We start from the raw sequence: 44,912 nt of genomic DNA, 5'->3' as shown, positions 1-44,912 counted from the left end.
AGCTTGAATGTCTCGGCACGATGCGGCTGCAGGCCAAATGCGGTCCAGATCCGACGGATGGCGGTATGCGAAAGGCCGCTGTCGGCCGCCATCGAACGGATGGACCAGTGCGTGGCGTCCTTGGGAGTGGCGTTCAACGTACGCTCGACGACCTGGGCACCTGGGCATTGGAGACAGTTCGCGGTCGACCGGCACGATATTCATCTGTCAGCCGTTCAATACCATCCTGTACGAACCGGCGGCGCCACTTGCCAACAGTGTGCTCGTGAACACCCAGGCGTTCGGCAACGTCTTTGCTTTGCAAACCCTGCGCGCACAGCAAGACCATTCGGCATCGATCCGACAAGGAGCGTGGCGCTTCATGCCGGCGCACCTGAGATTCAAGGAAATTTCTATCCGCGTCGCTCAGAACCACGACGTCCGCCTGCCTGCCAACCATCGATCAAACTCCTGCTCTTGTGACAGAAGTAGAACAAAATGAAGCTTACTTTGGTCCAGGTGAATAGCGCTTAATCTATTGATGCTACGAAGACCGATCGCGCTGTCCATGCTGATACCCGGCGTCATTATACCGCCCGTCGCTGCAGCCGTCGTCCTGGCCTGGCGAAAACCGCAAGCGGCCTGGTTCCAAGGGGCGTCACTGATCGCAGGCATCTTCCTCATCTTGTTGTCAGTTGTATTGGTTGGTGTAAGCGCTGGTGGTGAGTTCTATGAACGACACTTAAACATTATGCTGTTCGTGGCTATCACAGCCATCATGATCTTTGGCGTTCCGCTGGCCTGGACGGTTACCATTGCCGCATTGGCACTCGGGCTCTATCTGGGTTTTCAGCTGCCGCACCCCGATCTCGAAATTGGCAGCGCCGTGGCTGCGACGCTTTTTTTCGCCAGTGGTATCTTCGCAACCGTCGCCGCGCGGCGCATTATGACAATTCTGGCTCAGAAGAATTTCCTATTTGAGCTGCGCGACAGGCGCAGAGTTGCCGAACTGGCGGAAGCCAACGATCGGCTGAAATTTCTTGCAAGTACCGATCCGCTTACCGGTGTTGCCAATCGGCGCCGGATAACGGAAACGCTCGATCACCTATGGGGTGGTGGCAAAAAATGCTCTGGTGGCGCCGCTATGCTAATGTGTGACATCGATGATTTCAAGAAGCTGAATGACCATCTAGGTCATGCCGAAGGTGATCGTTGTCAGATGGAGGTCGCCAGTATCATCCAGAAAAATGTGAGGTGCGATCGTGATCATGTGGCCCGCTATGGCGGTGAAGAGTTTCTTGTGCTCCTTCCAGGGGTAAATGAACAAGGGGCCATCGCCGTGGCTGAGCAAATTCGTAAAAGCGTTGAAGCTGCCGCTCTTCCGAATCCTGCATCTCGCGTATCGCGCCGCGTGACGCTGAGCATTGGAGTTGCTGTTCAGGCTGCTGACAGGGTCATTTCGCCGGACCAGCTTCAGCGTCAGGCTGATGCGGCGCTTTATCTTGCCAAGCAAACGGGTCGAAATCGAGTGCGGCTCCACAAATCGGAGTCTGCAGAGCAGGAACATATTGGCTCCTGAATCATAAAATACACAAGTATACGGCAAGGAGACCAAAGGTCGAATGAGATGTTGCGAAGGTCACGTTCGTCAATAACGGGTTTGTCTTCCAAGAGGTAGCTGCCGTAAGTTTCCCGTTCTCCTATGATAGCGGGGACGGGCTGGAAAGCAGATGCTCGGGAACGGTCGCCCAGCGTTGCGCGGAGCATTCACGACGCGGCCGGTGTAAATCGTGTTCCAGCCTATGATGGCGGTGAGACCAGATTAAGTGTTGATGCCTTGATTGACAGGGTGGCTGCGATCGCAGAAGCGGCCCAGGCGATGAGGATTGAAGGTCTGCGCGAGGCAGTAGCGACTTTCTCCTTGTTCAGTTAGCTTGCGATAGACCCAGTTGCCTTTGACCATGTCCTTGATCCGCAGGCCGGCCTTTTTGTGGAAGGCCATGTCGTGGACGCCCCATGCCTTCGCCGTGGCCAAGTTGTCGCGCATAGCAAAGCCGCCATCGGCCGCCGCCTGCCGTGGCGTGTTGCCATAGAAGGCGATGTGGCGTTCCAGCATTGGTATCGGCGGGATTGCCAGATCTGGTGGAGGGAAAAGGTGTGCAACTTGCACAAGTTTCCGAATCCGGGTCACGAGGACGGCCGTAGGAAACAGTCCGACCGGCCCTGGACGGGCCATGAGTAAGTTGGCGGGCTGCAATGGTCGAGCGCTCGATCAGGCGGCCGCCGGCATGACGTCTTGTCGCGCCCAGCGGAACCGCGTGCCGTCGCTCTAGATACGGTGCATGATCACGGCCAGCCGCCGCGCCAGCGCGACAAGGGCCTTCTGCCGGCCGCGCCGCCTGCCGATGAAATCAGCCGGCCCGGCTGGCAAGGCAACCAAAACTGATCCCACTCGAAGAGTTCAGATCAACCGTTGAACGAGGCAAACCTATCGGCGGGGAGAACGACACATTCACTGATCTGCTACCGTGGGCTGTCGCCGCTGAGCGGCGACAGATGAATGGCTTTTCCAAATAATGAAACGACCAAACTATCAGGCGGCTTTTTTGTGCCTTGTCCGCTCGGCAGCCTTGGCCTTGCGCCCAAATCCCATTTCCTTTGCTAATACGGAACGTGCTGCAGCGTAGTTCGGCGCAACCATCGGATAATCGGTGGGAAGATCCCACTTCGCACGATAATCTTCGGGTTTGAGGCCATAATGGGCCATTAGATGACGTTTGAGCGACTTGAATTTCTTGCCGTCTTCGAGACAGATGATGAAGTCGGGCGTGATCGATTTCTTGACGGGAACCGCCGGTGCCGGCTTTTCCGAAGGCTCAACTTCATTCGCCGATCCAGGAAGCCGGCCTGACAACGATGCGCGGATTTCAGCAATCAAGCCCGGCAGTTCTCCTGCGGGAACCGAATTGTTGCTGATGTAAGCGGTGATGATTCCTGCCGTGAGTTCAATTATCTCGTTTGTGCTCTTATCTTTCGACATTGTAAGCTCCTCTGAGATTATTATTGATATTATGTAGATAATGATATTTTATCAATAACTGCAACAGTTAAATAGTAACGTTTTGCTACTTACATCGACATAATATTTCGGGGGTCTGTCTTAAACTTATGTGTCTATTGTGATTGGTGTTCGATTATGCGGATGTTACTGACTGGGAAAAGCCTGAAAATCAGTGTTGCATAAATCGAGGGCCGCTTGTCATTACCGCTGAAAACGGGTTGTCGAACATTGTGGGTGCACAATACGCAACCTTTTTGCAAGCACTGGCGGGATGCTTGACTGAGATTTCATCTCTTGTCTCGCCGCCGGAAGATGCTACGGCAAAAGTGGGCAGACGAACGGCTGCGCACAAAAAAATCGCAGGGCGCCCGGTATGGCAAAGCAAACATTGGAACAGAAGAATACGTGGCACAAGAAGTAAGTTGCTTCATTTGATCATAAGGAGGATTTCTCTGTTCTCTGGTGTGGAGCGCTTCTCCATCTTGCGACTTTGTCGCCCCTGGCGGTGGTGGAGATGGAGATGCGGTTCGGCCGTAATATGAGAATGGATCTTCCAATTCCGCCAAATGAAACGGTTCCGTTATTTCTGTTCGCGGCAGAAGCAATGGAAGCGTACGAAATGGTCCGGCATCCCATCCCCCCGCTATACACGGGGATGTCAGATCATCCGGGCTCCCGCCTCCTCACCAAGGCGGGAGCCCATGAGGCTGGGAGAGGCGCTTTCCCATCCCAAAGCGGAATGGGGGAACAGCAGAGGAAATTTAATGCGTCGGAGTGTAACAACGAAACCTATTGTCATCACAGCTTTTATTTTAGCCTTTTTATCATTGCTGCCGGTCTTCGGCATATCGGTTGGTGCGTTGGACGTCGACAGCTACTGGCTGATGTCAATGGCGTTCTTCGTCCTTATCATGGGAAACCTGCTGAGTGATATCTGATAGCTATAGTTTGCCATGTGGCGGAAGCGCGGAGCTGTTTCGCGCGCCGGCTTCGGGACTCGCCTGTCAGTGCAGCACGTAATTATAACCTGGTCCCAATTTGCCGCCATGGTCGATCGAAAGGCAGGTGCTTAGTGGAAATTGCCAAGAACATTGCATTTTCCGGTGCGATTTTGATGGTAGTCATCATGCTTGCCGGGATCCTCGCATATGGGGTGGTGTCGTGAAGTCAGTTCGGACGGGTACCGCCCGTTGTTGCTTCCCGATAAAACCGGCCGCATTGTCCGATACCGCCATGGAACAGGCCGGAAGGGCAATATCGAGGTTGGTGTGCATTGGAGCGATTGCCTTTCTGAGTGCATGTGCCAGTCCAGCGTCTGGTCCGAGTGCCGGCAATATCCGAAATGCAACGCTACCCGGTTCACATGAAAGGATACCGATCGTCGAATTGGCGACTGCGATTTCCCCCGCGCCAAATTCAGTGGGCTCTGCATCGCTTCGTGATGGCCTGAGTGGCTTTTCTTCGAGCAATGCGAATAAAGGCCTGCAGAAGGGGGATGTAATTGAGGTCACGATCCTGGATACAGGCGAGGAGGGGCTGCTGTCTCCGACTGAGACGAAAACACTCAATCTGGGCCGTTTCTCCATCGATCAGGATGGATTTGTAACGCTGCCCTTCGTCGGTCGGCAGCATGTGGCGGGTTCCTCGCCAGAGGCGTTGCAGAAACAGATCGTCAAAGATCTGCGCGGTTCGGCGGTCAACCCGCAAGCCGTCGTCACCGTGGTGGAAAAGCCCTCCAGCACCATCTCTGTTGACGGAGATGTACGCTCAGCGGGTCGTTTTCCATTGAAGAGCGGTCAGGAGCGCATGCTCGATGCGCTTGCTCTCGCAGGCGGTTCAACCTCCGCCCCAGGTTCGACAATGGTGACGCTTGTCCGCGGCTCGCAGCGCGGAATTGTATCCCTTGCTCGTATAATTACTGACAACCGCCAGAATGTAGGGTTATCGCCGGGGGATCAGATTTTTGTTGAAGGCGATACCGCGAGCTTTACTGCGTTGGGAGCGTTCAAAAGCACCGGTGAATTCAAATTTGATGAAGGCAAGCTCACACTTGCCAAGGCACTCGGCCGCATTGGTGGGCTGTTGGACGACCGTGCTGATGCTCGCAACATATACTTATTCCGCAGCCAGACAGGAACCGCGGGCGTCAGACCGATCATCTACCATATCAATCTGCGCGAGGTCGCCAATTTCACATATATGCAGGCGTTTCAGATGCAGGATGATGACATCCTCTATGCGAGCAACGCTCCCATTGTAAATGCAGCAAAGCTTCTGACAGTTCTGCAGAAAAGTCCTCCAATGCCGGCAGCACCCGCACCGGCAAAATGACTTGGCCAAGTTTTTATCGATGGGTATGGAACCTATTGTTGCGCCGGGTGGCATGCGGTTAGTCGCATGTCACACTTCTTCATCGGTCATGTTCTCGCGAAAGCTTCGCTGACCTTTTTTGCATAACCGAGCCAACGTTGTTTGGCCATTTTTTACGAAGGAATCTAAATCATGCGAAAAGCCTCCACCGCGGTCTTCGTCGCAAGTTTCGCCGCCTTGGCGGCGGCACAAGCTGCTCCCAATGTTAACATGACCGTTGCCGAGACCTTGAAGTCCGAACTGGCGAGAATGGGGCCAGAGAGCTTCACGAGCCCTGATTTCAAGCCCGGAATGGTTCGCCATATAGTGCTCTTCCGCTATAAGGACGGTACAACCGAAGCCCAGCGCGCGGAGATCAGGCAGCGCTTCGTCGCCCTCGCCGAGGAGGCTAGACGGGGTGGCCAGCCCTATATCGTATCGATTGAAACTGGCCGTCAGACAAGCGGCGAAGGTGTAGACCGCGGCTTTGAAGAGGCTTTCGTAGTCACCTTCCGTTCAGAAGGAGATCGCAACTACTATGTCGGTACGCCGATCGTTACCGATCCCAAGTTTGTCGATACCGCCCATCAGGGGTTCAAGGAATTCGTTGGTCCGTTTCTCGCGCAAGACAACGGCGTTCTTGTTTTCGATTTTGCCGTTGACGGCGGGGCTGAAGCGCACTGAACGGTGCGCCAGCAAGGAATATCGCAAAACGGGCCGCCGCCGTTTCAGATGCCATTTCAATCAATACTAAAATAGGCGCGGACCCTAACGCTGTTGCCGGATATTCACGATCCCGCTAATCGCGATGATGAGAATTCCTGGAAGGGTGGAGAGCGCCGGCACCTCATTGAAGAAGGCGTAACCAAAGGCGGTCGCCCACACCAATATTGTGTACTCGATAGGCGCTATCACTGAGACATCGGCGTGGGCCGTTCCGGCGGCCAGAAGATAGCTGCTCAGGCCGCCTGCAATTCCCATTATCGCCAAGATGCCTAGATCGTGCGCCGATGGGGTGAGCCATCTGTCCGAAAATAGGACTATGCAGAATATAAGCAGCATCACGTTACTGCATGCCGTTGTGATAGTGGCGGGCACTGTCCGGGACAGGTGTTTGGTTAATATGGCAATCAGCGCATAAAATATGGCTGAGAGCAGGGCAACGCCACTATAGGCCGACCAGGAAAGTCCTCCATCACGCATTACGAGGCAGATTCCAACGAAACCGGCTGTGATTGCTCCCCACCTGACGAGCCCCACAGTTTCGCGCAGGAGCACGGCGGCGAATATTGTCATGAAGAGGGGCGCCGCCAGCGAAATGGCGGTCACGCTCACCAGCGAAATATGCTTCACAGCAATAAGAAATGTCAGCATGCACCCTATTACAAGTGCCCCCCGCAGCAGCTGCAAGAGCCAGATGGTTGGCGGGGTGTTTGCCAACGGAATGGAAGAGCGCCATGAGAAAATCAGCGGGAGAAATCCGAAGAGCGAACGGAAAATCAGCACCTCACCAACCGGATAGGATGAGGTGAGCAATTTCGCGCTTGCATCCATGGCTGACAGGCAAAGAATGGCTGCGCCGTACTGCAACGCTCCCAGCCCAGTCTTGTCGACGGAAATATTGGATTTGGTCATTCGGGCCATTTGCACATTAGGGAAGAGTAAACATTGAGCGCAAAATCATACGTGAGGACAAACCGTACTCTCACGGGAGCAAGCCCATGCGTTCGCCAGCAAAAATTGCCTGCGTCTCAGATTCCACCAGTCCTTCGTCCTGGTCGTGCAGCAGGATGATGCAGACCGCATCGAGGAGGCTCGGTTGCTGGCACGCGGGCAGCTCCTCGCCAGCCGGCTTGAGCATGATGGTCTCACGCACTGTCTTGAACATGTCAAGCTTGGGGGTTGGATCGTAAACAATTCCGCCGTTGAGCTTGTAAAGGACGAGGCCTCTGGTCAGGCCGGTAGCGGCATCACAGGGAGCCGGAAGCACTCTGCCGAATTTCAGCAATTGCCTTAGAGCCGCATCCTGGCTTGTCAGCCCGCTCAGCGTCGCGAGCTTATTTACGACCCCGCGTCCACCGCTGATCCTGTTGTTGATCTCAATAAGCTTTATGGAGCCGTCTTCTTGCAGGAAAATCTCGATATGAGCGGGTCCATTCCTGAGATCGAGCGCGTTGAGGAGCTTTATTGCATAATCCTCGCACTTTAGGGTTATCTCAGGGTCCTTCTCAACTTCAGTTATTCTGTATAGAGGTCTGTTATGTATGAGTTCTTTCTGGTTTTTTTGAATTGAACAGATGTGATGGGTGCCTTCGGCCGAGAAAGTATCAATAATGTATTCCTTGCCGCTTACTAGTTCCTGTATGACATATTCCATTTCCCGGTCCTGCCGGTGCGCATCCATTCCGTGCCTGATGTCAGCAATAGATGATGCGGCAAAGGCGCCGAGGCTTCCGTATCCGAGCGCGGGCTTACAGAATGCCGGAAAACAGAAGTTATCGAGGCGCTCCTGAAAATCGCGATCTGTCCACGACGAATGAACCTTGACCTGCCTTATGCTTGGCAACCCCGCCTCAGCAAGGGCAACCTGCATCTCGTATTTGTCAACGCGGCGCCTCGAAGTCCTTGGATCATTTGACCAGGCCTTGAAATAGAGGCGCGTGATGTAATCTGTGAGAGATGTGGATTCCTCGGAGCCGTTCAGCACGTAGGAATAGTCTTGTGGCTGGAAGACTTCCAGCACATCGAAAATGTCGTCGGTTTCAACATGGATCTGCTTGTCGAACAGCGTCGGATCCGGTCGGCAATATTCCGGAACTTGGGACGCCATGCCCGTATAGAGCGCGGTGCACGGACAGCCGGCGCTCTTCATCTGTTCCGACAGGTATGAAGCTGAAACGAGAGGATTGACGATTAATAATTGAGGATTGGGTGCAATTGATTGCATAAACGCTTCTTCATAATGACTTGTTGAATTATTGCTTGAAAAAATGATTTATGAAAAAAGAACAATTGCACGCTCGACAATTACGTGCATTTACGTCCCCACTACCAGAGGAACGAGACCTGCATAAGCTTACCTCTTTATGCACCTCACCCGCTGGAAAACGGGTCGTAACCTGCGGCCTCGAACGCATGTGGGTGGCCAACGGCTATTTCAACCTCACGTGAGGACTAAAGGGCAACATTAGCGCCTTTTGCGGAAGGGCGGTTGCGCGGTGTTGCCGTCGCGAATTGTACAAGATGTTTCTCAAGTGCCTCTCACAAACCAAAAAACAACGCAGCACGGAAGAGATTATGCCTTGATCATCTGCAGCAAGGTGAATGCTTCCCTTGCACTCTGCGGGCGACAATCGGGATTGTCATGGGCAAGCTGCCGCGCAAGCGCCGCCAGATTCGCCGCTATAGCGCCATTCTCTTCGCAATGTTGCAGAAGCAATAGCAATATTCGGCCACACGCATAAAGGTCGGATCGCTCATCCGGCGAGTTGCCGGCGGCACATTCCGGGGAGGCGAGGGATGAGCGCGTCCGGACCGCGCCTTCGAGGAGATCGCTATTGCTTCCGCGTTTCCGCGCAATGCTGAAATCAGCGATTTTCAGGCTCGCGAGACCATCTCCGGAAAAGAGCAGATTAGCTGGCGTAATATCGGCGTGTACGAGCCCTGCTGCATGAATTGCCTGCACACCGGAAAGAAGCGCCCTCATGATTGCACGAACGCCGCGGATTGAAAGTCGCTCCTTTCTGCTAAAGCTTTGTAAAAGACTTCCCCCTCCCATCCATTCAAATAAAAGCCCCGGTCGGCCATCTGGTAGTCGCAATGCCCCGTATGACGTGACGACATTTTCATGGCGGACCGACAGGTGTATACGCGCCTCCCTCCACAGGAGATCGGCAAATATTGCATGATCCGTCTTCTCCCCTGGGTGCAATGTTTTGAGCGCATAGTCCGTCCCCAGATCGCGATGGCGCACCCTATATACTTGTACGCGCGACGTTTCATGCGCCAGTTCTTCGATCCGAAAGGTGCCCGCGATCAATTCAGGCAAAGGCCAGGTAGCGAGACTTGCATCCCCGCGATCAAGAGCGGCCCGCACACGGTCGATAAGCAGCCTGCTTTCTTCACTGTCGCGTATAATATCGCCGTCATGCGTGAGAACATGCCAGAGTTCGGCAAACTTGGATGCGATTTGATCCATCATCATCTGATTGTTAGCGCCGTCATTCCAATCGCGCCTGAAGTAGGATCGCGCTAATATTGTCGCGAACATTGGCGATCAAAGCTTCCTGCACAAGCATAGCAGGCGCGTCGTGAAAAGGCGCATCAAGGAGCGTCCTCGCGATCGAACGCTCGCCGAGTACACGGGGCAGAGACCCGCTGCACAAGAGCAGTCGGTCGCCGCTCCTCATGGTGTCGTTGATGACATCCGGCACCAGGGGACCCAGGCCACCCACGCAGCGCGAAAGTTGCCGGTGCATACCGATTTGCAAATGGTCGCGCGTAAGGCAACGCATCGTGCCCTCTCTAATGAGATAACACCGCACATCGCCTGCCCACACCACGGCGAATGCGTCTTCAAGAATGGCAAGCGTCGCCACACTCACCATCGGTGCTTTACCGTGTCGGTCTGACCAGGAGGCGGACTGCAGCAATCCCTGCGCCCGCCCGAGTTTTTGCTTCACATCCTGAATCAAGGCGCTAAGCGTCTCTTGGAGGGCCGAGTCGGCCAGTGTTTTGATCGTAACTTTCGCAGCTTCCGCGGCAGATATAGCGTCTCCCACTCCATCGGCGATGGCGAAGAGACACGGCGCGTCTGAAATGAGCAACGCATCGCTATTCAGGAAAAGACGGGTACCCGGATGCGTCGCATAGCTCCTTTCGACCACCAATCTGCCTGGTAATGGTGGAGCGGGGGAGTTGGGTGGGAACGGCGCTGCGACGAGTTTGGGCGCTTCCGTCGGCGGAGCCTGTGCTGACGGTTCCGAAGGGGTGGAGAGCAGTTTCAGAAAGTCGGCCCCCTTCGGCGGGCCGGCCGTTTTGAAACCGTGTGCCCGTCCAGTATCTGGGTCGAACATCCACCAGATGGAACTCCCTATGCTTGCATTTTTTCCGTTGTCCGTTCCTTCAGATGGGATGTCGGAGCGTGCTTGCGCATGCGGCAAGCGCAGGCGCTTCAGTCCTGTCGACAATTCCGCGAGGTCAAAGTCGCTGACGCGCGAGGTCTCGGCCAACGCCTCCGCCGCGATGAACCAGGTCTTGTCATGGCAAAGCTGGCGTGGATCACCTTGATAATCGCTAAGCTGGGCGGCGATGATAAGCGGAAAGCAGCGCCCCACGCGGTCTTGGCTCGGCAGCAGCACGCCGACAATCGTTCCCGGTATCCACAGATGATCCTGGATAACAAAACGCCATGGCGCGGAGGAACGAAACAACACCTGCCAGTGCTGGCCAAAGGCCTGTTCACATGATGCCAGCCCGTCTTGGATCCAGCTGTCCAGCTCCTCGCGCAGCCGCGTCCCCAGGCTACCCGATACGAAGTCGCCGTGCGTGGGTATCTTGCCGAAGAAACCAATGCGATCGGTCCCCGGCTTGGTCGAGTTCATTGTTTGGCGCGAGCCCATCGATTGCACCTGTTTAAAACTGTGTAGGGCAGCTGAACTCTGAAACCGCCTTCAAGCGAAACGGCGTGGGTACCGAGCCGAACTGAACCTCGAAATCCGCGGTTTGGCCACTGCTTTTAAAACGCGCACGGAAAAGGTTATCGCTCTCGCTCACGATTCCGGCTTTGTCGAAAAGTCGAAAGACTGACCAATCGCCCGTTTCGGTTATAGCCTGCTGCCAGCCGCCTGGCAGGAAAGCGACGCGCGAAAGATTGATCGCCTGGTTGGAGGGCCATGCGATCGTTTTGGACTGAATGGGCCCATGGAAATAGACCACGCGCTCACTATCGACCTCCATCATGACTGCGCTCGCGGAATCGGAAAGCGATAGCGGTTTGATATTAATCGAGATATTGGGATTTTCGCTGCTGGCTTGAAAGAAGGCGAGACGAATCTTGTCGGCATTTTCGAATTGGGCAAGCGCGTTGCTGGGGGTTCCCGGCGTGCCAAATGTTCCGCGCCATGTCCATGGTGATGCCGAGGTATCGACAAAAGCCTCAAGATGTTCCCTGAAGAATGTATGGAAAAGGCCATTTGGTCCGAACAGGCGGACGAAATCAGACATTGCGATATCCTGTGAGGACGAGCGGGCGAATGGATAACGGCCTGTCACAAGGCTCGAGCATAATGCAGCATCGGATTGCCAAAGAGCGTTCACGCGGTTGCGTACGGTCTTGACTGCCAGTGAACCGATATCAGCTGCAAGACCCGCCATCCAGCCGTCGACAGGCGCAGGCAGGCGCCGTGCCTCCTGAATGAGATCTTGATTGGCATTGGTGAGTTGGCTGTCGACACCGAATATCTGGGCGACCTCGGCACTCGAAGTCGCTGCGCGAGAGAGCTGGCCGTAGACGCCGTTGATCGCCGCCTGCAAAGCCGCAACCGGGGATCTCGCAGCATCGCCCTTCTGACCCTCATCGCTGGTCGAGGATGTCTGAAGCGCCTTGCGCAATCCGTCGTAAGGGTCAGGTGCGGCCAGTACGCCTTCGAATAATGATGTCGCCACGTGGCCTTCGGCGCTGGACGTATCGAGGGATCGCAAGTCTGTTGCCGTAACGATTGCCTTTGCTACCGCTTCAATAGGGCCCGGATTGCTGGCGAGAATGCGTGTTGTCTCGGTGGCATCCGTCAGAGATTGTGGCGTGCGCACGCGCATATCTGCCAGCAACTGCGACCATCGACGTTCGAAATCGTCGAAATAAAGCTGCAGCGTGGCTTGCGAGACAGAATCGATCGTCATTTCAGCGTGATTAGGCTGCCCGCGTACCCATTCTTCGTTGAGGGCGTCCCGTGCCGCGTCGACGATTTGAGAAAGGACGATGGAACGATAGCCACTGGCGGTAAAGAACCCTGAAATGCCTTCCCGAAGCGATTTCCCGGAGGCACGTTCGAATGCTTGCTCACCAAGGGCGCCCAGGGCATCCGCAGGTGTCCAGGGTTGGGATGTCTGCGCCTTCTCGGAACTTTTCAGGATGTGATAGGCTCTGGCGGCCACACTCTGATCGCGTATAGCTTTCCGAGCTTCGGCGATCAGCCCATCATCGAGGTTAATTGGGACCAGTGGCCCGTTCGCCAGTGCTTTGGCGTGTGCGGTAAGCGCCTCCCGCGCGGCCTTTCGGCCGTCACCAGGATAAAGGCGAGCAAACATGTCCGCTGATTGAAGCGATACGAACTGAGGATCGATCGGGCCCAGACCACCGAGCATTCCATAGAGCTTGAGAGCATCAAAAGTCTCTTCAGCCTCTTTGCTGTTGGCGATGTTTTTTTGCAGCTGGGCCAGCATTCGAGGCAGGAGCAGTGCATTGAGCGCTTTTTGATAGGCTTGGCGGCGCCGGCTTTCAATCTTTCCTTCCTGGTCAAGCCCGAAGCTGAGGGGCCATACCCGTGCTCGCCTGAAATCGCCGCTGATGGCGCGCAAATTATCCAGCGCTGGCAGAATGCGCAGGAAATCGGCATCGGAAACATCGCGCACCGGGATCCCCTGCACGAGTTCCTCATAGCCATCGATACGTTCCCTGACTTGTGCCATGGCGCTTGTATTTTGGAAATAAGTTGCCGCCCAGCTTGTCAACACAGTCACCAGAACCACCGCGGCCAGACCATAAGCGCCGCGGCGGAGAACGAGCTGATGTCGGGAGAGCCGTCGGTCGTGCGCCACGAGTGATGCTTCGCCAAAGATGACCTGTGTAAACAGTCTGGAGAGGAAATAGCTGTGCTGCGGCCGCCTTACGCCGGTCCTAACAGGAGCGTGTTCGTCCGTTTGGGTTGCTGATGCCAGATAAATGCCGCGCAATAGCGGTGCTTCGACCAGCGTCGAGCCCGAACATAGTACCGCCAGAACCTCTTGTAGTTTCTCCTTCAGGGATACGAGCTCGGCGGGAAAGCGAAACATGCGTCCCCTGGCTTCGATATCGGGCTCCTGCTGTAGCCGTTCGAGAAGCATGGCATGTATGCGCTCCTGAAGCAGGGCGAATTCCGCAAGGAAACGTTCGGGAAGTGCCGCAGCCTGATGGCTCTCTTCCAGGCTGAAAGTCATGCCCCAGACCTGTTCCCTGTCCGATTTGCTGAAACCGTCAAAAAACTCGACGAAGCCTGTGAGAAGATCTGCCTTGGTGAGCACAAGATAGACGGGCACACGGGCCTGAAGATACTCGTCGAGTTCCGAAAGCCGCTGCCTGATGGCGTGCATTTCCTCCTGCCGCGCGGCAAGGTCGCGCGTCATCAGATCGCCGATCGAGACCGTGACGAGAGCGCCGTTGACCGGTTGCGCGCGGCGGTACTTCCGCAGAAGCCCAAGAAAGCCTTCCCATCCAGCCTTGGATGCGCCGTTCAAATCGTCCTGTGTGGTGTAACGGCCGGCCGTGTCGATGAGGATTGCCTCGTCGGTGAGCCACCAGTTGCAGTTTCGGGTGCCAGCAACACCCCGCACGGCATTGGTGCCCAACGCATCGCCGAGCGGAAATTTGAGGCCGGAATTGGTGAGTGCGGTCGTCTTGCCAGACCCCGGAGCGCCGAAGATGAGATACCACGGCAATTCGTAGACGTAGCCCAAGCGCTTGCGGGTGATGCGGCGAAGCAGTGCCAATGCTTCCTTCAGGCGACTGTGGATTTCGGTAACTTCTGACTGCTGGCTGGCTGCGGCCTCGGCGGCTGCATTACCGGCGATTTCATCGACAAGCGCCTGGTCGGTTCGGCGGGCGCGAACGAGCGAAACGACTGTGTAGATCACCCAGCCGGTGGCGAGCAGCCCGATGACCAGCAATCGCATCCGCAGGCTTTCGAGTGGTCTGAAATCACCATAACCCAACAGGTAACCATAGAACCATATGACGATGCACAGCGCCGCCACCCAGATGAGCGGCAGGAAACGCGCGCCGAGGAGACCCACATAGGATTCCACATAGGAGCGGATCGAATAATAGATATTGAGCGGGTTCGTCATGGCGTATCCTTCGCCGGTCCAGCTAGAGGCCGTGCTTTCGCAAGCGGCGTGATGCCGGCCGCGCCGAGGCTTTCTGCGGGATCGGTCAGCACCAGGATTTCGGTGCGCCGGTTTATCTCGCGCCCTGCGGAGCTATCGTTGCTGGCCAATGGGTTTGAATCCGCACGTCCTTCAGTAAGGATCGCCTGCGGTCCTGTGAATTCGGCAAGAATGTCGCCAACGGCCTTGGCGCGGGCTTCCGAAAGATGCCAGTTGGATGGGAACTGAACCGTCCTGATTGGCACGTCGTCGGTATAGCCAATGACGACGGCACGGAAATTTTCGGAGGCAAGTGCCGCCCCAATGCGCTTGAGCAGATCGGTGAACTGCGGGCTGATTTTTGCGCTGCCTGTATCGAAGAGGCCGGCATTCTTGATCCTGACCAGAAGTCGACCGTCCGCGTCGGCAAGCGATACGGTACCACGCTCCACTTCCGGCTGAAGGAAGGCAAGCAGGTTCTGAAGTCGGCTAGGCAGTGCAGGCTTCGGTGGAGGAGGTAGCTCACTGACGGGCGGCGCAGGCTTTATCACCGGCGGATCTGGTTCGGGGTGGGGCAGGGCGGCCACGCTCGGCATCTCGCCCGGCGGCAAACTGGCCAGCCGCTCAAACACCGTGTCGGATGCCCGGTTCAGCGAAAGCGTGAAGAAGAGATAACCGAGCGCAAAAACCAGCACCAGTACCGAAAGCAACGTCCACAGCGCAGACGCCATACGCAGCGGCTGGTAACGCATCGAGGCGCCCTGCCAATGCGGCGAGAGCTCACGTTCGAAGATCCCGTACTGGCCAAGCAGGGTTTTATATAGACTGTCGCGGATTCGGCCAAGTTGCAACGATCCGCGGGCTGAGACCCGCATGCGTCCTTCAAACGCCAGCGAAATGCTGAGATAGATCAGAAGGAGCAGATCCTTGCTTGCCGCGGGTGTCTGGTGGAAATGGTCGAGCAGGTCGAAGAACCTGTCTCCGCCCGTCACGTCCATATGAAAGGTCGGGACAAGCCCGGAACGTGCCCAGCCCGCCCGCACCCCCCAAGGCTTGCTCAAGATAACGTCATCGATAGTGGCGCAGATGATATAATGCGCCGCGCGCGCCCGGTCAGGACTGATGCGCGCGCTTGCGAGATCTCGCTCATAGCGGCGGACTTCTTCGATCGTGACACGTCGCAACTCGTCGATGTCCGGTTGGTTATTGCTTTGGCGCAATGCATGGGCGAGGTTAAGCAATGGGGCGGCGGACGCCACGATGGTCGGTATTTCCTCGCCGCCGAAATGGAAATCGCGGACCAGCCTCTCGATCGGCCAGCCAGGATTGGGCGCATTCTTCTTCTCAGCTTCGAGCTGCGCGGCATCTGGCGTGCGGTCCAGCACGTTGTTCAGCATTTCCGCCAATTTGCGTGCGTCGTGCTGCTTGCGTGCTCCCTCTTCGGTGAGCTCGATAATGGTGGGCAGATCCTGCCAGGGAATAGACGGTTTCTTGCTCATTCTCTTAACGCCCACAGTTCCATTTCAATGCCGGGATATTCGCCGGCGAGGTGGAGGGCTATCGCACCCGAGGTATCGAGCTGTTTCCAGAGCGGGTTCTTCGTATCGAGTTCGAAATAAACAGTGCCAGAGCGATATGGGAGCTGACGCGGCAGAACCGGCAGCGGTCTTACCGGGATGCCCGGCAGCGCCACGTTGACGAGCTCGGCAATGCGTTCCACCGGGCCGACTTTGATCTGTGCGGGCAGGTTGCGCCTTATGTCTTCCGTTGACATGTCAGCTCGCACGGCAAGCACGAAGCCAACATCCTTGAGCAGAGTACGGTCGTTGATGACGCCGACCCGTACGCCATGACGACGCTCGATGAGTTCGATTGCAACGGCAGCCTGTTCAAGGACCGCCGACAGCGAGGTTCGCAAATCATCGAAGACGCTTTCGAAAGTGCCTTTCAGATCATCGTGGCGGTATGGCGGGAAATCCGTGGCTCGCTTTGAAGCGGCCGTGAAGGTGGAAAGCTCCCCGGCGAGTTGAATACAAGTCTCATAGAAGTCAACGGGATGGAAACGGGTCGCGTTGGCGGAAATATGTCGCAATACCGGGTCCGCGCGATTAAGAACTTGCAGCAGCAGATAATCGCCCACCTCTGCCGTACCACGTATAGTTGGGTCGCCGATACGTTCGGCAATCGCTTCGGCGCGATGGCGCACAATCCCCAGGAGTTCCGTGACGAGTTCATTGAGCCGCTGCTCGGCGGCACAGTTGAGGGAGGGTGCGATATAGGTTGAATCGAGGATCACGGCCTTGTCGGAACGCACTTCGATTACCCGCGCCAATCCAACCATCTCATAGCCGGCGAGTTCGTCGCCGCTCTTTAGAAAACGTAAATTCAACCTACCCACATCGATTGCGGCCATGAAATCAGTTTCAATATTAGCGTCCGGCGCTTCATAGGCGGAGGCAATGACGCGGGCGCCCTCCACACGAGCGCCGCCGTTCATCGTGATATCGGCTTTTCCGGGCCGGCGTGAAGGCAATGCGAGATAGATGATCGCATTGCGGACCGTTTCATCGAGTTCGAGCGGCGGCGGTAGGTCGGCATCGACCGGCGCCTCGAAGATGGTGCCATCGGGCAGAATGCCGCGCAGATTGGAAAGGGCAAACTGACCGGTGGCCAATGCGCCCCGGTCGATACTGATTTCGGCAATACCCCAGGGGTAGGGTGAAAGCTCCCGCGCGGCTATGCGCACTAGCCTTTCGGTCCAGCGGTCCGATTGTTGGAAATGCTGGACGCGAAGGAACATGCCTTCGTTCCAGGCAACCCGGTTCTCGTGTCTCATTTATCCAGCTTTGCCTCTACTTGGCCGCCAGGGATACGCTCCTGACGGATGTTGTTCGCGGTATGGTCATTCAGCGAGCGCATCATCGCCTCACGGATGACATCGCGCAGCGACATCCGCTTTCCGTCTCTCTCGAAATGCGTCTTGAAGGCCTGCCAATAGGTGCGCTCGCTACGCCACAGGACCCTTCCCGGCATCGCGTCAACTCGTGCCTCCACAATGCTGGGCTCCATGGTGCGGCCCATTTCATCGATTAGGCCGCAAACGGCGATCCTGAGCGCCAGCAGCATTGAGAGCGTTGCCTCCAAGCGTGCTGGAACCGCTTTGTCACGCGGCAGTTCCAGTAGATCGGATGAGGGAAGAGCCCGAGGCGTTTCGAGATCAAAGGTTGCGAAGAAATCGTGGCATGCCTCCTCAAAACATTCCGTAAGCCCTTCCAGTTGCTGCAGGAGATCCGCCGCTGGAGCCGGACCGGCCGCCGGCGCCGCATCCTGCCGAGGTTCGTCCGGATGAGGGGCTTGCGGCATGGCTGCGGCAGGCAGCGCCGGCTCATAGGCTTCGTGTGCACTCGGGTCCGTTTTCAGATTGCGGGCGAGGACGATGGATGCTCTGGTCGCCGGCGCATGTTCAAACCTGCTGATGAAGTCGGAATGCGTATTCCAGTCCTCCGGCAGAACGGCGTCCCTCGTTGTTTCTGGGGGACCGCGCCAGCCGATTTCCACATTGCGGGACAAGGATGGCTTTCCATTGCTGCCGGGAACTGCGTTCGCGTCGGAGACGGGCTCCTGCCAAGCGTCACCGCACCCGCGAAGCCCGTGTGATTTCGGGCTGCTGGGCGCCACATCGGCGAGGATGGACGAAATCGTCAGATGCTCGTCACCGAGGACAATGTCGGCATCTGGATCGGTAAATTCCGGATCCATTTCGCCCGTAACGGAAACCGTGAAGGCGAGCCCGGATAATTCTATGACGGTTCCATGGGAAAGCCTGACGGAATCGCCCTCCCGCACCAGGACACCATCGACGAGGGAGCCGTTGGCGCTCTTGTCGTGCAGCACGAAGCCATTGCGATCGGCCTCTATCAGGCAATGCAGTTTCGAAACCAGGCATTGCGGATCGGGGACTTGCCAGTCGCATTCCGCCGATCGGCCGAGTGTCCGCCGGCCCTGTTCCAGATACCAGCGTTGCCTGACCATGTTTTCAGGATCTTTGACAGGATTGAGTTCGAGACGCAGAGCCATGTTTATCTCATGATCCAACCGGCGATGCCGTCGCGCTCTGTCTTATGATCGCATCCCTGCTATCGTGCGCGGCCGGGGCCGTGCGAGCCCAGCAGTTCCATCCCAGGCGTGCCGCATCGTCCGGCGTGCCGAGCTTGCAAAAAGGGATCTGCTCCTTCTTCAAGATAACCTGGATGTCGAAATCGAGATTTGAGCCGACGAACAGTTGCGTCAGCGCAAAAACATCTCTCACAGCACGGTTTCCGGGTGAGAAAGCCAGATAATCGGCATAATCGAGCGGCCCGATGACAACACGAAAGCCTCCGCTGAAATCGTGGATTTTGGCGCCTGCCATTGCATCGACACCCAGACGGCTATGAGAATTCCGTCCCATGCTGGTTTGCTCTTGTGGCGGCACGGTTAGCCAACGGCTTCGAAACAGTTCGATATGCACCGGTAGGCCGGTGAATTCGAGCAACATCGCGGCCAGACTTGCGGCATTGCGCGTGCGCGATGCAAAGAAGCCGCTGAAACGAAGGATGAGCGCTTCGTCAACGCCGCTCGTTTCACGCAGCCGCGCGGTACCGAAGCCGGTGAGTGAAAACAGTGCGGTGAGAAAGCCGTTGCGCGCGCTCTCGTGTCTCCAGCGCAACAGGCGTGCAAGGCGGTATTTTTCGCAGGCGTCGACGAACAGCTCAGTTAGCCGCGCGCCGAAAATATCGAGGAAAGCGACGAGGCCATGGGCCCGGTTGCGCTCCTCCCGCATCGCCAACTCGTTATAGCTGGCGGGAAGCGCGCCCATAGGCCCAAGCAGGTTGGGTAACGCGCTTGTGAGTCTGGCTTTGCTGTCCCTGTCGCGTTGAAAACGCCCAATCGCCAACGGTGCCGAAGAAATGCCTATAGGTGCGCTGACATCCAGCCTGGAGCATGAGGCCTGCGCCACGCGGAACGCCGTTGTCGGCTCGAAACGGCCGGGATCGCTTTCGAGCCGACTGGCGAGATTACCGCTTCTTTGTTTATCCACCATGTTCACAGCGTCGTGCTCCTCCCGTTCTACAAAAGGGCGCGCTCGGCAGCGCGGGCGGGCCATATTGCGACAGGCGTCGACTGTCCTTTCAATGCAACGGTCAGCCGGGTGAAGCTGTTCACCGAGGTATAAAGGCCGAAGAAGTGGTCAAGTACGCTACCGAAAAGATAGGCTGACGCCCGGTCGATCGCTGCGGGATCGAACTCCAGACGGATTTCGGTTCCCGGTACGATGCCCCCTGCGCCAAGCCGAGCTGTCGAGGTGTACGCCTCCACGTGGACGATCGCATCCACGATCTGCTTTGTTTCCGGCGCGTCGCGGAAGGCATAGAGCGACAGGATATCCTTCAGCGCCGCGCCTCCATTGTCAAAAAGGGAAAGGTGGTTGAGCAGAAGATGCGACATAAGCCGCCAGTTGCGGTCTTCGTGGTGATCCATTCGCACCGATGGTGTCGGCGGGATCAGTGGCTCAATGCCCGCGACAGCATCATGTCCGGAGGCGATCTGGAGGTTTGGGTGGCCGCCGCCGAAGGGGAGTTTTTCCGGCAGATCCCTGTTGAGGCAAAGCGCGTCCACGCTGGCAACGGCGTCAAGGCGCCTTGCCGGTCGATGGGCTATATCGACAAATGCGATGTCGATATCGGATGTTTTATCGTCCGCGTCGAAGCGGCGCTGGATTTGCCAGAAGACCGTTGCCGCATCGCCATGCATGGAACGGCCGAAGAAAGGACGACAAGTCGCCTCTTCGCCGTTTTGGCCTGTCAGCAGAACACGTTCGACCGAATAGATTTCACGGGTGTTTTGCCTGCGTGAATCCGGCAGCAGGCGATATTCGGTACGCGTTCCGTCAAGCAGGACCGGCTCGCAGGATTGCTGGAACAGGTTGACAACGGGCGTAGCGTGAAGCACGAGATCATGCGTGTTGACGGAGCGTTCCAGCTTTCTGTCTGTTTCATTGAGATAGACGAAGATCTCCAGCTTGTCGTCACGCCATCGCTCGAGCCCCGCGATGTCGATGAACAGAAACTTCTGCGGCAGTGCAAAGAACTCGGTCAGCAATCGGTAGCCGACAAAGCCGGACGGCGGACAGGGAAGCATCGATTGGGCTTCTTCGAATCCAATGGGGCGCAGGCTCTCGCGCGGCAGGAATATTGCCGCCTCATCATCCGCATGGCGGGCGAGCGCGATACCTATTGTGTGATTGGCCAAGAGTTCATGGAGCGCGCTTGCCTGGCGCCACTGCGATGCGAGATGGAAGCGCAATCGCTTCAATCCCATTTGCGGGAGCTGATTTCTCCGGTCTCGTGGCTCGAGTGATATCCGCAAACATCCCGCCGCACCTGAAAACGGGGATGGAGGCGCGCCGATCGGCTGGCCGGAAAGGGCTACCGAAACAATCTCTATGGGTGCAATCTCCACATCCTGCGTCGTGCGGAAGCGGCAGGCTTCACCGGATATCGGCTCCGTCAGGATCTCGGTATGGCGGGGTATCGTCTGGACGCCGGCGAGCGTCTTGGCGGGCGTGAAGTGGACAATGCTCATGGAGGGAATTGGCGCGAGGTAATGCGGGTAGAGCGTTTCCAGCAATCCGTCCGTTAGCTCGGGAAACTCGTCGTCGAGCTTCTGGCGGATGCGTGCGGCCGAATAGGCAAAGCTCTGGATGAGGCGCTCGACATGCGGGTCGTCGGCGACCTCGCCCGTCATGCGCAATCGCCCGGCGATTTTCGGAAAAGTGTCGGCAAAGCGTGCCGCTCGGCGCCGTATCGCCACAAGCTCATCATGGTATCGGTGAAAAAAGCTCTCAGCCATGGGGACGCTCCACTGAAAAATGCTGAGTGGAGGGATCAATGACGGTTTCGAAGCTGATGGGTGGCAAGCCGTCATAGGGGCTGAAAGTTGCTTCTATCCCGATGCGTAGCGTGCGTCTGCCCGTCGCGCCATTTTTCAAGATCGTTACCCGGATATCCGAAAGCCGGGTTTCAAACAGCGCGATGCGCCGCTCGAGGGCGCGCGCCAGTATCAGCTTGGCCTCGTCCGTGACGAGATTCATCGAGACAGTGCCGTCGATGCCGAAGCAGACCAATGAATTGCCGAGTTCCTTCAGTTCCGCAGGTGGAGTTATCGGGCAGCGGCGTGTGTTCAGCAGGGTTTCCAGATCGCGGCGGATTGTCTCGCGCATCTCGCACACCTGATCGATTGGGCTCGCAAGCGGATCCTGTTTCAGGTCCGGACTGGCATCAAGCAACCGGTCGAGGACCGATCGTGCGAAAACGCGCTTTTTCGGTTTGTATCGATCAAGCGGATTGGCCATCCTGGATCCTTTCCAACGCATCCAGGGCAGCATTGCCGATCGAGGTCGTGTCGTGTAGCGACACGAGTTCCTCTCCGGCGAGGAAGCAACGCTGGCCGCGTCCTGTGGTAATGCCGCTCGCTTCCTTCACCCATTTCGTTTCACGGCCCAGAAGGAGTTTTGGATTGTCGCCGGACCCCTGATAGATCGCTGGCAGCAACACCGGCATACTGACGCCATCCAGCAAGGAAAGCCGGGCGCGGCGGAAGGCGAGATCCCGCGGATGAGCGATCGGTTCCATCGTGACCTCGGCGATCCGGGAAAAATCGATCCAGAGATAGGCGCCGCCAAGCGTTAACACTTCGAGTGCATGTGGCGTCCGGTCATCGAGATCGCGGAAATCCGGGAACAGCTTGCCATTCCAGCGCATGGGGCGTTCGCCGCGCGCATCCTCAAGTACCATCAACGCGGTCTTGGTCAGTTTGTGCTCACTGGCGCGGTTTGCCATGATGAGTGCCAATGCCGCCCGGTCGAGCTCGGTCGGACCCGAGGGAAAAGTCGGCGTCTCACCTGCCTCAAACCACGCCCGCCGGGCAATCATGGCACGAAGCTGATTGCGAAGATGAGCGAAGTCCATCGAAGCGTCGGGCGCAACGGTAGCCGCCAGGGCGCATTGGGCATCCGCTTTTTCGTAGTCAGCAGATAGGATGAGCAGGTCGATATAGAGATGCCGCGCCGCTTTATCTGTGGGATCGGCCTTCACTTGTCCTTTTGCCCTCTCGACCGCCTCCCTCAGGGCGTCCTCGGCCAAAAGGCGTGCTATTTCTTGGAAAGGTGTCATGCTGGCACTCCCGTGGATGTCGAGGCCGGTTGAAAAGGTCTTTGTTGTGCGATCCCGGTCTTGGCGATGAGATGGAAACTTGCTGAAAAGTCATCGAGTTGAAAATGCGGCTGCAGTCTGAGGGTGCAAGAGAACGATCCCGGCTTGCCTGGCATTTCCTCGACATCGATGCCGGCGGAGCGTAATGGATAGCGCGTGCGCAGTGACAAATCGGCGTCATCATTGCCGAGTGTGTAGCCCGCCAGCCATTCCGAAAGCTTGCGCTGGACGGCCGCCGCATCCGAAAGCTGGCCGATCTCGTCACGCATGATGATTTTGAGGTAGTGCGAGAAGCGTGACGCGCACAGCACATATTGCAGCATGGCTGCGAGGCGTGCGTTCTGGCGGGCATTTTCGTTCGAATAGTCCCGCGGCGCATGCAACGATTGGTTGGAGTTGAATATGGCTGATGCTGAAAGGTAGGTGCCGACGACGGGAATGAGGCCAAGATCGCAGAACTGCTGTTCCTGTGTGCTGGTCAGCCGCACTTCCAGGGGCGGCTGCGCTGAAAGGCCATTGCTCTCGGTGCCGAAATCGTATGACGACAGTTCGTCTGGGCCAATAAGCCCGCCATTGATGCCGTCCTGCATGACACCGCGGATCTCGGCGAACCAGCCGGTATCGATGAAATTGCGGATAACGATCGCAGCAAAGGCAAAGGCGCCATTGCCCCAGAGAAGCGTGTCACCGTCTGGCGAAACGGTTTCGTGGAAGGGAAACCCGTCATCGCGGTCGCGTGCATAAGGCGCGTAAGGCGCGCGCATGAGAACGCGTGGCGCTACCAGTCCAATGAACCGCGAGTCCTCGCGTGCTCTCAATGCATTCCAGCGCATATATTGCGGCTTGTCCGCCAGGCGGGACACATCGGTGATGCGGTTGAGCTCGTGGAAGCTCTCTAGTCCGATGATACGGGGTGACGCGCCCGCGATGAAGGGACAGAAGGCGGACGCCGCGACCATGCCGATATCACTGAGTGTGCTGATCGTATCGGCCGGCTCATCGGGCGAGAGCAGATAGTTACCCACGAGCAGGCCGAACGGCTCACCCCCAGGCATGCCGAACTCGTGACTGTAAATGAGCTCGAAAAGATGGCTTTGGTCGAAATCCGATGCCCGTTGCATATTACGGGCGAGTTCACTCCAACTCGTGCTGAGGAGCTTGATCTTGACCTGAGGGCTGGGCACGGCCGCGCGCACGAGCATCGCAAGTCCCCGCCACCCCGCTTCCAGCGCCTGGAAATCGGGATGGTGCAGAATGAGGTTCAGCTGGCGGTTTAACGCCGCGTCGATCAGCGCGATAAGCCGGTCGGCGCGGCGGCGCCACGTTGTGCTCAGGTTGGTGGACATGGCTTGGCCCAAGAAACTGCCGCTGGCAGCCGCTCGCAAAAGGAGCTGCCGTCAGTTCTTCGAGGGGATGCGCGCGACCATGCGCAAAGAGGTCGTCAACTCCTCCATTTGAAGCCAGGGGCGCATCCAGGCCACGGCATTATAGGCACCTGGCTTGCCAGGTACCTCATGCACCGTAACGCGGGCGTCACGCAGAGGGTATTTGGCGCGGGCCTCTTCTCCAGCGTCTTCATTGGCGTTGACGTAATTGGATATCCATCGATTGAGCCAGGCTTCGCAATCTTCCGCTTCCATAAAGGAGCCAATCTTGTCGCGGCCCATAACCTTGAGGTAATGGGCGAAGCGTGAGGTGGCCATCATATAGGGCAGGCGGGCCGAAACAGCGGCATTGGCGGTCGCTTCCGGCTTGTCGTAGATCTTGGGCTTATGCGTCGTCTGTGCGCCAAAGAAGACGGCATAATCCGTATTCTTATAATGACACAGCGGCAGGAAACCCAGCTTTCCAAGTTCGGCGTCGCGGCGGTCGGTGATACCAACCTCGGTCGGGCACTTCAGATCGAGGTCGCCGTCATCGCTGGCAAAGATGTGCATCGGCAGATCTTCGACCTTACCTCCGTTTTCCGCACCGCGAATGGCCGTACACCAGCCGCTCCTGGCGAAAGCGCTGGTCAGGCGCGCGCCCATCACATAGGCCGCGTTCATCCAGCAATAGCTGTTGTGCGGCAACTCGCCATTCTCTGAGCCTCCGGCTTCATCATAGTTGAACTCGTCAATGGCATTCGTCGTCGGACCATAGGGCATGCGTGCCAGCACGCGCGGCAGCGCGAGCGTAACGAAGCGCGAGTCGTCGCTCTCGCGCAGCGAGCGCCATTTCGCATATTCGGCGCTTTCAAAGATCTTTTCGAGATCGCGGGGTTTGGCGAGTGCGCGAAAATCCTCGAAACCGAACATGTGGGGGCTGGCGGCCGAGATGAACGGCGCGAAGGAAGCCGCGGCGATGGACGACAATCCCTGCAGGAGCTGGACATCCTCGAAAGAGTTGTCGAATTCATAGTCGCCGAGAATTGTGCCCAGAGGCTCACCGCCAGGTGTGCCGAATTCGTCTTCGTAGATCGACTTGAAAAGCTGTGACTGGTCGAATTCCACCGCCTTTGCCAAATCCTTCGACAGCTCCTGCTTGCTCGCATTGAGGACCCGGATTTTCAGATTGGCGCTGGTTTCGGAATTGGACACCAGATAGTGCAGGCCACGCCAGGCGCCTTCCAGCTTCGTGAATTCCGCGGATTGCATGATGGCCGCGAGCTGGCGCGAAATAGTCTGGTCAATCTCGGCTATCGCCTTGTTCAAGGTGATGGTCAGGTTGCGGTCGTAGACGACGGTGCCATTCAGGGCCTGGTTCGTCAATGTACGCAGGAGATCCCGCGCGCGGTCCGGTTCCGTCTGCCGCGTTGCGGCGACGACCTTCGACAGTAGGGTGCTGTTGGCGGAGAGCTCGACTGTGCTCTCGTTCTTAAGCTGCGTTTTGGCGCTCATTCTTCAAATCTCCCGTCAAACGCTTCAATCCTGCGCGTTGCCGTTCTTGTCACCTTCGAGTTCCCGGGTAAGTTTGCCGAGTTCAGCTTGGTTCTGGAGGATCTGCTCCAGCATGTGTTCCAGATTCTCCGAACGATCAGCCTTGCTCATCAGATCGCGAAGCTGATTGCGGGCATCCAGCAGCGATTTTAGAGCGGGGACCTGATTGACGATTGCGCCGGGCTCGAAATCCCCAAGACCCTCGAATTTCAACGAGACCGCCATCTCGGTATCGCCGCCCTGCAGAGTGTTTTCGACCGAGATGTTGAGGCCCGGAGTCATGCGACGCATCACGTCATCGAAATTGTCGCGGTCGATCTGGACGAATTTCCGCTCACCGAACGGCTTTAGCGGCTGTGTGGGATCTCCTGAGAAGGCGCCCAATACGCCGACGACGAAGGGTAATTCCTTCACCACGACGGCACCTTCCGTTTCCACTTCATATTTTATGTGGACGCGGGGTTTGCGAACTCTTTCAAGCTTATCGTGGATACTTGCCATTTCGGCTCTCCTCATATGAACGGCGCTGTTTTCGCGTCCGATTTTTTACCAGTTGAAATCCAGCCGGCGTGTGAAACACCGCACGTCATGCGGCTTCCCAGCTTCAGTTGCGTACCGCACCCTCTTTGTCGGCTGTCATGGGCCGGATTCCTGCGGCCGTGAGCACGGCGTCGCGTATCTGCGTCTCCGGAAGCAATTCGATCAGAAGCTCCGAAAAATCCATGCGGCCCCGCCGAACGAGCGTTTCGAGTGCCATGGAAAGCGGGGAATGCGGTTCTGTCCGGCGGAAGTAGCGTGCGACAGAAAGCAGGATCCTGAATGCGTCCTCGCGCGAGGCTATTGCTCCTGCATGTGATTTGCTCTGCTGAAAGCCGCGGCCGCCATCCAATTCGCCCGCCGGGAGCGCGTCTTCCGCGGTAGAGCCGGGAGAAGGCGATATTTCTTCATCGAGCCCCGCCAGCATGCGGATGGCGGCTGCCGCTTCCAGCAGAAGGTTACGCGTGTTGGCGCTGGGCGGTGCGAATTCGCCGCATCGCGCGCCAAGCGTTTCGCCAAGCGCATCAAATGCCGCCCTGCATTCTGAAACAAGAGCAAGATGCGCAGCCATCGCTTCCGCGCCGGCTTCGGCTGCCGCGTGATGCAGCGCTTCCAATCGCTCCTCTTCACCAATGCGCTGAGCTAGCTGGTAATCCCAAAGGGTGTGCTGCGCGAAGCCAGCGCCGGGCACCAGCGGTGCAAGACGCAATGCCTGGATCAATGTTCCCTCGCCACTGACGCCATTGAGTCCCGACAAGGGAGCAAGCTTGTCCTCGACCGGATTATTGGAAATGGAATGAATGTCGTCCCAATACCGTTCGAGGAGAAAGGTCGATGCTTGGAAGACATCACGTAAACCGGCATATCCATTTATTCTGATCTGGGCTTCCGCAAGCCACGCCAGAACCTCGATATCCTTGCTGGCGGACACGAGAATTTGTTTGCCGAGGTCACTGACCTCGTGCCACTCCTGTGCCAGCCGCAGGGGCTCACCTGGGGTAATGGTACGCTCGATGCCGCGTGCCAGATTTCGCGCATCCTTGATCCTGTAATATATATCTCTGTGTTCAGGATCGTTTCTGATGTTTACACCACAGGGTGCATCCTCGCCCACAGGAGCGATAATATCATTTAACGCAAGAAACACGATATAAAAAGCTTTCGTTAATTGATTATGCGTCAATATCGTCTTTATAAAAATATTTCTGTCAATTGAAAAAAATGCACAAAGTGTTAAATGAGACGCTTTGTGATATAATATATCCTTTTGTATCAAAACGTAACCAATAAACCTCTATTCATCGAGGGCGTTGGGAATTATTGAGTCATTTATTGTGAAAAATTTATTGTCACCTCCGTGATTTAAGTAATATTTTAAGGAGGCGATCGAGGTGCGTTTTGCATGAATATCGATCTCAATCGACTGATCAAGGCACTTGAACCTGTACTGCAAGTAGGACTTGAAACCGCCGTCTCCATGGCGGCGCGTAATGCTCATCCGACGATTGAAATCGCCCATTGGATGCGGGCGCTCATCGACATTGATGCGATTTCTCCCATCTTTGCGCGCGCCGGCGTCAATCTTGGAAATCTACGTTGGGAGCTTGACCTCGCGATAGATGATCTCGCGCGCGGCGACGGATCCATTCCAACGCTTTCGCAGAACATGCTGCTGCTTGCGCGCGAAGCGTGGCAAGTCGCTTCCCTGCAATTCGGTCGCGACCATATTAAGCCTGGCGATCTGCTGATCGCTCTCTCATCGGAGCAGTCACTGAGGATTGTGGCTCGTGGCATAGCGCCATCGTTGTGCCACATGAAGGTCGAGGCGGTCGAGACCGACCTGCGGGCGGAAACGGATACAAAAGCCGCTGTCCAAGTGGAGCGACAAGGCGGCAGTCCTTTTGCCGGCGACGGTGATTTTTTTCGTCTTTACACACAGGATATGACCGCGGATGCACGTGCCGGCAGGATCGATCCGGTCATAGGGAGAGACCGTGAGCTGCGGCAGGTCGTAGACGTGCTGATGCGCCGCCGGCAGAACAACCCGATCCTGGTAGGCGAGGCAGGCGTGGGCAAGACGGCTATAGCGGAAGCATTGGCCTTGGCTATCGCTGCCGGCGACGTGCCTGAAATCCTGAAGGACGTGCGGCTTCTCTCACTCGATATCAGCCTTCTTCAAGCGGGCGCCGGCGTTAAGGGCGAGTTCGAGCGCCGGCTGCACGGCGTGATTGACGCCGTAAGGAATGCGGCGGAGCCCATCATCCTGTTCATCGACGAGGCGCACAGGCTAATCGGGGCGGGCGGTCAGCCGGGGCAGGACGATGCAGCCAATATCCTGAAGCCGTCGCTCGCGCGGGGGGAATTGCGCACGATCGCCGCCACCACATGGAGTGAGTACAAACGCTTTATCGAGAAGGACGCAGCCCTGACGCGGCGTTTCCAGACGGTAAAGGTGGACGAACCGGACGAGGAAACCGCCATCCGAATGTTGCGCGGCGTTGCTGGCGCCTTCACCGCCCATCATGGGGTGCGAATTCGCGATGAAGCGATTGCCGCCGCCGTTCGCCTTTCCGGGCGCTACATCCCAGCAAAACAGCTTCCCGACAAGGCGATCAGCCTGCTTGATACGGCCGCCGCATCTGTGGCGCTTGCCCGGCAGGCGCTGCCGGAAGCGCTCAAAGCGCTGCGCAATGAGGATGATCTGCTTAGCACCGAGGCGGATTGGCTGGCGAACGAACCGGTGACGCAAACGAACCGCACGCGGTTACAGGAGATAGAGGCGCGGCGTGGCCAGATTGCAACGGAGGCGGAAGTGATTGAAGCGCGATATATCGAGGAGATGCGGCTGGTTCGCGAAGCGGATCGCCTGGAAGCCTTGATCTCTCGCAGTCCGGGCAAGGCAGGAAATGGAGAGGAAGTGGCCGGCGCAGATGAAGACAGTATCAACGCACCGGCTTTTCTCGAACAACGTGCCGATCAGCGCAAGAAGGCGCGAACGGCGCTGGCCGCGGCGGAGCGCGGCCTTTGGGAATTCGCTGGCGAACAGCCTTTGGTTCCGCGGGTGGTCGACCGCGAGGTAATTGCCTCACTTGTGGCGCGCTGGACAGGCATCCCGGTTGGCAAACTGCTTTGCGACGAGGTGGAAGCAGTCAAGACGTTGGAAGCACGGCTGAAGGAAAGGGTCATTGGCCAGGACGCAGCCATTGGAAGAATCGCGGCGTCGATGCAGACGGCCCGCGCGGGCCTTTCCGATCCGCGCCGCCCGCCCGCCGTTTTTCTGCTGGTCGGCAACTCAGGGACGGGCAAGACCGAAACCGCTCTTGCGCTGGCCGATTTGTTGTATGGCGGCAGCCAATATCTAACCACTATCAACATGTCGGAATTCAAGGAGGAGCATAAGATCTCGATGCTCCTGGGCTCTCCGCCCGGTTATGTCGGCTTCGGCGAAGGCGGCGTATTGACCGAGGCCATTCGCCGCCGTCCATATGGCGTGCTGCTGCTCGATGAAATCGATAAAGCCCATCCTGGCGTGCAGGAGATGTTTTACCAGGTTTTCGACAAGGGTACGCTGCGGGACGGCGAGGGCCGTGACATCGACTTCAAGAACACCACTATCGTGATGACGGCCAACACGGGGGCTGAGCTGCTTTATGAACTGGCCGCCGATCCTGATACGATGCCGGAGGGAGAGGCACTGGAAAGGCTGTTGACGCCTGAACTCCAGAAGCATTTCAAACCCGCCTTTCTCGGCCGTACGATAATATTGCCGTTCATGCCGCTTGGCAAAGACGCATTGTCAGAGATCGTCGATGTGCAGTTGGGCCGGATCGTTGACCGGGTTCGGGTGAGCTACGGAACGAAAGTGGTTCTGTCTTCACAGGCAAAGGACGCGCTAGTTGCGCGTGCCCGAGCCAGCGAAATGGGAGCACGCATCATCGAGAGCATGATCGCGCGCGATCTGCTTCCGGCCCTTTCCGCTTTCTTTCTCGACGCGCTCGCCACTGGGCAGACGCACAGTATTGCTGAGATCGGTTTCGACGCCAATTGCTTCAGCGTCATTCCCGCGCGTTTGGCGGGTAAAAAGGAATTCGCCGAACGGCAAAGCCGGACGTCGAATAGCGCCGCTTTGGATGCGGTGAATAGTCACCGCGTGCGGCAAAAACGGCAAAGGGCGTCTTCGACCTAACTTGCCAGATATAAAGGGAAACTGAGCATGCCAATTTATTTGCAAATTGATGGAATTCAGGGGGATGCAACGCACGAACAGCATCGTAAGTGGATGGACATTGAGGCAATCCACTGGGATGTGTCCCGCAAAATGAATACTTCGGCGGGTTCCGCCGCCAACCGCGAGGCATCGGAGCCGGTGGTCTCGGAAGTCATACTCACAAAGATTAGCGACTCGTCATCGACCAAGTTGTTTCAGGAAGCCTGCTCGGGACGTACCGGAAAAAGAGCGACGATCCATATGGTCACCACGGGCAATCCGGGCGCTACTTATATTGAGTACACGCTCAACAACACGCTTATCGCAAGTTATGCGGTGGACTCGAATGGCGATCGCCCGATCGAAACCGTCAAGCTCAACTTCACTAAAATGGAGGTGAAATACACCCCTTACGACGACAACCATTCGCCGCAGTCACCGGTGATCGCTTCTTACGATCTGGCCACCACCAAGGCTGGATGATTGTGGCCATTGGAAGCAAGGTGCTGGTCGATCCGCCGGCATCTTTGCTTCCTCCCGCCCTTCAGGGGTGCGGCGCTCACGTGCCCCTGAACCCGGCGTGATTCTCGAAAAGGAGTCGGCATGCCGATTTTTAAGCTCGCCACTCAGCAGCTTTGCTTGATGCCGGTCGGTGCGCGGGAGTTGCTTCCAACACAGCAGACGACGCAGCATCCAGCCCGCACCGGCGGCTTGCCGCAACATCATATGCGCACGGGTTTTGCCAGTGCGCACCCCAACGAAGGTCTGCTCTTCTGTCGGCTGAAAAGCTGGCTGAGAAGCAATGAAGCGTTGATCATCGAAATGCTGGAACAAAGCGGCCATTCGGCTTTTGCCGTCGAGATGAATTATGCCTTGGCCAATTCGAACGCGGATTGCGTCGTTCTTCCCTGTAATATCTCCATCCTGGGAACGGCCGCCACGCTTGACGAGGTCAGCTCGATTTTTCCGGCGGGTACGCCGTATGGTTTCAAGCCCCGGTTGGCCTCGAGCAGTTTACCGGAACTCCGCTACACTTATTTTGTCGGCCAGCGTGTTTGAATCATCGGACCACCAGTCCTGCAACATAGAGACACCAGTCATGAGCGATGAACCTTCTGCCGCCGACTTCGTCCAGGCAAACCGTATATTGAAAGTGATTTCTCCGCTGGGCGATGACATGCTTCTGGCCGAGCGCGCGATAGTCAGCGAGGCGGTTTCGTCGCTGTTTGAGATCGAGCTATCTGTTCGTGCCAAGCGCGACAATCTAAAACCTGAGGAACTGATCGGCCGCCTCGTCGATCTCTCGCTGGAAATCCAGCAGGGCGAGGAGGGGGACGCGATCCGTCGGCCTTTTAACGGGCTTGTCACCGAACTGCATGAAGGGCCGGCTGTCACGCGGGACCTGCGGTCCTATACGCTTGTCCTGCGGCCGCAGTTATGGCTCCTGTCGCGTCGTTCCGATTGCCGGATCTGGAAAGACCAGACAACTCTTGATGTCATTTACGAGCTGCTGTCGGAGCACGGTCTGCCTGCGCCCGATGTCTCCGGCGTGATCTCGCCGCCGCCCGCGCAACACCATTCGGTACAGTGGAATGAAAGCGATCTGACATATCTCCTGCGCCGCTTCGAGGAGGACGGGCTGTTCTTCTGGTTTAGCCATGATGAAGGCCACCACCAGCTGCACGTGGCCGATAGCGCGAATGCATGGCTGGGGCCATCGCCCTCGGCCCAAGGAGAAGGGCAGGTGCGGTTGGCGCAGGGGTCGTCAGACCGCAACCACATTACCGCTTGGCGCCGGCACTATGCCTATATCCCTGGCCGGCGGGCTGGGGCCGACTGGAATTTCGAGACACCAAAGATGATACCCGGCACGTCGATGCCATCGCTGGTCAAGCTGCCGGAGGCGGCTAGGCGTGAGCTCTACGAATTTCCCGCACGTGCCCTTTCGGTGGAGGCGGTCGAGCGGGCGGAAAAACTCAGAATGCTGGCGTGCGAGGCCGATCATGAGCGGGTCTTCGGTGAATCGACCTCACGGATCCTGGAGGCCGGCCGCCGTTTCACGCCGTATGACGTGGCGCACCCCGATGTGGCCTATGAGGAGCATGTGGTCGTGGCGGCCCGACATTTCATCGTCAACCGTTCTTACGAGACGAATTCCGATGGGCCGGAATACCGCAATCAATTCGAGGCCATTCCCGCCCGCGTGCCGCTGACACCGCATCGGGCGACGAAGCGGCCGAAGGTTGCCGGCAACCAAGTGGGGATTGTCGCCGGTCCCGAGGGGGAGGAGATCCATGCGGATCAGCATGGACGGATCAAGCTGTGGTTTCCATGGGACCGGAGGGCAAAGAAGGATGGTTCAGATACCTGCTGGGTGCGCGTGGCGCAGAACTGGGCGGGCGGCGGCTGGGGCGGACAGATCATTCCGCGCGTCGGCATGGAAGTCATGGTCGCCTTCGTGGACGGTGATCCGGACAGGCCGCTGGTGACCGGCGTCGTGCCGAATGCCGATAATGGTGTGCCATACGAGCTACCGGCCAACAAGACAAAGAGCGTGTTTCGCACAAGCACTCACAAAGGGTCGGGATACAACGAATTGAGTTTCGAGGACGAAAGCGGGCGGGAAGAAATCTTCATCCACGCCCAGCGGGACAAGCTGGAGATGGTCAACAACCGCTCCTATGAAATCGTCGGAAATGATTATGAGCGCCTCGTATCAGAGCTGGGCAGCCTGTCGTCCTTGGCCCAGGGATGGAATCCATCCATGCGGCAGGGTTTCGAGGAACTTCTGAAGCATGCCAGGGACGGAGGCATCGAGAAGAAGAAGAGCCGTCGATAGGAGGAGCATCAATGGCGCGAATTGCTCGTATAGGTGACAACGTTGTCTGCAAACGAGGTGGAAGTGCGATCGTAGGCGGATCCAACCACAAGGCGGAAGGTAAGGGGATTGCCAGGGTAGGAGATGTAACCGGTTGCGGATGCACCATCGCTCAGGGGGCGGGCCACGTTAAATGTGGCGGTCAAGCGGTTGCCCGTCAGGGGGATACGCTGTCGTGCGGGGGAAGCATTGTCGAGGGGGCGCCGAAAATCGACGTGGGCTAGGTCCACTAGGAGATGAAAATGTTGAATTTGGCTTTAAATGATACTTCAAGCGCTGCAACCACGACTGGTGTCCAGGCTACGGGCAACAATCCCGCAGCCAATGGCAACCTCAGTGCGACAGGCGTGAAAAATAATGCGGCGCTGGCCGGCTTAAGTAATACAGAGGAATTAAAAGCCCTTGAATTGAAAGGACAGGATGTAAAAAAACAGGAAGAAAAGGAGGATCTGGTTGATAATAAGGTGACGGCGAAGCTTGCCAGCAATGAAATCAGCGCCATTGCTGTAAAAAATTCGATGGTGACCGGGATAAGGAATGAATTCACATCAGGGATAGACAATTCCGCATATGTGGGAATCAAGAATGAATTCGTTTCCGGTATTTTTAATACTGTTGAGTTTGCCGAAGAGAACACGATTTTCACGGGAACAAAGACCGGAATAACCAATGCGGTTGTGAACGACCATTTCACAGGGTGCAAGACATCGGTAGAAAATGGATGCTTCAAGTCAACAAGAACGGGAACTGATTCATGGTACTTTAATGGGTCCTCTACGGTATATGAGTTTGGTGATAAGTTTAGCTATAGAAATGGTGTGACAAAAAAATATGAATATGGGGAAGTACATGTCCATAACTATGCTACGACCTATGAATATAATAAAGCAAAAGTAATAAAATGTTATTCTGAAGATAAAGAAGAGAATTGTGAATCAAAGAAAGAAAATGTAAAAAAAGAATTTGAAATGAAATGTGGTGATACGCAGCACCATCAAACGACCGACACGATCGAGTTGAAGGTAGGTGATGCTCATATCAAGATCACCGCAAAGGAAATCTCTCTTTCGGTCGGCGGAAGCAAGGTATCACTATCTTCCAGCGGTATAAAGCTTAATGGATCACAGATTGATATCGGCTGACGTGTTATCCGGTGAATTGTCCCGATGAGATAAGACGTCCGCGTTACGGTCCATTGCATTCCTTTGGCGATCGCACGATTGGAACCTGAAGCAGAGGGGGCTTTGCCTATCAAAGAGGCTGCGTCTGTGCCTCCTGGTTGGGGACGGCCTGTGCAGGTATAGAGATGGCAAATTTCGATATTGAACATGTTGAACAGCAGCAGAAAGTCGTGAGCAGTCCGGTCAGCGCGTTTTTGGCGGTATTCAATGCCGCCGAGGTCTATGACTTTTATTCGGACCTGAAGGCGAAGGGCGCGAAGACGATAGATATCGTGTCCTTTCAGGGCGCGAAGTTTCCGTGCACTGTGGGGATTGTGATCGGTTCACAGGGGGGCGAGATGGAGCCTTTTTTCCATTCGACCGATGGCGTGCTTCAAGATGAACAGGTTTATTTCCTCTATGGCATGCCGGAGGATTTTCTGAATCCGACCGTTCAGCCCATTGCGGAATTGTGCATGTCGGGAGTCTTCAGCCTTTCAAATCCGTTCGATCCAAAATTTGTTATCGGCAATAAGCTTCAGGTAGAACAAAGCGGTGGTGGGGTGGCAACCGGATTTCCTGTTCTCTACGGAAAAAGGTGTGGGAAGCTTGTAAAAATCTGCCAGATAACCTTCCCATTTAGGGCTCTTGAGGCGAGCGAGCGCCTCAATTCGCCTCTCTTTCACAGAGTCATCGATCTGGCCGCATTGAATGCAATGTGCGAGATTTTTGATTGCGGGTTGAGAGATTTTCACGGCCTGCCGGTCGCAATGCGCCGTGCTGGCGGCGATATCGATTCAACGCGGTATGCAGACTATTCACAATATCGCCAGCTTATGCACGGGCATGTAGATGCAGCGCTGGGCCATTTTATAGACGCGCGCAAGGACGGATTTAGATACGAGAATGTACTGCGGATTGTCCGTGCGCTGAGTCTTTGTTCCGAAATTGGAGTTCTTCCTTTCGCCATATCGCGGTGGCTGCAAATTCTGGCGGCGCATCAGTTTACCGCCGACGAGCAAGCACGTCAGTTTGAAATCGAGATGATTAGGCTCGTTTCACAATCTCCGGACTGAGATTGTCGAGCTTGACAACTTTGGCTAGCGCTCGTGGATAAAGGGTATCCATAGTTGACCGCGGCGATTGCGACGAAGCCGAGGTAGGATTCCTTGGTCCACGAGCGCTAGCGGATCTGCGTGCTAGCCTATCGTCCCACTTATATTGCTCATAAGCTTCACGCTGGTTACGAATTGATAACCGGTGCTGAACATCCGATGGGTGAATTCTATCTAAATCTTAGGTTGATAATGACTCTCATCCGATTCCGTTAATCGTAAAGCAGGCATTTCCATGAGCCTCTCTCATCTTCTCATGCGCGCCCGGCCTCAGGTCGAAAAAAATGTGGTCACGCTCGCCGGTCCATACCCTGCATTCGTTCTATTCTTTTCGGTGAGTGATGGCCATCGGCGCGCCGGCGTCACAACCGTAACGGGTGAAGACTTTGCATCTGTGTGGCGGAAAGGCATGCAGTGCGTTACTCGGCTTGTCGAAAAGAAGAAGATGACTCCGCGGTGGCTGCGCATCGACTGGGTCGAAGCCGCTGAAGAAACTTCCTGGCTTGATCTGCACGAGCGCCTGGAGGCTACGAAACGCAACTATTTCCGTTACGGTCTTTCGCTGGATCGCGTCTTTAAACACGCGTTTCTGGAGACCGAATTGAATGGCAACGCAATGCTTTATGAGGGAGCGACGCGTCATGCAGTGCTGAACGTTGGCAATTTTTGTCGCTACGCAACCCTGCGACACAATTTAGACAAGCTGAGCTTTCCCGATGATGGAGAAGTGCATGTATTCTCGACCAGGGGCGTCTTCGTTTCCACTGGGTCCGGCGACGTCTATCTTCTCAATGGCGCCAGCCGCGACGCCGGTCGGCGTGATGTCGGTCCGTTAACCGCTGGGCAGGTTCGGGATCTCATCAGAAAGGCAAGCAGTTATCTAGCAAGCCAGGTGAAACCAGATGGTCGCTTTTACTATGGTTGGCATCCCTGTTTCGATCGACCGATTGACACTTATAACAGCCTGCGGCACGCCAGCACCGTCTTTGCCATGCTCGATGCCTGGGAGGCCACGCGTGATCTGCAGTTGAAAGATGCCATAGACCGAGCAATCGAGTATCTAACCAATGTTCTTATTAAAGATGTAGATGTAGATGGCAAATCGGCTGCATTCCTCCTGGAGGAGAACGGCGAAATAAAACTTGGAGGAAGTGCGGTATGCTTGCTTTCTCTTACGAAATACAGCGAACTCATGAAGACAGAAAAGTATCTTGGGCTTCTCGAGAGGCTCGCTGAAGGTGTTCTATATATGCAAGATCAGGAGACAGGAAAATTCTCCCATGTCTTCAACTATCCGTCGCTCTCGTTGAAGGAAGAGTTCCGCACAATATATTACGACGGCGAGGCAGCGTTCGGATTGATGCGCCTATATGATCTGTCACGCGATCCACGATGGTTGTCGGCAGTTGAGAAGGCCTTCGCGCATTTCATAGACGCCAAGCATTGGAAAGCGCATGACCATTGGCTCTCCTACTGCGTCAATGAACTTACGCGCTACAGGCCGCGTGAAGAATATTACAGGTTCGGCCTGCAAAACTTCGCCGGTCATCTTGACTTCGTGATCGAGCGCATAACGACGTTTCCAACGCTTCTTGAGCTCATGATGGCAGCTCAAAAAATGCTTGATCGACTCGACGTAGACCAAACGCACCGGCATCTTCTTCGTGAGGTCGATGTAGAAAAATTCTACTATGCGCTGCACACACGCGCGAACTATCTATTGAATGGACATTTCTGGCCTGAACTGGCGATGTTCTACGCCAACCCGGCGAAGATCGTCGGCAGTTTCTTTATCCGTCACCATGCCTTCCGTGTACGTATCGATGATGTGGAGCACTATGTTTCCGGCTATGCCGCTTACCTAAAGCTTCTTGAGAAAAGGTCCGCGGTGCTGCCCGTCGGTGAACAACGTATCGTTGCTTGAGGGATTGACCACACGGCTAAGATAGGTGGCGAGGGGGCCGGCATGACGACATCCGAGTTTAGCGGGCAGTACATCGACGCGGGAACGGGCCGTCAATTGGGTGGGAACTTGCCGGTAGCTCCTTTCAAGAACATACCCCACCAGCGCTCCTATCTTTCGCTAATCGCGGCTATCTTGCGCCGCACGCCGGTTCATTTCGGGGCCATTGTGCTGGTCGTGTTTGTGTCCCAGACGGCCATGTTCGCGACCTTCTGGCTCCCCTGGAAGGTGTTGGTGGTTCTTTCGGGGGGTGAACCCTGGCTTCTCCCAGCATCTGTCGCAACGCTACCGCAAGAGAGTCAGGTACTCATCCTCAGTTTGGCGGCGGTTTTGGCATATCTGCTTCACCTTTCCGGCGAGAAGATAACTGGCTGGTTGTGCGTGCGTGGTGCCAGAAGGCAAAGGCTGGCGGGTGGCAAAACAGGGTTGTTCAATAACCAGCGTGAGATTGCCGAACAAATCTACCGGCGGATCACGCGCTGCCTCGCCGACGCATGTTTTGTCGCTGTGTCGCTGTGGCTGCTGTTTCTGCTGTATCCCGCCATACTGGTCGTCTTCGTGAGCTGGAGTCTGCTTTTCGGAGCGGTGATCTGGTGCGCTGCCATCTGCTGGCGACCAGTGCGGCACTGGCTGGCATCCTCGTTGGGGTGGGTTTTGGGCCTTTACGCAAACACAGGCTTCTTCTGCGCCCTTGGCTGGCTGATCTGGGCCCATTGGCACGGCGCCATGCCCCCTTTTTATGTCAGTTTTATCCTGCTGTTCGTGTTACGGCAGGCGCTGCAGCAGAGCACCAGCGTGGTTTTGAACCTGCGTAATCTGATGCGGCAGAAAAGTCAGGCGATGGCCCTGTTTCTGCCCGATGTGCCTTGGCCTTCTCCCCCCTCGCGAAACAGTCCGTTCGATGATCTCTTGCGGGCGGAGCATCGGATAGGCTGGATCCGCAAGTTGGTGCAGTCCTATGAGGGCGTCATCGAAGGCGACTGGACCGTCCGTATGAGTATGATGGAAGCGGGTAACATCGCTCTTTTTTTTGTCACCATCGCAGAAAGCAGCAAAGAAAAACCTGTCTCCAAAGGCTATCTTGTTAAGCTGTACAATCACACGCGAGACGCTCTCGCACAGCAGGAAGCCGACCTGTTGAACGTGGAAGGAGCCTTTCTGCCCACATTCGAATGGCTCGGCGAAGACAAGGTGAAGGGCTATCTCTGCCATCTGATGCGCTGGCAACCGCACGCTGAGCGTCTTGAAGGCGCAGCGTACACGGCCGCCGCGAACGCGATCCGAACCCAATTGTTGAGCCATGATCCTTCCCCATCTCTGATCGACAAATATCGCCGCTCGCGTCCAAATCTCAGGGCGCGATTGAAGCCTGACATGTGTGAGGTCATCCTTCAGTCCGTCGCCGACGAGAAGCAAATTCAAAACATGGAAGATCTTCGCGATATATGGAGCGATCTGGTTTCCGTGCTGGACGATCTACCCGAGCAGCTAGTGTTGCCGTGGTTAGGGGGGCAGCCCGCTTATAAAGAAGAAGGTGGCCGCCCCTGTCTTTATCACTGGTCGGGTTGGTGTCTCGAGCCCGTCGGGGCCGGCTGGCCGCTGTCCTCCAGGACAAACAGGGAGTTACGGGACGCTATTGGGCATGCTGCGAAAGTACGCCCGGTTCTTCTGACTGTCCCGCTCCGCGCGGCGGAACTAACCGCGCATTTATTCGAATTCGAACGTCGTTTTGCGGGTAAGAACTATAGCGGGGCGGCGAACATGGTGCCGAACCTCTTGCGTGTCTACTTGCCTGAAGAACTCGACCCGACCCTGCAGAAACCTGAGCCTGCCAAGTCGGATTCGCTCTCCGTCAAATAAATGAAGGAAATGATCATGCGAAGGATCCCATGGATATTCAGTGTTCTGTTCCTGGTGCTTTGCGCCGGCGCACAAAGTGCGGCGGCGAAAATTCATGTATCTAAAATCGCCGTAAAGGCGGACGGGAATGCGATCCCAGTCGATGTGATGGCTGTTTTCTATGGTGCGCCATCGGATAAAGCGGTTGACTGGGAGACCCTACGGGTTCAGCAGGGATTACCTAAAACATGGCGTGTCGTTAAATTAACCCAGAATGGTGATGAGCCGCGGGTATTCGGCTGGGCGGAACGAATTAAGCTGGGTCAGAAAGGCCTTTCCCCATCTGCTGCTGCGGAAAGGGTCGCCGGTTGCGATATATGCTGGCGCGGGATTGCCATCATATATCGGATGCCCGACAATGACACGGCGGAACGCTTGGCTGTCCAGGTGCGGCGTGGCGGAAACTGGTTGTTGAATACGGAAGAGACTGCATCTCAACTCAATAAGCATGCATTGCAATCGTCAGAATTCGCGCCCCTGCATCACACTACAGCTGATGGCTATCAAGTCCTCGACTTGTCTACCGCTATTCATATCTTCAAAAATCTGTACTACGAGCTCGACGGGAATCCAGTGCTTACCGCTGCTTATGCCGACTTGGGCAATGTGGATTTCCGGAAATACTCGGACGCGGCGCAGGTAGCGTGGTGCTCCGAATTCGCCGTTTATATTCAACAGGCAATAGGACGACCTGCACCGGCCGTGCGCGACCGCGAAATCAACGGGCGTTTTTTGTATCGCTTTTATCAGAAAGCCGGTGCCCGTGCCTACGGTTTCGAGGAAATGGCGCAATGGACGCCAGAAGAACGGCGCAAACGCCTGCCTCCTGGAAGCATCGTGTCGATAGCTACGGTTGGTGTTGGTGGGCATACTCTAATCTTAACGGCATGGAAAGAAGCGGATGGTTTGCTGACTTTCAGTGCTATTTCGGGCAACACGAAGGGGACCGTGCTTCACAATTCTGAAATTCGCATTCCAAGCCTGCCTGCCGAAGTGAAGAACGATACCGCTTCAGCCAAATATTGGCGAGACCGCGCTTTTGTGATCGTAACCGACGGTTTGCCATAGTCCGCGACCACCGGTCTTCCACGGTGCGGAAGTGTTCCCAGTTGTCCGCAAGGTAGTTATGGCGAATGGATATCGGAGATATTTACAAATGGAAATTTGTGATTTCATAAAGGATGAGGCGGAAAAACAAACAGAGAATGCATCTGAAAAATATAGTTATAGCAAAGATGTGTTAATCGCCTGGGGTGGTGATGTGAATCTTGGAAGGGGGCAGCATTATATCACCAATGAAATCGGAATCGACAATGTGTTAAATATCGCCGCGCTCAGGGAAGCAGATTTGAGTATTGTGAACCTTGAGTGTGTTGTGTCAACACTCGGAACCGCCGGAGTGGAAAAAGGAGAGTCTGGTCCTTATTACTACCGCGCTCGTCCAGAAATGCTTCAGGTTCTCCGCCAAGCCGGCATTCATATGGTTGCGGTCGCAAACAATCATTCTGGAGATTATGGCAGTGAAGCTTTAATGGAGCAGTCGCGTTGGCTCACGACATTTGGACTAAAATTTGCGGGTTCGGGTCATAATATCTCAGAAGCTTTTAGCCCTGCCTATTCGCAAGCAGGTCCATTCAGGGTCGCTATGTTCTCTATCGATGCGACGCAGCGTCATTTTGCGGCTACCGACAATTCAGCCGGCATTGCCTATCTAGATATGAAAAGACCTGGGTTGTGGCTGGAAACTTTGACGCCACTGATCTCAGAGGCTCGATCTAACGCTGACATAGTACTGGTTGCTGTCCATTGGGGAAAGAATTGGGCAACCATCCCTGATGACGCGGAAATAGCGGTTGGTCACGCGATCATTGATGCAGGTGCGGACGCCATCCTCGGTGCTTCTGCACATGTATTGCAAGGTATAGAGGTTTATAAAGGAAAGCCCATTATTCACGACGCAGGTAATCTCCTGTTCGATTCAAAACGTCCGGAACGTGGCGCCGGTGTTTTCAGGTTGCATGTTGATCGAAAGGGCATTCGCGCGGTTAGTTTTGTTCCTGTTCGCGTAGCGTTTGGCAGAAGTTATGAGTTGCGGCAGAACGAAGCTATTAAGGTCAGCGCTGCTTATCGCGATCTTTGCTTGCAACTTGGTACCGATATTGCGCTTGAAGAAAATGGATGGGCGACACTTATAATACGTGAATCGGCGGGCTATCCCTTAAAAAAAAGCACTCCGACTTCGATGCGTCATGTCATATCGGAGGATGCTGCTGTATCTGCCTTAGCTGCAATTGGCATTCGAGATGAATGGACTGCTACAGATATACCGGTAGACGCGCGTCTGTCAGAACCTATTTGTATAGGTCCACTTGCTCTTCTTGGGTTCCGCTGTAAGCCACGGAATCTGTCTGGCAGAGCAATGCTTTGGGTAGAAAGTTTTTGGACGTGTGATGAAAAGCTGACAGCCGATTGGCGGCTCGATATCAGGGCCATTTCAACTGACAAAGGCTCCTCCGTGGTTTGGGGAGCTGGTATGGATCATGATCCCTGCGATTGGATGCTGCCTACGTCCAGATGGCAGCCGCAACAAGTCTATCGGGATTATTTCGCTCTTCGCCCGCCAGCGTCAAAAACGCTTCGCAATACCGATCTGGTGATTGAGATTTGCCTCATAAATGGAAACTTGAAGACTGATTCCATTCGCGTGCCAAACAGTGTTGTTCGTATTAAGCTTCCATCCCCAACCTCCTCTTCTCTTAATCGGCCCTCGTTCGCGCGGCCAGCAATTAGCCGAGACCAGAGACCAGCTATTCCGATAGAGAACTGCCAGTACAGTTTTCTCAATGTCGATATGGGTGTGCAGCGCACGGGGGTAGAGAATGCGTCGCTGCTTCGTGCAGTTCTCTTCACGCAGGAATTAGGCATCTCACCACGTATTTTGACAAGTAAATATAATCCTCAGTTGAGGTATGCTGAGGAATGTCTTCGATTGGCCGGACAACTTCCAAGAAGTGTTCCGCTCCATAACATGTATGATTATTATCAGGAAGCCGAGAAATTTGATCAATCAAAGGGTAAAGCTGCAGATTTATTAAAGCCGGAACTGAATCCGACTCAGGTATGGAAATCTATACCCAGGACAAATGATCATCGCGTCTTTAACGAACGAGGCGAAAAGTTGATGTATGTCGCTCGGCGGGAGAATACTGGAAAGATCGCATATGTAAATCATTTCCGCAATAACATAAAATGGAGGCGTGACGTTTACGACTGGCGAGGATTTATCAGTAGTGTTCAGATATTAGATGAAAATAATGCGAACATTAAATGTGAAATGTTTATGAGGCCTGATGGATCTATTGCCCTTTCTAAGAATTACTCGGTATATGATGGACAAAGTCGATTATATGATATTCAGATAATCGGTAGAAATGGTATATTGTTGGGAAAGGTGAAGACTGAAGATGAGCTAATGACGCATTGGTTAAATGAATATGTGGGAAATGATAAACTTAACCATGTGTTCTTTGTAGATAAGAGTAGGGTACTTTACAAATCTGCGGTGGATGCGCGAGATTTGCAATCTGATACATCGAAAGTAACTGTTATTCCCATTGTTCATGCGTTGCACACCCGCAGCTATCGTCAAGTCGAGCACGGTCCGGAGAACAGAAATTACACTGCAATTCTACAAGAAATTCAGCGTCCAGATGCGATAGTTGTGCTAACGGAAGAGCAAAAAGCAGATATAATTAAACGCTATGGCGCTGCTCCGATCAGCGTCATCGGGCATGCATATAACAGCTCGATGCCTCCTAGCGACTTCAAGCGCCGCGATCGCTACAAGGTCGTCTACCTCGCGCGATACAGCCCTGAAAAAAACCATCAAATGGCTATTCGTGCTTTCAAGCAGGTCGTTAGCGAATTTCCAAATGCAAGCCTGCATTGCTACGGCTTTGGGAACTCAGGAGATCCTACCTTGCCCAGTTTGCAAAAATTGGTGCAAGAACAGGGATTGGGTTCCAATGTATTTCTTAATGGATGGGCTCAAGACGCTGCATCCATATACGAGAGTGCGGGACTGGCTATCCTTACCAGTCAATCCGAAGCGTTCTCGCTGACAATTATGGAGAGTCTCTGCCATGGTTGCCCTGTGGTTGCGTTTGATGTCCGCTATGGTCCAGGGGCGCTTATCCGTCACGGTTACAATGGGTTCCTTGTGCCCTTCGGTGATGAGGCCGAATTTGCTCAGAGCATCCTCAAGGTGTTGCGAAACGAATCCTTACACCTTGCACTTTCAGCTCAGGCTAGGCGAGATGCTGAGCGATTTTCTACAAAACAAATGGCGCGGTCCTGGTCAAAATTACTTACGTCTCTTTCAATTGGAACGCACGTCGATCAATCAGTTCATCTCAACGAAAAAGAGGAGGGCATTATGAATAACGTTGTGAGCAACGATGTAGTAAAGAGTACATTTAGTCAGATCTTTCACAAGAATGCATGGAGAGGGCCGGTCCCCTCCGGTCCGGGTTCATCATTGCAGGCGACCGCAAAACTGCGGCCAGAGCTTATGGACCTCTTCCGCAAGTTACATATTCGCACCCTTTGTGATTCCCCATGTGGTGACCTCACCTGGATTCCAGAAATAACACATGAACTGGAATTCTACTTGGGCGTGGACGTGGTAAATGAATTGATTGCCCAACACACCGTTAAAGGATATCCACTCAACCATTTCTTTACTGTGGGAGACATTACTACTCAGGTTCTCCCGACGGTAGATGCAATTCTTTGCCGAGATTGTCTCGTACATTTCCCTCTTGAAACGGCGTTGCGTACCCTAGCTCTGTTTAAGTCCTCTGGCTCTCGGTATTTGATGACCACTACCTTTACCGATCGTACAGAAAATGCGGAAATGAAGCTTGGAGGATGGCGTCCTCTCAACTTGGAAAAAGCTCCTTTCAATCTCCCGCCGCCCATTGCACTTATAAGGGAGCGCCACCCCAACGTTAAAGACCGATATAATGACAAGAGCCTGGGGGTATGGGAACTCGGAAGTCTGCAGGTCTGATCAATACTTGACTGTTGGTCGAGTGCTCAGAGTCCGTTTTGAAAGTCACGGATGGGCGGTTCTTCGAAGCAGGTTGCCGCCCATGGCGACGAGGATCATGGCGTGAGAGGCGTTGATGCGTTTTGGCCATACCGCCCCAAATACCGCAACCCAAAACCGCTGGAGCGAACTCAAAACTGGATAAAACTTGGGGGCAAGGTCAGGGCAAGGTCAGCAGGTTTCGATGAGCGAGGCGATGATGGCGCAGTTTTCGGCACCGGCATCATGACCGGCAAAGAGCGCGTTCTTCCGGTTCAGTGCAATCGGACACCTCGAAGAACCTCCCCATGGACAGCGTTTTCTGTAAGCGACAAGCTGAGGCCGTTTAGGCGGCGTAGTTCCACGGCATGAGCGCGTCGATTTC

General features: G+C 55.5%; 29 protein-coding genes and 4 pseudogenes. 14 read left to right on the top strand and 19 right to left on the bottom strand.

The window, feature by feature from the left end; translation table 11 throughout:
- Positions 1-439: pseudogene (locus ATN84_RS25900) on the bottom strand (helix-turn-helix domain-containing protein); the annotation flags it as partial.
- A gap of 63 nt (positions 440-502) precedes the next feature.
- On the opposite strand from ATN84_RS25900, the pseudogene ATN84_RS08695 reads away from it, so the two are divergent.
- Positions 503-1,558, top strand: a pseudogene (locus ATN84_RS08695) (GGDEF domain-containing protein); the annotation flags it as partial.
- A gap of 351 nt (positions 1,559-1,909) precedes the next feature.
- Here ATN84_RS08695 and ATN84_RS25895 read toward each other — a convergent pair.
- Positions 1,910-2,101, bottom strand: a pseudogene (locus tag ATN84_RS25895) (ISNCY family transposase); the annotation flags it as partial.
- 471 nt (positions 2,102-2,572) lie between these two features.
- Positions 2,573-3,019, bottom strand: a complete 447-nt coding sequence (locus ATN84_RS08685) for a Ros/MucR family transcriptional regulator (protein ID WP_068881285.1) — start codon at positions 3,017-3,019, stop codon at positions 2,573-2,575.
- Between the two features lie 722 nt (positions 3,020-3,741).
- Here ATN84_RS08685 and ATN84_RS26775 point away from each other — a divergent pair.
- From ATN84_RS26775 to ATN84_RS08675, 3 genes are all read left to right on the top strand, one after another.
- A complete protein-coding gene (locus ATN84_RS26775; protein WP_153020163.1) occupies positions 3,742-3,978 on the top strand; it encodes a hypothetical protein in 237 nt (78 codons plus the stop codon).
- 316 nt (positions 3,979-4,294) lie between these two features.
- Positions 4,295-5,371, top strand: a complete 1,077-nt coding sequence (locus ATN84_RS08680; RefSeq protein ID WP_068881288.1) for a polysaccharide biosynthesis/export family protein — start codon at positions 4,295-4,297, stop codon at positions 5,369-5,371.
- Between the two features lie 171 nt (positions 5,372-5,542).
- Complete coding sequence (locus tag ATN84_RS08675; protein ID WP_068881284.1) at positions 5,543-6,073, top strand: Dabb family protein; 531 nt, start codon at positions 5,543-5,545, stop codon at positions 6,071-6,073.
- An 84-nt stretch (positions 6,074-6,157) separates the two neighbouring features.
- Here ATN84_RS08675 and ATN84_RS08670 read toward each other — a convergent pair whose 3' ends face one another.
- From ATN84_RS08670 to tssA, 16 genes are all read right to left on the bottom strand, one after another.
- Positions 6,158-7,024, bottom strand: a complete 867-nt coding sequence (locus tag ATN84_RS08670; RefSeq protein WP_068881283.1) for a DMT family transporter — start codon at positions 7,022-7,024, stop codon at positions 6,158-6,160.
- A 70-nt stretch (positions 7,025-7,094) separates the two neighbouring features.
- Positions 7,095-8,336, bottom strand: a complete 1,242-nt coding sequence (locus tag ATN84_RS08665; RefSeq protein WP_082766183.1) for an ATP-grasp domain-containing protein — start codon at positions 8,334-8,336, stop codon at positions 7,095-7,097.
- A 348-nt stretch (positions 8,337-8,684) separates the two neighbouring features.
- On the bottom strand, positions 8,685-9,593 hold the full coding sequence (locus ATN84_RS08660; protein ID WP_068881281.1) for a serine/threonine-protein kinase: 909 nt from the start codon (positions 9,591-9,593) through the stop codon (positions 8,685-8,687).
- Positions 9,594-9,609: 16 nt separating this feature from the next.
- Positions 9,610-10,992, bottom strand: a complete 1,383-nt coding sequence (gene tagF / locus ATN84_RS08655; RefSeq protein ID WP_244491034.1) for a type VI secretion system-associated protein TagF — start codon at positions 10,990-10,992, stop codon at positions 9,610-9,612.
- Between the two features lie 31 nt (positions 10,993-11,023).
- The gene (tssM, locus tag ATN84_RS08650; RefSeq protein WP_068881279.1) at positions 11,024-14,491 is read right to left on the bottom strand and encodes a type VI secretion system membrane subunit TssM; all 3,468 of its coding nucleotides are present in this window, start codon (positions 14,489-14,491) and stop codon (positions 11,024-11,026) included.
- Entirely contained in the window at positions 14,488-16,008 is a 1,521-nt protein-coding gene (gene tssL / locus ATN84_RS08645) for a type VI secretion system protein TssL, long form (RefSeq protein ID WP_068881278.1), read from the bottom strand. The genes tssM and tssL overlap by 4 nt, the downstream gene beginning before the upstream one ends.
- Entirely contained in the window at positions 16,005-17,345 is a 1,341-nt protein-coding gene (tssK, locus tag ATN84_RS08640; protein WP_068881277.1) for a type VI secretion system baseplate subunit TssK, read from the bottom strand. The genes tssL and tssK overlap by 4 nt, the downstream gene beginning before the upstream one ends.
- Positions 17,342-18,586, bottom strand: coding sequence for an FHA domain-containing protein (locus ATN84_RS08635; protein WP_068881276.1), 1,245 nt, complete (start codon positions 18,584-18,586; stop codon positions 17,342-17,344). The genes tssK and ATN84_RS08635 overlap by 4 nt, the downstream gene beginning before the upstream one ends.
- 7 nt (positions 18,587-18,593) lie before the next feature.
- A complete protein-coding gene (tssG, locus tag ATN84_RS08630; protein ID WP_068881275.1) occupies positions 18,594-19,592 on the bottom strand; it encodes a type VI secretion system baseplate subunit TssG in 999 nt (332 codons plus the stop codon).
- A gap of 26 nt (positions 19,593-19,618) precedes the next feature.
- Positions 19,619-21,400 carry a type VI secretion system baseplate subunit TssF gene (tssF, locus tag ATN84_RS08625; RefSeq protein WP_068881274.1) on the bottom strand — a complete coding sequence of 594 codons (1,782 nt, stop codon included), beginning with the start codon at positions 21,398-21,400 and terminating at the stop codon, positions 19,619-19,621.
- Positions 21,393-21,902, bottom strand: coding sequence for a type VI secretion system baseplate subunit TssE (tssE, locus tag ATN84_RS08620; protein WP_068881273.1), 510 nt, complete (start codon positions 21,900-21,902; stop codon positions 21,393-21,395). Before tssE ends, tssF begins: the two co-directional genes overlap by 8 nt.
- Positions 21,886-22,722, bottom strand: a complete 837-nt coding sequence (locus tag ATN84_RS08615) for a type VI secretion system accessory protein TagJ (protein WP_068881272.1) — start codon at positions 22,720-22,722, stop codon at positions 21,886-21,888. The genes tssE and ATN84_RS08615 overlap by 17 nt, the downstream gene beginning before the upstream one ends.
- The gene (gene tssC, locus ATN84_RS08610) at positions 22,719-24,107 is read right to left on the bottom strand and encodes a type VI secretion system contractile sheath large subunit (RefSeq protein ID WP_068881271.1); all 1,389 of its coding nucleotides are present in this window, start codon (positions 24,105-24,107) and stop codon (positions 22,719-22,721) included. Before tssC (ATN84_RS08610) ends, ATN84_RS08615 begins: the two co-directional genes overlap by 4 nt.
- A 51-nt stretch (positions 24,108-24,158) precedes the next feature.
- The gene (gene tssC, locus ATN84_RS08605) at positions 24,159-25,640 is read right to left on the bottom strand and encodes a type VI secretion system contractile sheath large subunit (protein WP_068881270.1); all 1,482 of its coding nucleotides are present in this window, start codon (positions 25,638-25,640) and stop codon (positions 24,159-24,161) included.
- Positions 25,641-25,664: 24 nt separating this feature from the next.
- Positions 25,665-26,180 (bottom strand): type VI secretion system contractile sheath small subunit, encoded by a 516-nt coding sequence (gene tssB, locus ATN84_RS08600; protein WP_068881269.1) that lies wholly within the window; start codon positions 26,178-26,180, stop codon positions 25,665-25,667.
- A gap of 103 nt (positions 26,181-26,283) precedes the next feature.
- Entirely contained in the window at positions 26,284-27,399 is a 1,116-nt protein-coding gene (gene tssA / locus ATN84_RS08595; RefSeq protein WP_342027675.1) for a type VI secretion system protein TssA, read from the bottom strand.
- A gap of 219 nt (positions 27,400-27,618) precedes the next feature.
- On the opposite strand from tssA, the gene tssH reads away from it, so the two are divergent.
- The 10 genes and pseudogenes from tssH to ATN84_RS25885 all read left to right on the top strand — a co-directional run bounded on the left by tssH (position 27,619) and on the right by ATN84_RS25885 (position 44,509).
- The gene (tssH, locus tag ATN84_RS08590; RefSeq protein WP_068881268.1) at positions 27,619-30,402 is read left to right on the top strand and encodes a type VI secretion system ATPase TssH; all 2,784 of its coding nucleotides are present in this window, start codon (positions 27,619-27,621) and stop codon (positions 30,400-30,402) included.
- A gap of 27 nt (positions 30,403-30,429) precedes the next feature.
- Positions 30,430-30,906 carry an Hcp family type VI secretion system effector gene (locus ATN84_RS08585; protein WP_068881267.1) on the top strand — a complete coding sequence of 159 codons (477 nt, stop codon included), beginning with the start codon at positions 30,430-30,432 and terminating at the stop codon, positions 30,904-30,906.
- Positions 30,907-31,026: 120 nt separating this feature from the next.
- Positions 31,027-31,482: a hypothetical protein gene (locus ATN84_RS08580; RefSeq protein ID WP_068881266.1), complete on the top strand. Its 456-nt coding sequence runs from the start codon at positions 31,027-31,029 to the stop codon at positions 31,480-31,482.
- A gap of 40 nt (positions 31,483-31,522) precedes the next feature.
- A pseudogene (tssI, locus tag ATN84_RS08575) lies at positions 31,523-33,402 on the top strand (type VI secretion system tip protein TssI/VgrG); the annotation flags it as partial.
- Between the two features lie 141 nt (positions 33,403-33,543).
- Positions 33,544-34,443 (top strand): hypothetical protein, encoded by a 900-nt coding sequence (locus ATN84_RS08570; protein WP_068881265.1) that lies wholly within the window; start codon positions 33,544-33,546, stop codon positions 34,441-34,443.
- A gap of 164 nt (positions 34,444-34,607) precedes the next feature.
- Positions 34,608-35,537, top strand: coding sequence for a hypothetical protein (locus tag ATN84_RS08565; protein ID WP_068881264.1), 930 nt, complete (start codon positions 34,608-34,610; stop codon positions 35,535-35,537).
- 274 nt (positions 35,538-35,811) lie between these two features.
- Entirely contained in the window at positions 35,812-37,500 is a 1,689-nt protein-coding gene (locus tag ATN84_RS08560; protein WP_068881263.1) for a glycoside hydrolase family protein, read from the top strand.
- 42 nt (positions 37,501-37,542) lie between these two features.
- Positions 37,543-39,399, top strand: a complete 1,857-nt coding sequence (locus ATN84_RS08555) for a hypothetical protein (RefSeq protein ID WP_068881262.1) — start codon at positions 37,543-37,545, stop codon at positions 39,397-39,399.
- Positions 39,400-39,414: 15 nt separating this feature from the next.
- Entirely contained in the window at positions 39,415-40,506 is a 1,092-nt protein-coding gene (locus ATN84_RS08550) for a hypothetical protein (protein ID WP_153020162.1), read from the top strand.
- Positions 40,507-40,594: 88 nt separating this feature from the next.
- On the top strand, positions 40,595-44,509 hold the full coding sequence (locus tag ATN84_RS25885; protein WP_161939562.1) for a CapA family protein: 3,915 nt from the start codon (positions 40,595-40,597) through the stop codon (positions 44,507-44,509).
- The last annotated feature ends 403 nt before the right edge of the window (positions 44,510-44,912 follow it).

Origin of the sequence: Paramesorhizobium deserti, assembly GCF_001558695.1 — a bacterium.
GTDB classification, from domain to species: Bacteria; Pseudomonadota; Alphaproteobacteria; order Rhizobiales; family Rhizobiaceae; genus Paramesorhizobium; species Paramesorhizobium deserti.
Note: the sequence above shows the minus strand (reverse complement) of the source record. Positions and strands in the feature narration are given on the sequence as shown.

Coding starts and splice junctions, on each gene's coding strand:
- ATN84_RS08685 (WP_068881285.1), bottom strand. CDS start 3,019: ATGTCGAAAGATAAGAGCACAAACGAGATAATTGAACTCACGGCAGGA.
- ATN84_RS26775 (WP_153020163.1), top strand. CDS start 3,742: ATGAGGCTGGGAGAGGCGCTTTCCCATCCCAAAGCGGAATGGGGGAAC.
- ATN84_RS08675 (WP_068881284.1), top strand. CDS start 5,543: ATGCGAAAAGCCTCCACCGCGGTCTTCGTCGCAAGTTTCGCCGCCTTG.
- ATN84_RS08670 (WP_068881283.1), bottom strand. CDS start 7,024: ATGACCAAATCCAATATTTCCGTCGACAAGACTGGGCTGGGAGCGTTG.
- ATN84_RS08665 (WP_082766183.1), bottom strand. CDS start 8,336: ATGCAATCAATTGCACCCAATCCTCAATTATTAATCGTCAATCCTCTC.
- ATN84_RS08660 (WP_068881281.1), bottom strand. CDS start 9,593: ATGATGATGGATCAAATCGCATCCAAGTTTGCCGAACTCTGGCATGTT.
- tagF (WP_244491034.1), bottom strand. CDS start 10,992: ATGAACTCGACCAAGCCGGGGACCGATCGCATTGGTTTCTTCGGCAAG.
- tssM (WP_068881279.1), bottom strand. CDS start 14,491: ATGACGAACCCGCTCAATATCTATTATTCGATCCGCTCCTATGTGGAA.
- tssL (WP_068881278.1), bottom strand. CDS start 16,008: ATGAGCAAGAAACCGTCTATTCCCTGGCAGGATCTGCCCACCATTATC.
- tssK (WP_068881277.1), bottom strand. CDS start 17,345: ATGAGACACGAGAACCGGGTTGCCTGGAACGAAGGCATGTTCCTTCGC.
- ATN84_RS08635 (WP_068881276.1), bottom strand. CDS start 18,586: ATGGCTCTGCGTCTCGAACTCAATCCTGTCAAAGATCCTGAAAACATG.
- tssG (WP_068881275.1), bottom strand. CDS start 19,592: ATGGTGGATAAACAAAGAAGCGGTAATCTCGCCAGTCGGCTCGAAAGC.
- tssF (WP_068881274.1), bottom strand. CDS start 21,400: ATGGCTGAGAGCTTTTTTCACCGATACCATGATGAGCTTGTGGCGATA.
- tssE (WP_068881273.1), bottom strand. CDS start 21,902: ATGGCCAATCCGCTTGATCGATACAAACCGAAAAAGCGCGTTTTCGCA.
- ATN84_RS08615 (WP_068881272.1), bottom strand. CDS start 22,722: ATGACACCTTTCCAAGAAATAGCACGCCTTTTGGCCGAGGACGCCCTG.
- tssC (WP_068881271.1), bottom strand. CDS start 24,107: ATGTCCACCAACCTGAGCACAACGTGGCGCCGCCGCGCCGACCGGCTT.
- tssC (WP_068881270.1), bottom strand. CDS start 25,640: ATGAGCGCCAAAACGCAGCTTAAGAACGAGAGCACAGTCGAGCTCTCC.
- tssB (WP_068881269.1), bottom strand. CDS start 26,180: ATGGCAAGTATCCACGATAAGCTTGAAAGAGTTCGCAAACCCCGCGTC.
- tssH (WP_068881268.1), top strand. CDS start 27,619: ATGAATATCGATCTCAATCGACTGATCAAGGCACTTGAACCTGTACTG.
- ATN84_RS08585 (WP_068881267.1), top strand. CDS start 30,430: ATGCCAATTTATTTGCAAATTGATGGAATTCAGGGGGATGCAACGCAC.
- ATN84_RS08580 (WP_068881266.1), top strand. CDS start 31,027: ATGCCGATTTTTAAGCTCGCCACTCAGCAGCTTTGCTTGATGCCGGTC.
- ATN84_RS08570 (WP_068881265.1), top strand. CDS start 33,544: ATGTTGAATTTGGCTTTAAATGATACTTCAAGCGCTGCAACCACGACT.
- ATN84_RS08565 (WP_068881264.1), top strand. CDS start 34,608: ATGGCAAATTTCGATATTGAACATGTTGAACAGCAGCAGAAAGTCGTG.
- ATN84_RS08560 (WP_068881263.1), top strand. CDS start 35,812: ATGAGCCTCTCTCATCTTCTCATGCGCGCCCGGCCTCAGGTCGAAAAA.
- ATN84_RS08555 (WP_068881262.1), top strand. CDS start 37,543: ATGACGACATCCGAGTTTAGCGGGCAGTACATCGACGCGGGAACGGGC.
- ATN84_RS08550 (WP_153020162.1), top strand. CDS start 39,415: ATGCGAAGGATCCCATGGATATTCAGTGTTCTGTTCCTGGTGCTTTGC.
- ATN84_RS25885 (WP_161939562.1), top strand. CDS start 40,595: ATGGAAATTTGTGATTTCATAAAGGATGAGGCGGAAAAACAAACAGAG.